The organism is Herbiconiux sp., from assembly GCF_023264855.1.
Taxonomy (GTDB): Bacteria; Actinomycetota; Actinomycetes; order Actinomycetales; family Microbacteriaceae; genus Herbiconiux.
Genome location: NZ_JAHFUW010000017.1, coordinates 1 through 57,274 on the forward strand (window position 1 = coordinate 1; position 57,274 = coordinate 57,274).

Annotated in this window: 52 protein-coding genes, 1 tRNA gene and 1 pseudogene (1 of these 54 cut by a window edge); 43 read left to right on the top strand and 11 right to left on the bottom strand. The window is 69.2% G+C overall.

Annotation, left to right across the window (positions count from 1 at the left end):
- The 4 genes and pseudogenes from Q0D75_RS08870 to Q0D75_RS08885 all read left to right on the top strand — a co-directional run.
- Positions 1 to 110 (top strand): annotated as a pseudogene (locus Q0D75_RS08870) (nicotinic acid mononucleotide adenylyltransferase); the annotation flags it as partial.
- Entirely contained in the window at positions 107 to 1,219 is a 1,113-nt protein-coding gene (locus Q0D75_RS08875; RefSeq protein ID WP_291051989.1) for a hypothetical protein, read from the top strand. The pseudogene Q0D75_RS08870 and the gene Q0D75_RS08875, both read left to right, overlap by 4 nt.
- 50 nt (positions 1,220 to 1,269) lie before the next feature.
- Positions 1,270 to 1,641, top strand: a complete 372-nt coding sequence (gene rsfS, locus Q0D75_RS08880) for a ribosome silencing factor (RefSeq protein ID WP_291051992.1) — start codon at positions 1,270 to 1,272, stop codon at positions 1,639 to 1,641.
- Positions 1,642 to 1,732: 91 nt separating this feature from the next.
- Positions 1,733 to 1,805: transfer RNA gene (locus Q0D75_RS08885), tRNA-Ala, on the top strand.
- 78 nt (positions 1,806 to 1,883) lie between these two features.
- Here Q0D75_RS08885 and Q0D75_RS08890 read toward each other — a convergent pair.
- Positions 1,884 to 2,486, bottom strand: coding sequence for an XRE family transcriptional regulator (locus Q0D75_RS08890; RefSeq protein WP_291051995.1), 603 nt, complete (start codon positions 2,484 to 2,486; stop codon positions 1,884 to 1,886).
- Between the two features lie 76 nt (positions 2,487 to 2,562).
- On the opposite strand from Q0D75_RS08890, the gene Q0D75_RS08895 reads away from it, so the two are divergent.
- From Q0D75_RS08895 to Q0D75_RS08910, 4 genes are all read left to right on the top strand, one after another.
- Positions 2,563 to 3,939 (top strand): NtaA/DmoA family FMN-dependent monooxygenase, encoded by a 1,377-nt coding sequence (locus Q0D75_RS08895; protein ID WP_291051998.1) that lies wholly within the window; start codon positions 2,563 to 2,565, stop codon positions 3,937 to 3,939.
- A gap of 103 nt (positions 3,940 to 4,042) precedes the next feature.
- The gene (locus tag Q0D75_RS08900) at positions 4,043 to 4,669 is read left to right on the top strand and encodes a PadR family transcriptional regulator (protein WP_291052001.1); all 627 of its coding nucleotides are present in this window, start codon (positions 4,043 to 4,045) and stop codon (positions 4,667 to 4,669) included.
- 134 nt (positions 4,670 to 4,803) lie between these two features.
- Positions 4,804 to 4,992: a hypothetical protein gene (locus tag Q0D75_RS08905; protein WP_291052004.1), complete on the top strand. Its 189-nt coding sequence runs from the start codon at positions 4,804 to 4,806 to the stop codon at positions 4,990 to 4,992.
- On the top strand, positions 4,989 to 8,033 hold the full coding sequence (locus Q0D75_RS08910; protein ID WP_291052006.1) for a helix-turn-helix transcriptional regulator: 3,045 nt from the start codon (positions 4,989 to 4,991) through the stop codon (positions 8,031 to 8,033). Before Q0D75_RS08905 ends, Q0D75_RS08910 begins: the two co-directional genes overlap by 4 nt.
- A gap of 16 nt (positions 8,034 to 8,049) precedes the next feature.
- On the opposite strand, the gene Q0D75_RS08915 is transcribed toward Q0D75_RS08910, so the two are convergent.
- Entirely contained in the window at positions 8,050 to 9,027 is a 978-nt protein-coding gene (locus tag Q0D75_RS08915) for an alpha/beta fold hydrolase (protein WP_291052009.1), read from the bottom strand.
- A 96-nt stretch (positions 9,028 to 9,123) separates the two neighbouring features.
- On the opposite strand from Q0D75_RS08915, the gene Q0D75_RS08920 reads away from it, so the two are divergent.
- Positions 9,124 to 9,825, top strand: coding sequence for a Pr6Pr family membrane protein (locus Q0D75_RS08920; RefSeq protein ID WP_291052011.1), 702 nt, complete (start codon positions 9,124 to 9,126; stop codon positions 9,823 to 9,825).
- Here the strand turns inward: Q0D75_RS08920 and Q0D75_RS08925 are convergent.
- Complete coding sequence (locus Q0D75_RS08925) at positions 9,740 to 11,182, bottom strand: FAD-dependent oxidoreductase (protein WP_291052013.1); 1,443 nt, start codon at positions 11,180 to 11,182, stop codon at positions 9,740 to 9,742. The two genes, Q0D75_RS08920 and Q0D75_RS08925, sit on opposite strands and share 86 nt — an antisense overlap.
- A gap of 113 nt (positions 11,183 to 11,295) precedes the next feature.
- Between Q0D75_RS08925 and Q0D75_RS08930 the strand changes: the two genes are divergently transcribed.
- Positions 11,296 to 11,739: a pilus assembly protein CpaE gene (locus Q0D75_RS08930; protein ID WP_291052016.1), complete on the top strand. Its 444-nt coding sequence runs from the start codon at positions 11,296 to 11,298 to the stop codon at positions 11,737 to 11,739.
- A gap of 9 nt (positions 11,740 to 11,748) precedes the next feature.
- Positions 11,749 to 12,579, top strand: coding sequence for an aldo/keto reductase (locus Q0D75_RS08935; protein WP_291052019.1), 831 nt, complete (start codon positions 11,749 to 11,751; stop codon positions 12,577 to 12,579).
- Here the strand turns inward: Q0D75_RS08935 and Q0D75_RS08940 are convergent, their stop codons facing one another.
- Complete coding sequence (locus Q0D75_RS08940; protein WP_291052021.1) at positions 12,580 to 13,416, bottom strand: DUF1295 domain-containing protein; 837 nt, start codon at positions 13,414 to 13,416, stop codon at positions 12,580 to 12,582.
- 100 nt (positions 13,417 to 13,516) lie between these two features.
- On the opposite strand from Q0D75_RS08940, the gene Q0D75_RS08945 reads away from it, so the two are divergent.
- From Q0D75_RS08945 to Q0D75_RS08955, 3 genes are all read left to right on the top strand, one after another.
- Positions 13,517 to 14,014, top strand: a complete 498-nt coding sequence (locus tag Q0D75_RS08945) for an FHA domain-containing protein (protein WP_291052024.1) — start codon at positions 13,517 to 13,519, stop codon at positions 14,012 to 14,014.
- A 62-nt stretch (positions 14,015 to 14,076) separates the two neighbouring features.
- The gene (locus Q0D75_RS08950) at positions 14,077 to 14,787 is read left to right on the top strand and encodes a MerR family transcriptional regulator (protein WP_291052178.1); all 711 of its coding nucleotides are present in this window, start codon (positions 14,077 to 14,079) and stop codon (positions 14,785 to 14,787) included.
- Positions 14,788 to 14,938: 151 nt separating this feature from the next.
- Positions 14,939 to 15,487, top strand: a complete 549-nt coding sequence (locus tag Q0D75_RS08955) for a MerR family transcriptional regulator (protein ID WP_291052026.1) — start codon at positions 14,939 to 14,941, stop codon at positions 15,485 to 15,487.
- 229 nt (positions 15,488 to 15,716) lie between these two features.
- Here Q0D75_RS08955 and Q0D75_RS08960 read toward each other — a convergent pair whose 3' ends face one another.
- Entirely contained in the window at positions 15,717 to 16,526 is an 810-nt protein-coding gene (locus Q0D75_RS08960) for a ParA family protein (protein ID WP_194681152.1), read from the bottom strand.
- 75 nt (positions 16,527 to 16,601) lie between these two features.
- Between Q0D75_RS08960 and Q0D75_RS08965 the strand changes: the two genes are divergently transcribed.
- From Q0D75_RS08965 to Q0D75_RS08975, 3 genes are all read left to right on the top strand, one after another.
- On the top strand, positions 16,602 to 20,015 hold the full coding sequence (locus Q0D75_RS08965) for a pyruvate carboxylase (protein WP_291052033.1): 3,414 nt from the start codon (positions 16,602 to 16,604) through the stop codon (positions 20,013 to 20,015).
- A gap of 67 nt (positions 20,016 to 20,082) precedes the next feature.
- The gene (locus Q0D75_RS08970; RefSeq protein ID WP_291052036.1) at positions 20,083 to 20,574 is read left to right on the top strand and encodes a peptide deformylase; all 492 of its coding nucleotides are present in this window, start codon (positions 20,083 to 20,085) and stop codon (positions 20,572 to 20,574) included.
- A gap of 79 nt (positions 20,575 to 20,653) precedes the next feature.
- Entirely contained in the window at positions 20,654 to 21,658 is a 1,005-nt protein-coding gene (locus tag Q0D75_RS08975) for a cell wall-binding repeat-containing protein (RefSeq protein WP_291052038.1), read from the top strand.
- 71 nt (positions 21,659 to 21,729) lie between these two features.
- Here Q0D75_RS08975 and Q0D75_RS08980 read toward each other — a convergent pair whose 3' ends face one another.
- Positions 21,730 to 23,553, bottom strand: a complete 1,824-nt coding sequence (locus Q0D75_RS08980) for a long-chain fatty acid--CoA ligase (RefSeq protein WP_291052040.1) — start codon at positions 23,551 to 23,553, stop codon at positions 21,730 to 21,732.
- 103 nt (positions 23,554 to 23,656) lie between these two features.
- On the opposite strand from Q0D75_RS08980, the gene Q0D75_RS08985 reads away from it, so the two are divergent.
- From Q0D75_RS08985 to Q0D75_RS08995, 3 genes are all read left to right on the top strand, one after another.
- The gene (locus Q0D75_RS08985) at positions 23,657 to 24,604 is read left to right on the top strand and encodes an ROK family glucokinase (protein ID WP_291052043.1); all 948 of its coding nucleotides are present in this window, start codon (positions 23,657 to 23,659) and stop codon (positions 24,602 to 24,604) included.
- Between the two features lie 14 nt (positions 24,605 to 24,618).
- Positions 24,619 to 25,320: a lysophospholipid acyltransferase family protein gene (locus tag Q0D75_RS08990; protein WP_291052045.1), complete on the top strand. Its 702-nt coding sequence runs from the start codon at positions 24,619 to 24,621 to the stop codon at positions 25,318 to 25,320.
- 80 nt (positions 25,321 to 25,400) lie between these two features.
- Positions 25,401 to 26,747 carry a class II 3-deoxy-7-phosphoheptulonate synthase gene (locus tag Q0D75_RS08995; RefSeq protein WP_291052181.1) on the top strand — a complete coding sequence of 449 codons (1,347 nt, stop codon included), beginning with the start codon at positions 25,401 to 25,403 and terminating at the stop codon, positions 26,745 to 26,747.
- Positions 26,748 to 26,980: 233 nt separating this feature from the next.
- On the opposite strand, the gene pknB is transcribed toward Q0D75_RS08995, so the two are convergent.
- A complete protein-coding gene (gene pknB, locus Q0D75_RS09000) occupies positions 26,981 to 29,020 on the bottom strand; it encodes a Stk1 family PASTA domain-containing Ser/Thr kinase (protein ID WP_291052047.1) in 2,040 nt (679 codons plus the stop codon).
- Positions 29,021 to 29,155: 135 nt separating this feature from the next.
- On the opposite strand from pknB, the gene Q0D75_RS09005 reads away from it, so the two are divergent.
- Positions 29,156 to 29,497, top strand: coding sequence for an Rv2175c family DNA-binding protein (locus tag Q0D75_RS09005; RefSeq protein WP_291052049.1), 342 nt, complete (start codon positions 29,156 to 29,158; stop codon positions 29,495 to 29,497).
- A 12-nt stretch (positions 29,498 to 29,509) separates the two neighbouring features.
- On the opposite strand, the gene Q0D75_RS09010 is transcribed toward Q0D75_RS09005, so the two are convergent.
- Positions 29,510 to 30,616 carry a polyprenyl synthetase family protein gene (locus tag Q0D75_RS09010; RefSeq protein ID WP_291052052.1) on the bottom strand — a complete coding sequence of 369 codons (1,107 nt, stop codon included), beginning with the start codon at positions 30,614 to 30,616 and terminating at the stop codon, positions 29,510 to 29,512.
- A gap of 79 nt (positions 30,617 to 30,695) precedes the next feature.
- Between Q0D75_RS09010 and Q0D75_RS09015 the strand changes: the two genes are divergently transcribed.
- The 20 genes from Q0D75_RS09015 to Q0D75_RS09110 all read left to right on the top strand — a co-directional run bounded on the left by Q0D75_RS09015 (position 30,696) and on the right by Q0D75_RS09110 (position 51,285).
- Positions 30,696 to 31,088: a DUF3040 domain-containing protein gene (locus tag Q0D75_RS09015; RefSeq protein WP_291052055.1), complete on the top strand. Its 393-nt coding sequence runs from the start codon at positions 30,696 to 30,698 to the stop codon at positions 31,086 to 31,088.
- Positions 31,089 to 31,341: 253 nt separating this feature from the next.
- Complete coding sequence (mraZ, locus tag Q0D75_RS09020) at positions 31,342 to 31,773, top strand: division/cell wall cluster transcriptional repressor MraZ (protein WP_291052058.1); 432 nt, start codon at positions 31,342 to 31,344, stop codon at positions 31,771 to 31,773.
- A gap of 141 nt (positions 31,774 to 31,914) precedes the next feature.
- Positions 31,915 to 32,910, top strand: a complete 996-nt coding sequence (rsmH, locus tag Q0D75_RS09025; protein ID WP_291052061.1) for a 16S rRNA (cytosine(1402)-N(4))-methyltransferase RsmH — start codon at positions 31,915 to 31,917, stop codon at positions 32,908 to 32,910.
- A complete protein-coding gene (locus Q0D75_RS09030) occupies positions 32,907 to 33,530 on the top strand; it encodes a hypothetical protein (RefSeq protein WP_291052064.1) in 624 nt (207 codons plus the stop codon). The genes rsmH and Q0D75_RS09030 overlap by 4 nt, the downstream gene beginning before the upstream one ends.
- Positions 33,531 to 33,536: 6 nt before the next feature.
- Complete coding sequence (locus tag Q0D75_RS09035) at positions 33,537 to 35,327, top strand: penicillin-binding protein 2 (RefSeq protein ID WP_291052066.1); 1,791 nt, start codon at positions 33,537 to 33,539, stop codon at positions 35,325 to 35,327.
- Positions 35,328 to 35,366: 39 nt separating this feature from the next.
- Positions 35,367 to 36,995, top strand: a complete 1,629-nt coding sequence (locus Q0D75_RS09040; RefSeq protein ID WP_291052069.1) for a UDP-N-acetylmuramoyl-L-alanyl-D-glutamate--2,6-diaminopimelate ligase — start codon at positions 35,367 to 35,369, stop codon at positions 36,993 to 36,995.
- A gap of 3 nt (positions 36,996 to 36,998) precedes the next feature.
- Positions 36,999 to 38,459, top strand: coding sequence for a UDP-N-acetylmuramoyl-tripeptide--D-alanyl-D-alanine ligase (gene murF / locus Q0D75_RS09045; protein WP_291052072.1), 1,461 nt, complete (start codon positions 36,999 to 37,001; stop codon positions 38,457 to 38,459).
- Entirely contained in the window at positions 38,456 to 39,550 is a 1,095-nt protein-coding gene (gene mraY, locus Q0D75_RS09050) for a phospho-N-acetylmuramoyl-pentapeptide-transferase (RefSeq protein WP_291052075.1), read from the top strand. Before murF ends, mraY begins: the two co-directional genes overlap by 4 nt.
- Positions 39,550 to 41,106, top strand: coding sequence for a UDP-N-acetylmuramoyl-L-alanine--D-glutamate ligase (gene murD / locus Q0D75_RS09055; protein ID WP_291052078.1), 1,557 nt, complete (start codon positions 39,550 to 39,552; stop codon positions 41,104 to 41,106). The genes mraY and murD overlap by 1 nt, the downstream gene beginning before the upstream one ends.
- Before the next feature lie 85 nt (positions 41,107 to 41,191).
- Complete coding sequence (gene ftsW, locus Q0D75_RS09060) at positions 41,192 to 42,403, top strand: putative lipid II flippase FtsW (RefSeq protein ID WP_291052184.1); 1,212 nt, start codon at positions 41,192 to 41,194, stop codon at positions 42,401 to 42,403.
- Complete coding sequence (locus tag Q0D75_RS09065) at positions 42,400 to 43,506, top strand: UDP-N-acetylglucosamine--N-acetylmuramyl-(pentapeptide) pyrophosphoryl-undecaprenol N-acetylglucosamine transferase (RefSeq protein ID WP_291052082.1); 1,107 nt, start codon at positions 42,400 to 42,402, stop codon at positions 43,504 to 43,506. The genes ftsW and Q0D75_RS09065 overlap by 4 nt, the downstream gene beginning before the upstream one ends.
- A 57-nt stretch (positions 43,507 to 43,563) precedes the next feature.
- The gene (gene murC / locus Q0D75_RS09070; RefSeq protein ID WP_291052085.1) at positions 43,564 to 44,988 is read left to right on the top strand and encodes a UDP-N-acetylmuramate--L-alanine ligase; all 1,425 of its coding nucleotides are present in this window, start codon (positions 43,564 to 43,566) and stop codon (positions 44,986 to 44,988) included.
- Between the two features lie 239 nt (positions 44,989 to 45,227).
- Entirely contained in the window at positions 45,228 to 46,094 is an 867-nt protein-coding gene (locus Q0D75_RS09075; RefSeq protein ID WP_291052087.1) for an FtsQ-type POTRA domain-containing protein, read from the top strand.
- Between the two features lie 168 nt (positions 46,095 to 46,262).
- Positions 46,263 to 47,486: a cell division protein FtsZ gene (ftsZ, locus tag Q0D75_RS09080; RefSeq protein ID WP_291052091.1), complete on the top strand. Its 1,224-nt coding sequence runs from the start codon at positions 46,263 to 46,265 to the stop codon at positions 47,484 to 47,486.
- A 47-nt stretch (positions 47,487 to 47,533) separates the two neighbouring features.
- Positions 47,534 to 48,217, top strand: coding sequence for a YggS family pyridoxal phosphate-dependent enzyme (locus Q0D75_RS09085; protein WP_291052095.1), 684 nt, complete (start codon positions 47,534 to 47,536; stop codon positions 48,215 to 48,217).
- A 39-nt stretch (positions 48,218 to 48,256) separates the two neighbouring features.
- On the top strand, positions 48,257 to 48,739 hold the full coding sequence (gene sepF, locus Q0D75_RS09090) for a cell division protein SepF (RefSeq protein ID WP_291052099.1): 483 nt from the start codon (positions 48,257 to 48,259) through the stop codon (positions 48,737 to 48,739).
- Positions 48,740 to 48,746: 7 nt separating this feature from the next.
- Complete coding sequence (locus Q0D75_RS09095; protein WP_291052102.1) at positions 48,747 to 49,052, top strand: YggT family protein; 306 nt, start codon at positions 48,747 to 48,749, stop codon at positions 49,050 to 49,052.
- A 68-nt stretch (positions 49,053 to 49,120) separates the two neighbouring features.
- A complete protein-coding gene (locus tag Q0D75_RS09100) occupies positions 49,121 to 49,777 on the top strand; it encodes a DivIVA domain-containing protein (RefSeq protein ID WP_291052104.1) in 657 nt (218 codons plus the stop codon).
- Positions 49,767 to 50,360, top strand: a complete 594-nt coding sequence (lspA, locus tag Q0D75_RS09105) for a signal peptidase II (RefSeq protein ID WP_291052107.1) — start codon at positions 49,767 to 49,769, stop codon at positions 50,358 to 50,360. The genes Q0D75_RS09100 and lspA overlap by 11 nt, the downstream gene beginning before the upstream one ends.
- Positions 50,361 to 50,364: 4 nt before the next feature.
- A complete protein-coding gene (locus Q0D75_RS09110; RefSeq protein WP_291052187.1) occupies positions 50,365 to 51,285 on the top strand; it encodes an RluA family pseudouridine synthase in 921 nt (306 codons plus the stop codon).
- Between the two features lie 37 nt (positions 51,286 to 51,322).
- Here the strand turns inward: Q0D75_RS09110 and Q0D75_RS09115 are convergent, their stop codons facing one another.
- The 3 genes from Q0D75_RS09115 to Q0D75_RS09125 form a co-directional block, all read right to left on the bottom strand.
- Positions 51,323 to 51,613, bottom strand: a complete 291-nt coding sequence (locus Q0D75_RS09115) for a hypothetical protein (RefSeq protein WP_291052110.1) — start codon at positions 51,611 to 51,613, stop codon at positions 51,323 to 51,325.
- A 62-nt stretch (positions 51,614 to 51,675) separates the two neighbouring features.
- Positions 51,676 to 52,725, bottom strand: a complete 1,050-nt coding sequence (locus Q0D75_RS09120) for an NAD-dependent epimerase/dehydratase family protein (RefSeq protein ID WP_291052112.1) — start codon at positions 52,723 to 52,725, stop codon at positions 51,676 to 51,678.
- 174 nt (positions 52,726 to 52,899) lie between these two features.
- Positions 52,900 to 54,645, bottom strand: coding sequence for an NAD+ synthase (locus Q0D75_RS09125; protein WP_291052115.1), 1,746 nt, complete (start codon positions 54,643 to 54,645; stop codon positions 52,900 to 52,902).
- Between the two features lie 56 nt (positions 54,646 to 54,701).
- Here Q0D75_RS09125 and Q0D75_RS09130 point away from each other — a divergent pair, with 56 nt between their 5' ends.
- Both Q0D75_RS09130 and Q0D75_RS09135 read left to right on the top strand, forming a co-directional pair.
- Complete coding sequence (locus Q0D75_RS09130; RefSeq protein WP_291052118.1) at positions 54,702 to 56,039, top strand: glutamine synthetase family protein; 1,338 nt, start codon at positions 54,702 to 54,704, stop codon at positions 56,037 to 56,039.
- Between the two features lie 10 nt (positions 56,040 to 56,049).
- Positions 56,050 to 57,274: the 5' portion of a bifunctional [glutamine synthetase] adenylyltransferase/[glutamine synthetase]-adenylyl-L-tyrosine phosphorylase gene (locus Q0D75_RS09135; protein WP_291052121.1), read on the top strand. Its footprint extends 1,769 nt past the window's final position; the window shows 1,225 of its 2,994 coding nt (coding positions 1-1,225); the start codon lies at positions 56,050 to 56,052; its stop codon lies beyond the right edge, outside the window.

Consider the following 57,274-nt stretch of genomic DNA (forward strand, 5'->3'; position numbering starts at 1 on the left):
CCACTGACTGTCGCGGCCGGGTCGGCCGGGGTTTTCCGGTGTGGTACTTGGTACCCGACGGTGTCGTTCAGTACATCACCAAGCACCATCTATATCGGAGTGTTGAATGAGTTCGTCCCACGAAGAGCAGTCGCTGACACGGCGCCAACTGCGTGAACTGGAACGGCAGAAGCCGCGCAAGGAGCGCGAAGCCGACGCCAAGGCCGCCGACGAGGCCGAAGCCGCCCGCAAGGCCGAGGCCGAGCGTGAAGCCGCTGCGTCCGGCGATGCACCGGCCGAGACCGCCGGCCCCACCACCACCTCGTCGCGCCGTGCTCTGCGCGAGCAGGGTCCCGCCGTCGTTCCGGCGGCATCGGCCGAGGATGAGGCTCCGGCGACGGACGACACTCCGGCCACTCAGGCGGCGTTCGACGACGAGATCGTCGAAGACACCATCATTCCCGAGGTCGTCTCCGACGACGAGCCGCGCGACGACACCGAGCCCGCCGGTTCCCATCCGATCATCGACGTCGTGCCGGTGTCGCTGCCGGATTCGTCCGGTTCGAGCGAAGCAGCCGACGACGACACCCTCGACCACGCCGAGATCCTCACTCCCACCGACGACACCTCCGATGCGGTCGTCGAAGAGATGGTCATCGACCTCCCCGCCGACGCCGTCGACCCGACGCAGGAGGCGGCGGCCCACGCCGAGGCCGAGGAGCGCAAGGCGGCGAACCCGCCGCTCGCGCCTCTCTTCCAGAGCCCGAGCGAGCGCGCCACGGTCACCAGCGAGAACCTGCCGTCGTCGTTCGACGACCTGATCTCGGTGCGCAACGCGGCGGCGGCGAACTCGATCTCGACCACCAGCGCCCTCGTGCTGCCGACCGTGCCCGGCTCCAACGACGTCGGCACGGCGCTGGACGAGACCGGCGAGGTCATCATCACCGGTTCGATCGATCTGCCGGCGAGTTTCGGTTCACTCGGGGCGCCGGCATCCGGACTCGAATCCGGCGATCTCGACACCCTGCTCGAGCGCTCGGAGGTCGAGCAGACCGGCTCCGACGTCGCGCCCGTCAGCGCGAGCCGGGCGATCAGCACGAACACCTCCTCCACCTCGCTCATCACCCCACCCAAGCGGGCGCGTGCGAACGCACCCGTGGTGCTCGCTGTCACAGCGGGCGTCCTCGCCGTGGGCGTCGTCGGCCTCCTCCTGGCCGTCTTCGTCTTCCGCGTCTTCTAGTTCGGCCGCCTTCGGCGTCCGTGTTCACCACCACAGATCAGAGAGTCTTCGTGACTGCATCCACCAATTCGATCGACCTCGCGCAGCTCGCCGCCGTCGCGGCCGATGCCAAGCAGGCCGAGAACCTCGTCGCTCTCGATGTGTCGGGGCCGCTCCCGCTCGCCGACGTCTTCCTGCTGGCCTCGGGCCGCAACGAGCGCAACGTCGTCGCCATCGCCGAGGAGATCATCGACCGGCTCGGCGAAAGCGGAACCAAGGTCATCCGGCGTGAAGGCATGGCCGAGGGCCGTTGGATCCTGCTCGATTTCGGCGACCTCGTCGTGCACGTCTTCCACGAGGAAGACCGCATGTACTACTCGCTGGAGCGACTCTGGAAGGACTGCCCGGTGGTTCCGTTGTCGGTCGCCGCGACCGACGCCTGATGGTCGTCAGCACCCTCCGGGATGTAGTAACCTAGACAAGTTGTTTCCGCGAGAGCGGAAAACAGCACAGCAGTAAAGCACAACAGAATATGGGCCCGTGGCGCAGCTGGTAGCGCACCTGCATGGCATGCAGGGGGTCAGGGGTTCGAATCCCCTCGGGTCCACGAAAAAAGAGCCGCCCCCTTGGGGCGGCTCTTTTTTCGTCCCCCCTTCGATGAGCCGCCCCCCGTGCGGCTCATCCCTCAGTGACCGTGCGGGCCTGCCGTGACGGTGATGACGCGGTAGCCGGCGGGGTCGACGGCTCGCCAGCCATGGGGGGTTCCTGCCGCTACGGCGAGGGTGTCGCCAGGGTGCAGGCGGTGCACGGTGCCGTCGTCGAGACCGACCTCGAGGATACCGTCGAGCAGGTACAGGAACTCGTCCTCCTCGTGCACGGCGTACTCGGAGAAGACGGCTTCGGTGCCGGTGAACTCCGTGCCGAACAGACCGCGGGGGAGCTGGGCCAGCTGCCACACGGTGCGCTCGCCCGTGCGCTCGCGTGGGTGCTCGCCGACGAGCACCACGTCGACGCGGGCATCCGTGTGCCGGCGGGCCGGCGGCCTCGCGAGCAGCGACCCCGAACGCACCCCGAGGGCCGCGGAGATCTTCGCCATCGACGCGAGGCTGAGGCGGGCGTGGCCGCGCTCGACGAGGCTGAGGAACGGCTGCGACATGCCCGCCAGCGAGGCGAGCTGCACGAGCGTCAGGCCCTGCTCGCGCCGGAGCGACCGGATGCGCGCCCCCATCGCTTCGGCCTCGTCGTCCAGCGGCCCCGTCGAGCGGGAGGTACGCGCTTCGTCGGACATCCGGATCCCTTCGATCGTCACACGGGCGAAACGTGCCGAAACACGCTCGCAAAATATTTATGACATAAATATAGCCATGACCCCTCTCCTCTTCGGCATCTTTCAGTACATCGGGCCCAATGGCACGGTCGGTTCGGCGTGGCAGCATCCGCGCGACGAGTCGGCGAACTTCACGAAGCTCTCGCACTGGACGGCCCTGGCGAAGAAGTTCGAGGACGCCAAGCTCGACTTCCTCCTCCTCGCCGACAGCTACGGCTTCCCCGCCCTGGAAGGAGAGTTGATCGAGGCCTCCGTGCGCGAGGGGCGGGGGATTCCGCACGGCGATCCGATGCCCCTGATCTCGGCGCTGGCGGCGGTCACCGAGCGACTCGGCTTCATCCTCACCACCTCGACGACGGTCGAACCTCCGGCGGCGAACGCCCGCCGGTTCGCCACGCTCGACCACTTCACCGAAGGCCGGATCGGCTGGAACATCGTCACCGGCTCATCCGGCGCCACCGCGGCGGCGCTGATGGGCAAGGAGCTCATCGCGCACGATCTGCGGTACGACATGGCGGAGGACTACGTCGACGTGAACCTCACGCTCTGGGAGGGATCCTGGGAGGACGACGCGCTCGTGCTCGACAAGGAGAGCGCGACCTACGCGGATCCGGAGAAGGTGCACCTCGTGCACCACGAGGGGCCGTACTTCCGCACCGACGGCATCCTCAACCTGCCGCCGTCGCCGCAACGCACGCCGCTGCTGGTGCAGGCCGGGGCGTCGGGGCGCGGCCGGGCCTTCGCCGGGCGCAACGCCGAAGCCGTGTTCGTGGGCGGGGGAGAGCCCGCGACGGTGGCGGCGAACGTGGCCGGCATCCGGGAGAGCGCCGTCGCTGCCGGCCGGCCCGCCGATGCGATCAAGATCCTCGTGGGTGCGCTGTTCATCACGGCGCCGACCAGCGCCGAGGCCTGGGCGAAGCACGAGGAGATGCTCGCGATGTCGACTCCCGAGGGCGCAGCGGCGATCTATGCGGGCAATACCGGTGTCGACCTGCTGGCGCTGGATCCGGATCGGCCGATCGGGCAGACCACCACCGAGATGGGGCAGTCGAACCTCGAGCGTTACCTCGGCAAGGACGGCAAGCCGGCACCGCTGGTGCGCGCGGTGCTGGAGAACTTCCGGCGCACCGGCATCAACGGCAGTGTGTTCGTGGGATCGCCGGAGGAGGTGGTCGATCAGATCCAGGAGTTCGTCGAGGCGACCGGCGTGGACGGGTTCCTGATCCAGCCGCACATGACGCCGGATACCTACGACGACCTGATCGAGCTGATCCTCCCCGTCCTGCGAGAGCGTGGGCTGGCACGGCACGAGTACGAAGGCGACACGCTCCGGGAGCGGATGTTCCCCGGGGGTGGCCCGCATCTGCCCGAGTCGCACCGCGGCTACGACTTCCGGATCGGTCGCCGACAATAAAAGATATATCGGTGACTTGACTTTCATGAATGAGCGATATATCTTTAACACATCGCGAATAATCGCGATACACAAACCTCATTCTTGAAAGGCGGTCTGCGACATGAACAGCATTCATGACACACACCACAACGATTCACCGTCCTGGGGTCGCCGTTCCGGCCGTGCCCCTCACGAGTTCGCCCCGCGGGGCCCGCACGGCCACGGCCAGCGCGGGTTCGGTCCCGGCTTCGGCCCCGGTGGGCCCGGCTTCGGCGGCTTCGGCCCCGGCTTCGGTCCGCGCGGTCCGCAGCGGGCCAGCCGCGGCGACGTGCGCTCGGCCATCCTCTCCCTGCTCTCCGAGGCGCCCTCGAACGGCTACGGCCTGATCAAGGCCATCGCCGAGAAGACGCAGGGGGTCTGGCGTCCGAGCCCCGGCTCGGTCTACCCCACCCTCCAGCAGCTCGTCGACGAAGAGCTCATCGTCGCCACCGGCGACGGCAAGCGCACCGAGTTCGAGCTGACCGACGGCGGCAAGGCCTACGTGGCCGAGCACGCCGAGGAGCTCGACCGGGCCTGGCAGGCCACGGCCGGCACCTCCGCGGCCGACACCGAGTTCCAGGCGAGCCTCGGCAAGCTGATGGGCGTTCTCAAGCAGTTCCGCTTCGCGGCGACCGACGAGCAGCGCGCTCAGGCCACCGAGAAGCTCGACGAGGCGCGGCGCGCGCTGTACCTCATCCTGGCCGACTGACCCGTGGCCGGCCGGGGCCTCCTGAGCCCGGCTCACGGCATCCGGTCGTGAGCTAAGGCATTCGCCCGATGTCCTCCCTCCCTCTTAGAGCGCACTCTCGAACCATCGAGAGACTCCGAGAGAGGGAGGACATCATGCAGGTCACCGAGTATTCGTTCCCGTGGCTGTACCAGGCCGAGCAGGAGCGGTTCGGTCGAGAGCTCGAGCAGCGCCGGGTGGTCGCCGAGCGGCTCGACCAGCAGGTCCCCGCCGACTACGTCCCCACGCGCGTGCGCCGTCTGATCAATCGACTGTCGGCGGCCGGTGGCACGATGGGGGCATGACTACCACCGCCTCGCTGATCGGTCGCGAAAGCGATCTCGAGTCGCTCCGCGACGGCCTGCACAAGGCACGTTCGGGTGCGACGCAGACGGTGGTGCTGAGCGGCGAGGCCGGCATCGGCAAGACCAGGCTGGTGGCCGAGTTCCTCGGTGGTCTGCCCGAAGGCACGCTCGTGCTGCGGGGTCAGTGCATCGACCTGGAGCGCGACGCACCGCCCTACGCCCCCGTGGTCGCCCTGCTGCGCAGCCTCGCCACCGCCATCGGCCTGGATGCCCTGGCCCTCTCGGCAGGGCCGGCGCGCGACTCGCTCGCCGTGCTGCTGCCAGAACTCCGCGGTGACGACCAGGATGCCGACGCCCGAGGCGCCGGGTCTGCTGCCGCCGCCGGCGCGCTGGGCGGCGCGGATCGGCTCTACGATGCCGTGGCCACGGCGCTGGAGGCCGCCGCCCGCGAGCGGCCTTCCGTCGTGGTGATCGAAGACCTGCACTGGGCCGACCAGGCCACCCTCAGCCTGGTGCGCTTCGTGCTGCGGGTGCTGGAACAGGCCCGGGTGCTGTTCGTGCTCACCTATCGCAGCGACGAGCTGGGGCGCGGGCATCCGCTTCGCTCGTGGATCCCGGAGCTGGATCGCAACCGCCGGGTGGTGCGCCGCGAACTCGCCCGGCTGAACCGCCGTCAGGTGCGCGGGCTGGTCACCGCCTTGCGCGACGAGCCGCTCGAACCCGGCGAGTTCGAGATCGTGCTGCAACGCACCGACGGTGTGCCGTTCTTCGTCGAGGAGATAATCGGTTGCGACGTCGTGTCGGTCGAGAGCGTGCCCGACACGCTCCGCGAGATCCTGCTCGCACGGTACGAGACCTTGGGCGATCCGGCCCAGAAGGTGCTGCGGCTGATGGCGGCGGGGGGAGTGCGCGTCGAGCACGAACTGCTGGTGGCGGTGGCCGACACGCCGGCCGACACGCTCGAGAGCGCCGTGCGGGAGGCGGTTCTCGCGCGCCTGCTGATCGCCGACGACACCGGCTACACGTTCCGGCACGCACTCGTCCGCGAGGCGGTGCACGACGAATTGCTGCCGGGGGAGCGCATCCGCTTCCACACCGCGTTCGCACGGGCCCTCGACGAGCACGACGACGCCACCGCCGTGTCGTACCACTGGATGGCCGCCCACGATCTGCGGGCCGCCTTCTCGGCGTCCCTGGTGGCCATGGCTCAGGCACGCCGGTCCTTCGCCAGTGCGACGGCCGCGCGGATGGGCGAGCGCGCCCTCGAACTCTGGGACCAGGTTCCCGACGCCGAGGCGCTGGCCGGTCGCGGTCGTCGCGAGCTGCTGGCGGAAACCGCCTACATCCTGCGGAACGCCGGCGAGAGCGAGCGCGCCGTCGCCCTGATCGACGAGGCGCTCACCTCGACGACGCCGGCGGAGCATCCGGCGCAGTACGCGCGGATGCTGCGCGACAAGGCGTCGTTCCTGGCCAACCTCGGCCAGACCGGCTCGGTGGAACTGCTGCGCTGCGCACTGGTGGTGCTCGAGGGCGAGCCGCGCAGCGTTCTGCGGGCGAACGTGCTCGGCGAACTCGCGGCCCGGCTGATGCTCGACGCCTGTTTCGACGACGCGATCGCCACGGCGGATGCCGCGTTCACCGAGGCCGACGAGGTCGCCTCGACGGCCCGGATGTCGGTGGCGGCCAACATCCGCGGGTTCTCCCGGCTCTCCATCGGCCAGATCGACGACGGTCTCGCCGATCTGGCGCTGGCCGGAAGACTGGCCGAGGGGAATGACTCTGCCCAGCTGCGCTACCTGGTCAATCAATCGGATGCGCTGCATCTGCTGGGCCGGTTCGACGAGGCGGTCGTGATCGCCGACGAGGGGGTCGAATTCGCCCGCCGGCGCGGGGTGGAGCGAACCTCGGGGGTGATGCTGCTGGCGAATGTGATCGCGCCGCTGCTGGCTCTGGGGCGCACCGGCCGAGCTGAGGAGCTGCTCGACCGGGCACTCGAACTCGAGCCACCGATCGGCTTCAGCGCCCACCTGCAGATGATGAAGCTGCAGTCGACCCTGTGGAGCGGAGACCCTGCCACCGCCCAGAAGCTGCTGCGGGCCTGGCGGCCCGGGCTGCTGCTGCAGACCCGCATCGACGCGCAGTCCCGAGCCACCCTGGCCCTGGTCGCGGTCGAGATCGCTCTGGCGCGAGACGATCCGTCGGGAGCGTGGGACGAAGTCGCCGCCGTCATCGACCCCGGTCATCGGGGTTTCGCGGCCTACGACCTGCCTCTGCTCGCAGCGGCGGCGCACGTGCTCGCACGCGCCCAGGCGGCGGGACTCGATCTCGGCAGCCCGCCCGACGAGCTCGAAGCCCGGCTGCGGGCGCTGCTGGCCGACGTCGCCTTCTGGCCCACCGCTCCCGCGTTCGTGGCCGTCTTCGAAGCCGAGCTGGCACGCGCGGGTGTCGCCGGCGCGGGCACGGAGGGTTCCGGGGCCGGCGGCGCCACTCCCTCCGCGGTCCCCGCCGCCACCCCCTCCGCCGCCTCGCCCGGCGCCGATCCCTCGGCCTGGGAAGCGGCGACGGCCGTCGCGAGCGGGCCCGGGGCGCCGGCGCGCCTCGAGCCTTACACCCGCTTGCGCTGGGCCGAAGTCCTGGCCGTCACGGGTGACCGCGCGGCGGCGCAGGCGGCAGCCCTGGCCGCCCGCGAGAAAGCCGAGGCCATCGGCCACGGCTTCATCCTGAACGCGGTCGCCGATCTGGAGCGTCGACTCGGTCTCGTGCGTGCGAGCTCCAAGGGGCCGAGCGAGAGCACGGGGGGCGCGACGGGCGGCACCGGAGCAGGCCCGGTGGTGCGCACCGTGGAACACGACCTGACCGAGCGCGAGCGGCAGGTGCTCGACCTGCTGTCGCAGGGCCTCGGCAACCGGCAGATCGCCGAGCGGTTGTTCATCAGCACCAAGACGGCCAGCGTGCACGTGTCGAACATTCTGCGCAAGACCAACACGGCTACCCGCACCGAGGCGGCCTTCCTCGCGCGGTCGTTCGCCGGGGAGCGCTGAGCGGGCGGCCCGTCCGTCAGTACCGGGGTGCCCCGTGCTGCCGTGGCAGGACCGGGTCGAATGCGTCGAGTACCGCGAACGGCGATTCGACGTGGCCGAAGTGCCCGGCATCCGGCAGCACGGTCACGCGCAGGTCGTGCACGGTGTTCGCCAGCCCGTGGTCGTCCGACGCGGTCACGAAGGCGTCCCGCCTGCCGTGCACCACTCGCACCGGCACCCGGATGTGCCGCCAGCGGAGCGGATCGTACCGTGCGGCCTCGCGAGCGGCCAGAAGGAAGGCCTTCGGGCGCACCTCGTCGGCCAGCGCCCGAACGACGCTCTCATCGACCCGCGAGGGCTCGGCGAACAGCGGAGCCACGATGCGCCTCAGCAGGCGCAGTGCTCCGGCCGCGAGCAGCAGAGCCGACGCCGAGCGCCCGAACGGGGCGAACACCCGCATCACGGTGAGCAGCCCCACGAACGCCGGCACCGTCCGCCGGCCGCGTGCGCGGTCGCGCGACGCCTCGGCCACTGCGAACGTCGTGGGGGAGACCAGCGCCAGCGCCTTCGTCGCATCGGTCTCGACCGCGGCGAGATGCAGACCGATGAAGCCGCCGAGCGAGTGCCCGAGCACGATCCACTGCTGGTAGCCGAGCTCGCGGAGCACCGCGGCGATCATCCGGGCGTAGCCGTCGACCGTGCAGAGCGAGCGATCACCGGGCAGGGGCGATGCGCCCCAGCCGGGGAGGTCGATGAGCACCGGATCCCGAACGGACCCGCCGGCGCTCTCCGAGGCCGCGCGCAGCAACGGCGTCCACGTCGTCCACGATCCTGCGGCGCCGTGCAGCAGCACGACGGCGGTGCGGGTGCCCAGGGCGCGCCGCGCCTCGGCGTACACGGTCACCTCGCCCAGAGCCGTGGCGAGGGTGCGGGCGACCAGCCCGAACCGTGCCGGATCGCCGCTGAGCGGGAACGGCGAATACGCGGACTGCTGCCGTGCCCGTGAATCCGCCATGCCGCGTATTCGGAACGGCCGGCCCAATCGGTGGGCCGGGTGCGCCGCGCACCCGCGTGACGGGCAGCACCGTGCGAAGCGACTACCCTCGAATGGATGACAGCGTCCGGAGCCCGCGTGCGGCGTGCCTGCGCCCTCGTGCGCCTCGCCGTCGCGGTACTGGGGGCCGTGGCGCTGATCTTCGACTTCGACTACGTGCTCGGCTTCAGCACCTTCTCGACGGTGAACTACTTCAGCTACTTCACCTTCCAGTCCAACCTGCTGAACGTGATCGTGCTCGGCGTCTCGGGTGTGCTGCTGCTGCGCGGGCACGTCGTGGGCGGCTTCCTCAGCAGCATCCGCGCCACCTCCACCACCTACGTCGTGGTGTCGGGGATCGTGTTCGGCCTGATCGTGTCGCAGGCCGGCAGCCACCACTACCGGATCGACGTGCCCTGGTCGAGCCAGATCCTGCACTTCTGGATCCCGTCGTACATGCTGCTGGACTGGCTGATCGGGGTCGGCCGGCGCCGGCTGCTCTGGCGGGTGGTGCCGCTGGTGCTGATCTTCCCGGTGATCTGGGGCGTGTTCACCCTCATCCGCGGCTCGATCGTGCGCTGGTACCCGTACTTCTTCCTCGATCCGGCTCAGGTGAGCGGGCCGCTGGAGTTCGTGATGTACTGCGGCATCGCGCTGGGCCTGTTCGCGGGCATCACCGCCGGTCTGGTGGCGCTCAGCCGGCTGAGGCCGTGGGGGTGGCTGTCGCTCGCAGCGACTCGTCGACGAACGGCTCGAGACTCACCAGCGCCGCCTGGATGAAGTCGGCGTCGCTCTGCTTGCCCGCAACGGGCACGTCGTCGGCCGCGGTCAGCCCGATCAGGATCGGCTGGCCGGTTGACGGGAGCAGGTTGATCCACTCCGCGATCTCGGAGGTCTCGTCGATCACCGAGAGCACGGTCGCCTCGGTCGACCAGAACGGCTCGTCGAAGCGCAGCCAGAGCTGTTCGAGCGTGCCCATCCCGATGGCCTCGATCGCCGACTGCACGGCATCGGGCAGCGGGGGATCGAACTCGATCGTGCCGGCCTGCAGCACTCCGATCGGCGCGGTCACGACCACCCGGTCGATCGACAGCGATTCGCCGGTGCCGAGCCGCAGGCTCACCCCCTCGTCGTCGTAGGCGATGCGGATGACCGTGGCCGAGAGCAGCACGTCCAGGTCGTCGATGGCGTTCGTGACGACGGTCGCCAGTCCGCCCACGATCAGGCCGGTGCCGTCCACCAGGCCCGCCTTGTCCAGACCGTAGCTGCCCGAGAGCCGGAAGGCGTTGGCGCCGTACCGGCTGGCGATCGTGGTGTCGAGGTAATGCGTGAGCTCGTCCGAGGGCGAGACGCCGTCGGCGGCCGGTTCGGTGGAGAGCTCCGAGGCTCCGGATGCCGACAGCGCCGACGCGAGCGAGGAGTCGGCGGGCTGGGCCTCGGCCCAGGCCACGGCGGCGGCCACCGCATCCGGACCCGTGGTCGACGGCGGCACGGTCGCGCCCTCGGCGGTGCGGATCTCCCGACTCGCATCGAGCCTCAGCGTGTCGACGTCGTTCTCGAGCAGCAGGTCGTCGAGGCCGTCGCCGGAGACGGATGCGGCCCCGAGCTCCACCGGGAACGGCCAGCCGGCCTCGTCGCGCGTGTCGATGCGGCCGCCGACACGGTCCCGCGCCTCGATCACCACCACGTCGAATCCGGCGTCGGCCAGGGCGCGCGCGGCGGTGGCACCGGCCAGGCCCGCGCCGATCACCGCGATCCGCTCGTCGGGCTCGGCCAGGGCCGCCAGGCGTTCGGCGACCGCGGCACCCGAGGTGGCGGCTCCGATCACCGTGCCCGGGTATTCGCTCGAGGCGGCTTCGCCGGCGAGGAACACACGGCCGGCGACGGTCTCCCGCAGAGTGGCTCGATCGGCGGGGGTGGCTCCCACCGGCGTCATGCTGAACGAGCCGAGCGCGAACGGATCCGTGGCCCAGGCGCTCCGCAGGAAGGCGGCCGGCTGCGGCACGGGGGACACCGGAACCGGTGTCGGCGTCACGGTCGGGGTGGGAACCGGTTTCAGCGGGGTGCAGGCGGCCAGCGCGGCCAGCGACACCGCGGAGACCGCGCCTGCCAGGAAGGTCCGTCGCTCAAGTGCCAATTCTGCGGTGCCGTTTCTCGTGGTGAGTGGGGGATGCCCCGGTACCTCCACGTTAGCCAACGATCCGCTGTTCTGCCCCGGCGAGGCGGCGCCGACGCTGTAATGATGGGCAGATGATCACTCCAGAGCTCGCTCGTGCCCTGCGCACCGCCGGGCTGCGCTGGCATCCGCGCTCCGGTGACGCGTTCCGGATCGAGACCGCCGACGGCTCCGACGACGTGTTCACCGTGAGCGAGATGACGGTGGAGGTGCACGAGTTCCCCACGGGCCGGCAGATCGGTTTCAACGGCACCACGGAGTGGGCCCTCGACTCGGTGGCGATCGCCGACACGCTGTGGCTGCCGCACGAAGCGCAGTTGCGCGAGCTGCTTCGCGACGGGTTCCGCCGCCTGGAGGTGTCGAACGGCCTGTTCGTGGTGGTCGCAGTGGTGCGGGCCGTCGAACGGGCCTACGAGGCCGAGACCGCCGAAGACGCCTACGGCGAGGCGGTGCTCGATCTGATCGTGCAGACGCTCGTGACCGACACGGACGGCGCGGATGTCGGCCCTGCGGAATAGGCTTGAGGAATGACTGAAAACGCAGTTCCCCTCGTCACCCTGAACAACGGTGTGGAGATCCCCCAGCTCGGCTTCGGGGTCTTCAAGGTCGACCCCGACAAGACGAACCGCATCGTGCGCGATGCCCTCGATGTCGGCTACCGCCACCTCGACACCGCGAAGATCTATCACAACGAAGAGGGCGTCGGCCACGCCGTGCACGAGTCGGGCATCGCGCGCGACGAGCTCTTCATCACCACCAAGCTCTGGAACGACGACCAGACGAACGCTCCCGAGGCCTTCCAGAAGAGCCTCGCCCGCCTGCGTCAAGACTACGTCGACCTGTACCTCATCCACTGGCCCACTCCCGAGCGCGACACCTACATCGAGGCCTGGCGCGCCCTGGAGGGCATCCTCGAATCCGGCAAGGCCAAGGCGATCGGCGTCTCGAACTTCACCGTCGACCACCTCGACCGGCTGATCAGCGAGACCGGCATCGTGCCGGCCGTCAACCAGGTCGAGCTGCACGTCGACTTCCAGCAGGCAGAGCTCCGCTCCTACGCCGCCGAGAAGGGCATCGCCATCGAGGCCTGGGGTCCGCTCGGCCAGGGCAAGATCAACGAGTCCGAGGAGCTCGCCTCGATCGCCGCGGCCCACGGCAAGTCCGTGCCGCAGACGATCCTGCGCTGGCACCTCGACGTGGGCAACATCGTCATCCCGAAGAGCAACAATAAGGAGCGGATGGCCGAGAACTTCGACATCCTCGACTTCTCGTTGAGCGCGTCCGAGATCGCGACCATCGCCACCCTCGACCAGGGCGAGCAGGGCCGCAACGGCAGCAACCCGCTCGAGGTGAACTAGCTAGTTCGCAGCAGGCACCGGAACGTCCGCGTTCGTCTTCCTGGGAAACCAGGGGACGAGCGCGGACGTTCTCTTTTTGTAGTCGGCGTATTCGGGGTACCGGGAGGCCGAGATGCTCTCGGTGAACACGGTCGAGCCGATGAACAGGAGGGTCAGCAGGATGGCGCCGGCGGCGGTCCACTGCAGCACGGTGCCCGCGGCCACCGAGCCGATCAGGAAGAACACCCACCACTGGGCCTGCTCGAAGAAGAAGTTCGGGTGCCGCGAGAAGCGGAAGAGCCCGGTCTGCAGGAAGCGCGGTCGCGCTTCGCGACCGGCGGCGGTCTCGGCCTTCTTCCACTGATGGAAGTCCCACTGCTGCTGGTCGGCCACCGTCTCGCCCACCAGGAAGGCCAGGAACAGCGCCAGCAGTGCGATGTCCGCCCATCCGAACGGCGTCGCCCGGTGCTCGTACGCCATGAACGCCGGCATCGCGATCAGGAACAGGATGATGTTCTGGTAGATCGTGATGAAGAACAGGTTGAACACCTGATAGGCGGCCGGCGGCATGCGCTTGCGCAGGATCGCCCAGCGGTAGTCCTCCCCGCCCCGGGCGTAGCCGCCCTTGCGCGAGAAGTTGAAGGTGAGGCGAGCGCCCCACAGCGTCACCACGGTCGCCATCAGGTTCAGCCGGAGGTCGCTGAAACCGGCGGATGCGGCGAAGATCCAGACGTAGACGAGCGGGATGACCGACCAGATGCGGTCGACCCAGGAGTACTCGCGGGTGATCAGCGAGAGCACCCACACCAGCAGGCACACCGCCCCGAGAACCCACAGTGCCGCGAACAAGGGAGCCATGGCAGAAGTGTAGGCGACCGTACGGCGATCATGGGGCGAACTCGCGGGTCGGAGACGGCCTCTCATCGGCTACGCTGGACACAGCAAGGAGGGCTGCAGGATGACGAACGACAATACCGATCGACACGACAGTATCGACCACACGACGAGCATCCCCGTCCCCGCGAACTCCGCTGACACCACGCTCTCGCTCACCGGTGAGTTCGCCGCGCAGCTCGCGGCCCTCGAGGGCGGCGTCTCCGGCGAAGAACTCGAGGCCATCGGCGCGCTGCCGTCCGGCTCGGCGCTGCTGATCGTGCGCCGCGGGCCCAACTCCGGCGCCCGGTTCCTGCTCGACACCACCGTCAGCACGGTCGGCCGTCATCCGAACGCCGACATCTTCCTCGACGACGTCACCGTCTCCCGCCGGCACGCCGAATTCACTCGCCACGGCCACACCTTCGGGGTGAAAGACCTCGGGTCGCTGAACGGCACCTACGTCGAAGGCGTGCGGGTCGACGAAGCGCTGCTCGACGACGGCGCCGAGGTGCAGATCGGCAAGTTCCGCCTCACGTTCTACCCATCACGTATCGACGTGGTGACCTCCGCAGGGCAGTAGTGCCGCCCGCCGCAGAACCTCGCCGTTCGGGGTCTCGATCCTCCGCTGCCTCCGACGAGCCCATCCTCTCCGGTTCCCCGGCCTCCGCGGTCGACTCCACCGCCGGATCCGCTCAGCTGCTCGGGATCGGGCAGGTGCTCTCCAAGCTCACCGCCGACTTCCCCGAACTCACGCCGTCGAAGCTGCGCTTTCTCGAAGAGCGCGGTCTGGTGCATCCGTCCCGCACCCAGTCGGGCTATCGCAAGTTCTCGCAGAACGACCTGAGCCGGCTGCGCCTCATCCTGAGCCTGCAGCGCGACTGCTACCTGCCCCTCGCGGTGATCAAGGACTACCTCGAAGACCTCGATGCCGGGCTGAACCCGCCGATGCCGGGTGCCGGCCTCGCGGGAGGCGCCTCCATTCTGCAGACCGGGCGGCGGATGAGCCGGGACGAGCTCACCAAGGCTGCCGGGGCCACGCCGATGCTGGTGCAGGATGCCTTCTCGGCGTCGGTGCTCACCCCGGCGGAGGCCTATGGCGAAGACTCGCTGGTGGTGCTGAAAGCTCTGGTCGAACTGCAGCGGAGCGGAATCGAGCCGCGGCATCTGCGCGGTTTCCGGCAGGCGACCGAACGCGAACTCGGCCTGATCGAGAGCGCTCTGATGCCGGTGGCGCGCCGCCGGGATCCGTCCAGCCGGGCCAAGGTCGCCGAGATGGCGGTCGAGATCGCGGGGCAGCTCGAGATCGTGCGGTCGAGCCTCATCCGGTCGGCTCTGGGGCGGATCGCACCGTGACGCCTCGGTCGGCTCGATAACGATCCGGTCCGCCACCGCGACACGCCGGGGGCAGAAGCGGGATGTCGTTGCCCCGGGGTCCCGGCATCGCTAGCGTGGTCACAGAACACGAGCACCGGATGTCCCGGCGCCCGCACCATGGAAGGCCCTGATGAACGAGATAAGCAAGAACGACGATTCTCGCTACGATCTCGGCCTCCTCTTCACGGACGGGCTGCCCGACCTCGACCAGGCCGCAGGCTACCGCGGCGCCGTCGCAGCCCGCGCGGCCGGCATCACGTACCGTCAGCTCGACTACTGGGCGCGCACCGCGCTCGTGGAACCCACCGTGCGCGGGGCGGCCGGCTCCGGTTCGCAGCGCCTCTACGGCTTCCGCGACATCCTGGTCCTGAAGCTCGTGAAGCGCCTGCTCGACACCGGCATCTCCCTGCAGCAGATCCGTACGGCCATCAACCAGCTGCGCGAATCCGGCATCAACGACCTGGCCCAGACCACTCTGATGTCCGACGGCGCCAGCGTCTACCTCTGCACCTCCAACGACGAGGTCATCGACCTCGTCAGCCGCGGCCAGGGCGTCTTCGGCATCGCCGTGGGCAAGGTGCTCCGCGAGGTCGAGAACTCCCTCGTCGAGCTCGACAGCGTCGTGGCCGACCCACAGGACGAGCTCGCCGCGCGTCGGGCTACACGCAAGGCTGTTTAGCTGGCTTCTAGCTGGCTTCTAGCTGCCGAGGGCGCCGGGCTTCGCTCGTCGCTCTCGGGTTGCGCCGGTCCCTGCCCGGCGCAACGCGACATGTGAGCGCGCGGTCGAGGGGCGCGGGCTTCGCTCGCACCCCTCGGCCACCCACTCACCTTGGGTAGACGAAAAGGGCCCGCGGCTTTCGCTCGCGGGCCTTTTCTTTGTGGTTCGAAAACTCTTTTGTCTGGGGTTGTCAGGCCTTGAGGTCGGCGTATTCGCCTACTCGGCCTGTGCGCATGACGCGCTCCAGGAGGAGGTCGAAGTTGCGGGCCATCTCCTGGGCGCCCTCTCCGGGCCAGACGTGCAGGGGCTTCGCGGCGCCCTGGGCCTGCTGGAGGGAGGTTCGCTCGGGGAGCTGGGGGGAGAGCACCAGGGGGCCGAACATGTCGCGCAGCTCCTTGATGCGGAACTGGTGCTCGAGCGACTGGGAGCGTACGCGGTTCACGATGATGCCGAGCGGCTGGAGACGGGGGGAGAGGCCCCGGCGGATCTCCTCGATCGCCCGCAGCGCGCGGTCGGCGGCGGCGACGGAGAACAGGCCGGGCTCGGTGACCACCGAGACGCGGTCGGATGCCGCCCACGCCGTGCGCGTTAGCGCGTTCAGCGACGGAGCGCAGTCGATGAGTACGAGGTCGTACTCCGACTCGACCGTGGCGAGGGCCTCCTCGAGCTTCCAGATGTCGCGGATCGACGGGTGGGGCCCGTCGAAGTTGAGGGCGGAGGGGCTGCCGATCAGGACGTCGATCTTGCCACCGCGGTCTTTGGTCCAACCCGAGGGGGCGATCGCCGCACGGACGACCTTCTCTTTGGGCGAAGCCAGCACATCGGCCACGTTGAGATGCCCGGCGACACGGATGTCCATGCCGGTCGAGACATCCGACTGCGGGTCGAGGTCGACGACGAGGGTTCGCAAGCCCTTGGCGAAGGCGGCGGAAGCGAGACCGAGCGTCACTGTGGTCTTGCCCACACCCCCCTTGAGGGAAGAGACGCTGAGTACATGCACAATCCCCAACGTTACCTTCACTAGGCTTAGAGAACCTAACTGTTCGCTGTACGCGCATGCGCCTGAAAGGTCTCGATGTTCACGAAGATTCTTGTTGCCAACCGCGGCGAGATCGCGATCCGCGCGTTCCGGGCTGCCTACGAACTAGGTGCCAAGACGGTCGCGGTGTTCCCGTATGAGGACCGCAACTCCCTGCACCGCCTGAAGGCCGACGAGGCCTACCAGATCGGGGAGGTCGGCCATCCGGTGCGGGCGTACCTCGATGTGTCCGAGATCATCCGTGTGGCCAAGGAGAGTGGCGCCGACGCCATCTACCCCGGCTACGGCTTCCTGTCGGAGAACCCCGAGCTCGCGAAGGCGGCCGCGGAGAACGGCATCACCTTCATCGGCCCGGGCGAGCACGTGCTCGAGATGGCCGGCAACAAGGTCACGGCGAAGGAGCACGCGATCGCCGCCGGCGTTCCGGTCTTGCGCTCCACGCCCGCCACCCGCGACATCGAGGAGCTGCTGGCCGGCGCCGACGACATCGGGTTCCCGATCTTCGCCAAGGCCGTCGCCGGCGGTGGCGGGCGCGGGATGCGCCGGGTCGAGACGAAAGAAGACCTGCGCGACGCCCTGGAGGCGGCGATGCGCGAGGCCGACAGCGCCTTCGGCGATCCCACCATGTTCCTCGAGCAGGCGGTGCTGCGCCCCCGCCACATCGAGGTGCAGATCCTGGCCGACGGCGCGGGGGAGACCCTGCACCTGTTCGAGCGCGACTGCTCGGTGCAGCGCCGCAACCAGAAGGTCGTAGAGATCGCCCCGGCCCCGAACATCTCCGACGAGCTGCGCGAGGCGCTGCATTCCGACGCCATAAAGTTCGCTCGCTCGATCGGCTACGTGAACGCGGGAACGGTGGAGTTCCTCGTCGACACGGTCGGTCCGCGCGCCGGCGAGCACGTGTTCATCGAGATGAACCCGCGCATCCAGGTGGAGCACACGGTGACCGAGGAGGTCACGGACGTCGACCTTGTGCAGTCGCAGATGCTCATCGCGAGCGGCAGCACCTTCGACGACCTGGGCCTGCACCAGGAGGACATCGTGCTGCACGGTGCCGCCCTGCAGTGCCGCATCACGACGGAGGACCCGTCGGCCGGCTTCCGCCCCGACACCGGCAAGATCGGCGCCTACCGCTCGCCCGGTGGTGCGGGCGTGCGTCTGGACGGCGGCACCGTCTCGGTGGGCGCCCAGATCAGCCCGCACTTCGACTCGATGCTGGCGAAGATGACCTGCCGTGGCCGCGACTTCCCGACCGCGGTGCGCCGCGCCCGCCGTGCGCTGGCCGAGTTCCGCATCCGGGGTGTGTCCACGAACATCCCGTTCCTCCAGGGCGTGCTGGATGACCCTTCGTTCGCCGCGGGCGACCTGAGCACGAGCTTCATCGACGAGCGTCCCGAGCTGCTGGCTGGCCGCGAGTCGAAAGACCGCGGATCGAAGGTGCTCAACTACCTCGCCGACGTGACGGTGAACCAGCCCAACGGCGTCCGTGTCGGCTCGGTCGAGCCCGCCGCCAAGCTGCCCTCGATCGACCTGTCGACGCCGGCTCCGGATGGTTCGCGCCAGAAGCTGCTCGAGCTCGGCCCGGTCGGCTTCGCCGCGGCCCTGCGCGCGCAGACGGCGCTGGCCGTGACCGAGACCACGATGCGCGACGCGCACCAGTCGTTGCTGGCGACCCGGGTGCGCACGCGCGACCTGGTGGCCGTCGCGCCCTACGTGGCCCGGCTGACCCCTGAACTGTTCTCGGTCGAGGCCTGGGGCGGTGCCACCTACGACGTGGCGCTGCGTTTCCTCGGCGAAGACCCCTGGGAGCGCCTGGCGACGCTGCGCGAGGCCCTGCCGAACGTGGCGATCCAGATGCTTCTGCGCGGCCGCAATACGGTCGGCTACACCCCGTACCCCACCGAGGTGACGGATGCCTTCGTGCGCGAGGCCGCGGCCACCGGCGTCGACGTCTTCCGCATCTTCGACGCGCTGAACGACGTGTCGCAGATGCGCCCGGCGATCGAGTCGGTGCTGGCCACCGGTACGACGGTCGCCGAGGTGGCGGTCTGCTACACCGGCGATCTGCTCGACCCGGCCGAAGACCTCTACACGCTCGACTACTACCTGCGACTCGCCGACGACATCGTCGCGGCCGGGGCGCACGTGCTGGCGATCAAAGACATGGCGGGGCTGTTGCGCCCGGCCGCCGCCGCGAAACTCGTCACAGCACTCCGGGATCGCTTCGACCTGCCGGTGCACGTGCACACGCACGACACCGCCGGTGGCCAGCTGGCCACGTTGCTCGCTGCGAGTGCTGCTGGTGCGGATGCGGTCGACGTGGCATCCGCCCCCATGTCGGGCACCACCTCGCAGCCCTCGCTGAGCGCCTTGGTCGCCGCGATGGCGCACACCGAGCGCGACACCGGCCTGTCGCTGCAGGCGGTCTCCGACCTCGAACCGTACTGGGAGGCCGTGCGCCAGGTCTACCGGCCGTTCGAGTCGGGCCTGCCGGGCCCGACCGGGCGCGTGTACAAGCACGAGATCCCGGGCGGTCAGCTCTCGAACCTGCGCCAGCAGGCGATCGCGCTGGGCCTGGCCGACGACTTCGAGCGGATCGAGGATCTCTACGCGGCCGCGAACAGCATCCTGGGCCGCATTCCCAAGGTGACGCCCTCGTCGAAGGTGGTGGGCGACCTCGCCCTGCACCTCGCGGCGGTGAAGGCCGACCCGGCCGACTTCGCCGAGAACCCGGGCGACTACGACATCCCCGACTCGGTGATCGGCTTCATGGCCGGCGAGCTGGGCGAGCTGCCCGGCGGATGGCCCGAGCCGTTCCGGTCCAAGGTGCTCGCAGGGCGCACGGTGAACGTGGGGGTGACGCCGCTCAGTGAGGCGGATGCCGCCGCGATCGCCCCCGAGGCCGACTCGCGCACCCGTCAGTCCACGCTGAACCGCCTGCTGTTCCCGGCGCCCACCGCGTCGTTCGACCAGCAGCGCGAGCAGTTCGGCGACCTTTCGGTGGTCGACACCGTCGACTACCTCTACGGCCTCAACCAGGGCACGGAGCACGTGGTCGAGATCGGCAAGGGCGTGCGACTGTTCGTGGGGCTCGAGGCGATCGGTGAGGTCGACGAGAAGGGCTTCCGCACCGTCATGACCACGCTGAACGGCCAGCTGCGCCCGGTGAACGTGCGCGACCGCTCGATCAAGGTCGAGTCGAAGGCGGCCGAGAAGGCGGATGCCACGACCCCCGGCCAGGTGCCCGCTCCGTTCTCGGGCGTTGTCACCCTCAAGGTCGAGCAGGGAGCCGTGCTGGCTGCCGGCGACCCGGTCGCCACCATCGAGGCCATGAAGATGGAGGCGGCGATCACCACGCCCGTCGCCGGAACCGTGACCCGCCTCGCCATCCCGAAGACCCAGCAGGTCGAGGCCGGCGACCTGATCGTCGTCGTCACGCCGAACGCCTGATGATCCGGATGCGGGGCCCGCGATCGTGGGCCCCGCATCGTCTCTCCACCGAAAGTGAACTCCCGCTGTGACCGTCCGTGAGATCCGCCTGTTCGGCGACCCCGTGCTGAAGACCGTGTCCGACCCGATCGGCGTCATCGACGACCGCGTGCGCGGGCTGGTCGACGACCTGCTCGACAGTGTGAAGGTGCCGGGCCGGGCGGGGGTCGCGGCCTCGCAGATCGGGGTGAACCTGCGAGCCTTCAGCTACAACGTCGACGGCGAGGTGGGCTACATCCTGAACCCCGTGCTCGTGGAGGTGTCGGGGGAGCCGGAGCTGGTCGACGAGGGCTGCCTCTCGGTGCCTGATCTGTGGTTCAAGACCGCGCGTTACCCTTTCGCGCGGGCGACCGGGATCGACCTCGATGGCAACCCGGTGGAGGTGTCGGGCACGGGCGTGCTGGCGCAGGCGCTGCAGCACGAGACCGACCACCTCGACGGTCTGCTCTATCTCGACCGCCTCGACAAGCCCTCCCGCCGCGAGGCGATGCGCCAGGTGCGCGAGAGCACTTGGTTCTGAGTAGCAACTACTCATAACGCGCGAAGCCTGGACGGGACGAGGATGCAGGTACCCATCCCTGCTCCGAAAGAGGCCTTCCGTGAAATCCCTTCCGTCGATCTGTGCTGCCGCTCTCGGCGCCCTTCTCCTCGCCGCCTCGGCGGCGGGAGCCGTTGCTCCGGCGTCCGCCCTGACTCCACCGGTGGTGAGCCGTGTCCAGGGAACCGATCGCTACGACCAGGCCGTGCAGGTGTCGAAGGAGGCGTTCACGACCGCGAACACGGTGTACTTGGCGAGCGGCGAGAAGTTCTCGGATGCGCTGAGCGCCGGGTCGGTCGCGGGCCTGCACAATGCGCCGCTGCTGCTCACTCCGGCGGCCGTACTGACCGCGGGCACGCTCGCCGAACTGCAGCGCCTGAACCCCGATCACATCGTGATCGTCGGCGGCGCAAATTCGGTCAATGAGTCGGTGGCCGACAAGCTGGTCGAGAAGATTCCGGATGCGGCCGTCACCCGTATCGGTGGAGCGGATCGCTTCGAGGTCTCCCGTGCCCTGGTCACGAACCCCGACTTCGGTGTGCCGAGCTCGCCCTGGGTCTACCTCGCATCCGGGTCGAACTTCCCTGATGCTCTGGCAGCCTCCCCGGCCGCCGTGACCGTGAACGGTCCGGTCGTGCTCGTCAACGGCGCCGAGACGGCGTTGACGACTGCTGAAGCCCAGCTGTTCGACGACTTGGCCGTCAAGAACGTGCGCATCGCCGGTGGGCCGGCTTCGGTGAGCGCGGCACTGCAGGCCTCGCTCACCGAGCATTACACCGTCACCCGGGCTTCCGGGGCTGATCGGTTCGAGGCTGCGGCTGCCATCAACAAGGAGGCCTTCACAGCCTCGACGACCGTGTACCTCGCGAGCGGCCTGGTGTTCCCGGATGCGCTGAGCGCCGCTCCTGTTGCCGGCAGAGACGGCAACCCGATCTACCTCGTGCAGAAAGACTGCGTTCCCGCCCCGGTGCTAGCGGAACTCCAGCGGCTCACGCCCGCGAAGGTCGTCATCCTCGGCGGAACCAACACGATCAGTAAGGCCGTGGAGTCGCTCACATCCTGCTGACCTCCTCACGATTCGCCAAAAAAGCCCCGAAACACAGGATTCGGGGCTTTTTTGGCGAGTGGCGACGAAGGTCAGTGCACGAGCGACTGACCCTCGGTGGCGGGGGCCGCGTTGTAGATGCCCTCGATCACCGGCGCGAAGTCCTTCAGAATGACGTTGCGCTTGATCGTGAGCTTCGGGGTGAGGTGGCCGCTCGCCTCGGTGAAGTCCGAGGTGAGCACCACGAACTTGCGGATCGACTCGGCGCGGGAGACCAGTGTGTTGGCGGCATCCACCTCGCGCTGGATCTCGGCCAGGACGGCCGGGTTCACGGCGGCCTCATCGACCGTCAGCGTGGCCGGCTGACCGTTGTTGGCCAGCCACACCGGCAGCATCTCCGAGTCGAGGGTGATCAGTGCCGAGATGAAGGGCTTCTGATCGCCCACGACTACGACCTGGCCGACCAGCGGGTTGGCGCGGATCGGGTCTTCGAGCGCCGCCGGGGCGACGTTCTTGCCGCCGGCGGTCACGATGATCTCCTTCTTGCGGCCGGTGATGGTGAGGAAGCCGTCGTCGTCGAGCGCACCGATGTCGCCGGTCTTGAACCACTCGCCATCCATCACCTCGGCCGTGGCCTCGTCGTTCTTCCAATATCCGGCGAACACGTTGATGCCCGAGACGAAGATCTCGCCGTCGTCGGCGATCTTGATGCCGACACCCGGCAGCGCGGGGCCGACCGTGCCGATCTTGAACTTGTCGGTGAGGTTCACCGTGGCCGGCGCGGTGGTCTCGGTCAGGCCGTAGCCTTCGAGGATCGTGACGCCGAGGCTGCGGTAGAAGTGCCCCAGGCGGTGACCGAGCGGAGCGGATCCGGAGACCGCGTACTGCACCCGGCCGCCGAGCGCCGTGCGCAGCTTGGAGTAGACCAGGCGGTCGAACAGCTTGAACTTGAGGCGGAGGCCCAGCGGCACGTGCCCGGCGTCGAGCGCCTCGGAGTGCTCGACCGCAACGTGGGCGGCGCTGCGGAAGATCTTGCCCTTGCCGCCGGTCTCGGCCTTCTGCTCGGACGAGTTGTAGACCTTCTCGAACACGCGGGGCACCGCGAGCAGGAACGTGGGCTTGAAGGAGCCGAGCGCCGGCAACAGCTGCTTGGTGTCGGCCTGGTGGCCCACCTTGACGCCACCGTGCACGCTCAGGATCGAGATGAACCGCGCGAAGACGTGCGCGGTGGTGATGAACAGCAACGTCGAGGCACCCGGACGCACGATGTCTTTCATCGAGACGGCGGCATTTCGCGAGAGCTCCACGAAGTTCGAGTGCGTGAGGATGCAGCCCTTGGGCCGCCCGGTGGTGCCCGAGGTGTAGATCAAGGTGGCGAGATCCGAACCGACGGCGATCGAACGACGGCGTTCGATCTCCTCGTCGGAGACCGCCCCGCCGGACGCGGCGAGCTTGTCGAGATCACCCAGGTCGACCTGCCAGACGCGGGTCACCAACGGCAGGTCGGCGTGCACCTCGTCGAAACGGGCGAAGTTGTCGGCCGTCTCCAGAATGACGGCAGTGGCACCGGAATCGCTCATGTTCCACTGCAGCTGGGTGGGCGAAGAGGTCTCGTAGATCGGCACCAGCACCGCACCGGCGAACCAGGTGGCGAAGTCGATCAGGGTCCACTCGTAGCGGGTCTTGCACATCAGGCCGATCTTGTCGCCCGGTTCGATCCCGGCGGCGACGAGGCCCTTGGCGATGGCGCGCACCTGCGTGAGGAACTCGGCCGCGGTGACATCGCGCCATCCGGCCCCCTCGGGCACCGCGAACAGAGGTTCGTCGGGGGTGAGCCGCACGCGCTCGATGAGCAGGTCGGTGGCGTTCGCCGACGGATCGGCGGGGACAACGGGCGGGACGAAATACTGGTCCACGGCAGCTCCTTCGGTACCGGTCGAGTGCATCTCATCTACACTCTACTTGTTGCGTCCGAGGCTTCCCTGGATGCGTTCATTCCGGGAGAAAAGGAACATCATCATGCGGGCCATCGGAATCGACATCGGTGGCACCAAGATCGCCGGAGCCGTGGTCGACGAGTTCGGCCACATCGTGAAGCACGATCGCCGGCCCACCTCCGCCTCCGAGCCGCAGGTGATCGAGGACACGGTCGTCGAGATGGTGCAGCACCTCTCGCAGGGCGAGGAGATCTCGGCCGTGGGTGTGGCGGCCGCCGGATTCATCGACGCGGCGCAGTCGATCGTGTACTACGCCCCGAACATCAGCTGGCGGAACGAACCCTTCCGCGAGAAGCTCGAGAAGCGGCTGGGCATCCCCATCGTGGTCGAGAACGACGCCAACGCCGCCGGCTGGGCCGAGTTCCGCTTCGGCGCGGGCCGCCTGGTCAGCGACATGGTCATCCTCACCATCGGCACCGGAGTGGGCGGCGCCATCGTGAGCGGCGACCGCCTGTTCCGCGGCGGCTTCGGCGCCGGCGCCGAGCTCGGTCACCTGCGACTCGTGCCCGGTGGGCTGCCCTGCGGATGCGGCGCCCACGGCTGCATCGAGCAGTACGGATCGGGCCGCGCCCTCCTGCGCATCGCCAACGAGCTCGCGGATGCCGGCGGCATCGGCCAGGCGCTCGCCTCGGTGCGCAGCCGCAACGGCGTGCTCACCGGTCTCGACGTGAGCGAGCTGGTGGAGATCGACGACCCGGGCGCACTCGCCGCCCTGCGCACCCTCGGCAGCTCGCTCGGCCAGGCCTGTGCGAGCCTCGCGGCCGTGCTCGACCCCCAGCTGTTCGTGATCGGCGGCGGCGTCGCCCAGGCGGGAGACAAGCTGCTGGAGCCGATCCGTCTTGCCTTCCTGGATTCCCTGCCGGCGCGCGGCTACCATCCGGAGCCCGAATTCGCGATCGCGCAACTGGTCAACGACGCCGGCGTCGTCGGTGCGGCCGACCTCGCCCGCCACTACGCCGAGACGATCTGAGGGGCCGAGCCGCCATGTTCTACTTCCTCGCCAAATACCTGCTCATCGCCCCGGTGCTGAAGACGCTCTTCCGGCCGTGGGTGATCGGTCTGGAGAACATCCCGGCCACCGGCGGCGCCATCCTCGCCTCCAACCACCTCTCGTTCAGCGACTCGGTGTTCCTGCCGGTGGTGGTCGACCGGCACGTCTCGTTCCTCGCCAAGAGCGACTACTTCACGGGCAAGGGCATCAAGGGCTTCTTCGTGCGGCTGTTCTTCAACGCCAGCGGCCAGCTCTCGATCGACCGCACCGGTGGCAAGGCCTCCGAGGCCTCGCTCAACACCGGCCTCGCCGTGCTCGGCCGGGGCGAGCTGCTCGGCATCTACCCCGAAGGCACCCGCAGCCCCGATGCGAAGCTGTACCGGGGCCGCACGGGCGTGGCGCGGATGGTGCTCGAAGCCCACGTGCCCATCATCCCGGTCGCCATGATCGACACCGAGAAGGTGATGCCCATCGGCAGCAAGATCCCGAAGATCCGCCGGATTGGCATCATCATCGGCGAGCCACTAGATTTCTCTAGGTTCGAGGGGCTGGAATCCGACCGATTCATCCTTCGCTCCGTGACCGACGAGATCATGTACGAGCTGCACCGCCTGGGAGGCCAGGAATACGCGGACGTGTATGCGACTTCAGTCAAGGAGAAACGCACGAGAGCCGTGCGACCGAGCGCGAAGTAACCCCGCGCCTTACAGATAGATACAGGAAACAGGACCCAGTGGTAGATCCAACAGAGCTGATCGTCGAAGCGGATGAATCTGTGATCGCGGGTCTGGACTATTGGCGTGACCTGCCGGTGAAGCAGCAGCCGGAGTGGCCGGATCGCCTCGCGGTCGAATCCGTCTCCCGCGAGATCTCGAGCTTCCCGCCCCTCGTCTTCGCGGGCGAGGTCGACAACCTGCGCGAACGGCTCGCCAGCGCGGCCCGCGGTGAGGCTTTCCTGCTGCAGGGCGGCGACTGCGCCGAGACCTTCGCGGGGGCGACGGCCGACCAGATCAAGGATCGCGTCAAGACGATCCTGCAGATGGCCGTCGTGCTCACCTACGGCGCCTCGATGCCCGTCATCAAGATGGGCCGGATGGCCGGTCAGTTCGCGAAGCCCCGTTCCAGCGACACCGAGACGCGTGACGGCGTGACGCTGCCCGCCTACCGCGGCGACATCGTGAACGGCTACGACTTCACGCCGGAGTCGCGCACCGCGAACCCGCAGCGCCTGCTCGACGGCTACCACGTGGCCGCGTCGACGCTGAACCTCATCCGCGCGTTCACCCAGGGCGGGTTCGCCGACCTGCGCCAGGTGCACACCTGGAACAAGGGCTTCACCTCGAACCCGGCGAACGTGCGCTACGAGCAGCTGGCCGGCGAGATCGACCGCGCCGTCAAGTTCATGGTGGCGTGCGGGGCCGACTTCGAGGCGCTGAAGCGCACCGAGTTCTACGTCAGCCACGAGGCGCTGCTGTTCGACTACGAGCGGCCGATGACCCGCATCGACTCGCGCACGGGAACGCCGTACAACACCTCCTCGCACTTCGTGTGGATCGGGGAGCGCACGCGCGACCTCGACGGTGCGCACGTCGACTTCCTGTCGCGGGTGCGCAACCCGATCGGCGTGAAGCTCGGCCCGTCGACGACGGCCGACGACATGCTGCGGCTGATCGACAAGCTCGACCCGAACCGCGAGCCCGGCCGCCTCACCTTCATCACGCGGATGGGCGCGGGCAAGATCCGCGACGCCCTGCCGCCCCTGCTGGAGGCGATCAAGGCGTCGGATGCGCTGCCGCTGTGGGTCACCGACCCGATGCACGGCAACGGCCTCACCACGCCCAACGGCTACAAGACCCGTCGTTTCGACGACGTGGTCGACGAGGTGAAGGGCTTCTTCGAGGCGCACCGCGATGCGGGAACGCACCCCGGTGGCATCCACGTCGAGCTCACCGGTGACGACGTCACCGAGTGCCTCGGCGGTTCCGAGCACATCGACGAGGACACCCTCGCGACGCGCTACGAGTCACTCTGCGACCCGCGCCTGAACCACATGCAGTCGCTGGAACTCGCGTTCCTCGTGGCTGAGGAGCTGGTGGCGTCGGGGAGCTCGCCCAGGAGCTAGGGATGGTGCGGTGGGGGTTTCTCGGCTGACACCGTCCTGCTGTGCTTGTTGCTGAGGCGGCCGGGCTTCGCTCGGCCGTCTCAGGCTGCGCCGGTCCTTGCCCGGCGCAGCGCGACATGTGAGCACGCGGTCGACGGACGCGGCCTTCGGTCGCATCCATCGGCCACGCACTCACCTTGGGTCGTCGAGTACGGCCCGAGACTTCGGTTGCCTTCTGAGGTGTTCTGCGCGTTCTAGAAGACGCTGAAGGAGACGGTCATCTTCGAGCCCTTGGGGACGCTCGCGCCTCCTGCGGGGGCGGTGTCGCTGACCTTGAAGGTGTCGGGGAAGGCGTCTGCGACGGCGTTGTACTGGAGGCTGAAGCCGAGCTTCTCGAGGATGGGCTTCGCCTCCGACCAGGACTTGCCGTTGAGGTCGGTGGGGACGGTGACCGGCTCGGGACCGCGGGAGACGTTCAGAGTGACGCTCTGGCCGGGCACGACCGTGCCCTCCGGGGCGATCGCCTGATAGACGTGGCCCTCGGGGATGTCGTCGTTGAAGTCCTGTGAGCCGTCGACCCCCGTGAGGCCGACGGCCGCGAGGGTGGCCTTGGCGTCGTCGAGGGACTGGCCCACGACATCCGGAACCGCGCCCACCGACACCACGAGGGTGATCGGCTGCTGCTCGGGGTAGGTGGCGCCCAGCGGCTGCCCGTCGGCTCCCAGCGCCGCGATCACCACTCCGGCCGCCACATCGGCGTTGAACTGCTGCTGGGAGGGAGCCGTGGTGAACTCGCCGGCCTGGATGGCGGCGATGGCATCGGCCTCGGCCATGCCCGCCAGACCCGGCACCTCGAGCATCCGGGGCCCCGCCGAGACGATCACCGTGACCGCGGCGCCCTTGGACAAAGTGCTGCCGCTCACCGGGTCGGTGCCGATGATGCTTCCCGCTGCGACGGCGAGGCTGTTCTGATCGGCGCGGGTGGGAACGAGTTCGAGGCCCTCGAGGGTGGCGATCGCGTCATCCGGCGTCAGAGCGGTGACATCGGGCACGGTGACGTTCGCGCCGGGACCGGCCGCGAAGTACCACGCGCCGCCGCCGAGAGCACCCGCGAGAAGCAGCACGAGGGCGAAGATGAGGAAGCCGCGCTTGCGGCGTGAGGCGGCCTTGCGGGCGAGCTTCTCTTGCGCCGAAGGCGGTGTGGGGGAGCCCGGGCCGACGAGGGGACCGGCCTGCGGGGCGGGCGGCGCGATCGCGCTGCCGTAGACGGTGGTGGGGCCGGCGACCGCGGATGCCACGACCGTGGCCGCGGTGGCGCCCACGACCTTCGTGGCCCCCGTGCGTCGGCGCTGCTCGAGCACCTGCGTCTGCGCCTGGTCGAGATCGGCGTCGAACGTGGCGGGAGGCAGCACGGCCGTGCGGGCGGTGGCGTGGTGCGGCGCCGGGTTGCCGGCGATCTCGCTCTCGGCCGAGCGCAGGCGCTCCAGCATCTCGCGGGCGTCGTTGGGCCGGTCGTCGGGGTCTTTCGCCGTCGCCCACAGCACGAGGTCGTCGAGCTGCTCCGGAACACCCGGATTCGCCGCGCTCGGCACGGGCATCGGGTCGTTGGCGTGCTGGAACGCGATCGCCATCGGCTGCTCGCCCACGAAGGGCTGCGCGCCGACGAGCATCTCGTACATCATGATGCCGGCCGCGTAGATGTCGCTGCGGGCATCCGCGGTGCCGCGGGTGAGCAGTTCGGGGGAGAGATAGGCGATCGTGCCGAGCAGCGCCTGCCCGGTGGCCGTGTTGGCCGAGACGGCGCGCGCCAGGCCGAAGTCGCTGATCTTGATGCGCCCGTCGTCGGCCATCAGCACGTTCTCGGGCTTGAGGTCGCGATGCACGATGCCGGCCTTGTGCGCCGCGGCCAGGCCGCCCAGAACCGCATCCATCACGTCGATGGTCTGCGCCGTGGTGAGCTTGCCGTACTCCTTGAGGATGTCGCGCAGCGTCTTACCGGGCAGGTACTCCATGACGAGGTAGGCCATGTCGGTGTCTTGGCCCTGGTCGAACACGTTGACGACGTTCGGATGCGCGAGGCGGGCCGCCGAGCGGGCCTCCTGCACGAAGCGCTCCTTGAACGCGGCGTCGTCGGCCAGATGGCCGTGCATGATCTTGATCGCCACCTGGCGCTCCAGGCGCAGATCGGTGGCGAGATACACGGTGGCCATGCCCCCGCGGGCCACGCGCGACCGAACCTGGTACCGGCCGTCGATGAGACGTCCGATTATGGGGTCGGGTGGGGCGCTGGTCACGCCATCGAGTCTAGAGAGCGTCGTATCCAGTTCCCCGTATAGACACTGCATGCGAGGGGTTCCGGAGCGGAACTTTATTCATTCGTGACGCAACGGGATTGTCACGGTTCTCCGGATGCGTGGCAATCTGTACTCGTGACTGATCTGCCCGCCACCGAATGGCTGACCGTTCCCGACCTCGTCGAGTTGCTCGACCTGACCCCCAGCCGCGTGCGGCGCCTGATCGAAGACCGCCACCTGGTGGGTGTGAAGCGCGAAGGAGTGCTCTCGGTTCCCACCAGCTTCGTGCGCGACGGCGAGCCGCTGACCGAGCTGCGGGGCACCATCATCGTGCTCACCGACAACCGGTTCACCGACGACGAGATCGTGGAGTGGCTGCTGGAGTCGAACGAGCTGCTCGACACCTCGCCCATCGAGGCGCTGCGGGCCGGCCGCAAGGCCGAGGTGCGGCGGATCGCCCAGGCGCTCGCCTTCTGAGCCGCCCGGGCGCTAGCTCTCGCGCTGCGTGATCACGCGGGCGAGCGAGGCCAGTTCGGCCCGTGCCGTGTCGCCGAAGGGGGCGCGCTCGAGTTCGCGAAGGGCCGTCTTCGTGCGATCGGCGATCATCGTCTCGACCTCGAGCACCGCGCCGGTCTCGCGCATGGTCTGCTGCAGCATCCGGATCTGGCTCTCGTTCAGCTCGGGGTCGCCGAGCAGCTCGTCGAACAGGCGGCGGGACGACGCATCCAGGCGCGCCCGGGTGAGCGCGACCAGCACGGTGCGCTTGCCCTCGCGCAGGTCGTCTCCCGAGGGCTTGCCGGTGCGCTCGGCGTCGCCGAACACGCCGAGCAGGTCGTCGCGCAGCTGGAAGGCGATGCCGAGCGGCAGCCCGAAGCGGCGCAGGCTGTCGAGCTGTTCGACGGATGCTCCGCGCAGCGTCGCTCCGATCACCAGCGGCGCCTCGACGCTGTACTTCGCCGACTTGTAGACGATCACCCGTTCGGCGCGCTCGAGCGCTTGCGGCAGTTCCACGCCCGCCCAGGCGCGCTCCTCGAGCAGGTCGAGGTATTGGCCGAGGGTGACCTCGGTGCGCATCTGGTCGACCGCCTCGCGCGTGGCGAGCAGGGCATCCGCGCTGGGGGCGCCCAGGATGGCGCGCGAGATCAGTTCGTCGCTCCAGGCCAGCAGCAGGTCGCCGAGCAGGATGGCGCTGCCCTCGCCGAAACCACGACCGGGTCCGCGCCATCCTTCCTCGGCGTGCAGGGCCTCGAAACGACGGTGCACCGAGGGGCGCCCGCGGCGGGTGTCGGAGTTGTCGATGATGTCGTCGTGCACGAGCGCAGCGGCGTGGAACAGTTCCAGGCCGGCACAGAGATCGACCAGCGCGTCGAGGTCGTCTTCGCTCGGAACGGCCGACGCCGAGTTGACCGGAGACACCGCCCGCCAGCCCCAGTAGCAGAACTGGGCGCGGAACCTCTTGCCACCGCTGAGAAGATCCCGCGAGAACGTCGCGAACGGGGCCAGCTCGGGTGCGATCCGCAGGAGAATGGAGTTCTGGGACGCGATGAACTCGCTGATTCGTGTCTCGACCAGATTGACTAGGCGCGGGCTTTCCATCACTCGCCTAGCCTAGCCAGACCGAGCACACTACAATTAGCGCTACCACGCGTCGGTCCCGAGCCTGAGGTGAAATAGGATGCCGCTTTCGGAGCAAGAACAAAGACTCCTCGATGAGATGGAGCGCAGCCTCTACCACAACGATGCCGACTTCGTCTCGGCCGTCAGCGGTGGTCGAGGTCGATTGAACTACGGCGCCCTGGTGCTAGGGATCCTCGTGGGGATTCTGGGCCTCGGCATCGTCATCGCCGGTGTGATCTTCCACCAGCCGTTGATCGGCCTGGTCGGCTTCGTCGCCATGTTCGGCGGCGTACTGCTGGCCCTGCGCCGCAGCAAACGCGGCCGTGGCGTGCCGGCCGCTCCCTCGCCCTCCACTTCCACCCCTCGCGGAGGCAAAGCCGCCTCCAAGTCGGGGTTCATGGATCGCTTGAACGACCGCTGGGAGCGTCGCGACGACGACCGCAGCGAGTGATGACGCGGCCGCCCAGGCACACCGGGTGAGCTGAAAGAAGAGACCGGCCTTCGGGCCGGTCTTTTTTTGTGCCCGGACACTCCACGGCGCCCACACTGCCCTCCATTTCCCTCCACCGCTCAGATCCGCGTGATAGCGCGGATCTTTTCTTGCTTTGAGCGCGAAATACCCCGGATTCGATTGATAGGTGGTGGAGAGTGGAGTAAAGTGGAGTGAAGCCCACAATTCTGGCCGGAAGAGTAAGGGGAGGTAAGTGTTCCTTGGCACGTACGCTCCCAAGCTCGACGACAAAGGGCGCATCATCCTCCCCGCGAAGTTCCGCGACGAGCTCGCCGGCGGTGTCGTGATGACCCGCGGCCAGGAGAACTGCATCTACGTCTTCTCCACCCGCGAATTCGAAGACCTGCACGAGAAGATCCGGCAGGCTCCGGTCACCTCCAAGCAGGCCCGCGACTACCTGCGCGTGTTCCTCTCCGGCGCCAGTGCCGAGACCCCCGACAAGCAGCACCGCGTGACAGTGCCCGCTCCGCTCCGCAGCTACGCCAACCTCGATCGCGACCTCGTCGTGATCGGCGCCGGCAGCCGCGCCGAGATCTGGGACGCCGAGGCCTGGAACACCTACCTCGCCGCTCAGGAAGCCGCCTTCTCCGAGACCGACGAGGAGGTGATTCCCGGACTCTTCTGAGTCGTCGCCCCTGACTCCCAGCCGTTGCCCGCCCTGGCGCACTTCCCCGGTGCCAGGTCGACCGCCCTGACACTCTTCCCCGATGTCAGGTCGGAACAACGGATGGGGATCAGGGGCCGCGAATCCGGAGAACGGATGCTCATGCCCGACAACACGAACCGGCCAGACACCACGAACCAGCCGCGCGACATCTCCGGCATCCACGCCTCGGTGCTGCTCGAGCGCTCGATCGAGCTGCTCGGCCCGGTGCTCGGCGAACCCGGCGCCGTGCTGGTCGACTGCACCCTCGGCCTCGGCGGCCACTCCGAGGCCTTCCTCGAGGCCTTCCCCGAACTGCACCTCGTCGGCCTCGACCGCGACCCCAACGCCCTCCGCCTCGCGGGGGAGCGGCTCGCCCGCTTCGCCGACCGCATCGACCTCGTGCACTGCGTCTACGACGACATCGACGAAGCCCTCGAGGGGCTCGGCATCGACGAGGTCGACGGCATCCTGTTCGACCTCGGCGTCTCGTCGATGCAGCTCGACATGGTGGAGCGCGGCTTCTCGTACTCCAAGGACGCGCCGCTGGACATGCGGATGGATGACACGGCACCCTTCACGGCGGCCGAGATCATCGCCACCTACTCCGAGGCAGACCTCCGACGCATCTTCCGCGACTACGGCGAGGAGAAGCTGGCCGACCGGTACGCCCGCAAGATCGTGGCGGCCCGTGATGATGCCCCGGTGACCCGTTCGGGCCAGCTGGTCGACATCATCCAGGCCGCCACCCCCGCCAAGTTCTCGAATCAGGGTCACCCCGCCAAGCGCGTCTTCCAGGCGCTGCGGATCGAGGTGAACGCCGAGCTCTCGGTGCTCGAACGGGCGATCCCGCGGGCGATCGACGCGCTCCGGGTCGGCGGACGCATCGTGGTGCTCTCCTTCCAATCGCTGGAAGACCGCATCGTCAAGCGCGAGCTCGTGAAGCGCTCGAGTTCCACCGCCCCCGCGGGCCTGCCGGTCGAACTGCCCGAGCACCGCCCCGAACTGAAGCTCCTCGTGCGCGGCGCCGAACTGGCCGGCGACGACGAACGAGCCCTTAACCCCCGTGCCATCCCCGTGCGCCTGCGCGCCGCCGAGAAGATCCGGAGCATCGCATGACGAACCTCGCCGGTGCCGCCATGGCACGACCCCGAATGACCCTGTCCGGAGGCGCGCCGGCCCCCGAATGGGAGCTTCCGGAGATCGCGCCGCGGATCGAGATCGTGCCCACCCGGGTGCAGAAGCGCGCCCGCCCGAAGATCGCGTACGCGGCCGTCGTCGTCACCGGCGTGCTCGCCATCGTGGTGACGCAGCTGCTGCTCAGCATCGGCCTCTCCGACGGCGCCTACGAGGTGTCGTCGCTTCAGCAGGAGCAGAAGGAGCTCGACCGCACCAACCAGGTGCTGAGCGAGCAGTACGACAGCCTCTCGTCGCCGCAGAACCTCGCCGCCAGCGCGGAGTCGCTCGGAATGGTGGCGAACAGCGCCCCGGTGTACCTGCGACTCTCCGACGGAGCCGTGCTCGGCTCGCCCGTGGCGGCTTCGGCCGGTACCCCGACCCTCACCGGCGGCCAGACGCTGATCCCGAACTCCCTGCTGGCGGCGCCGACGGCCGCGGCGGATGCGGCGGCGACGACCGATGCGGCAGCCGCCGCCGCGGCCGTGAGCGCGCCTCCCGTCGAACCGCAGTCCGCCGACGTACCGTGGCAGGGTGCACTTCCCTCCCCGACCACGCGGTAATCGCGCGTGAACGCCGCTGCCCGCATCCACCGGAGCACCAAGCGCCGCGCCGCCGTGGCCGTAGCCGTCGTCGTGGCGGTCGTGGCCGTCTTCATCGTGCGGCTGGTCTCGATCCAGATCGTGCAGGCCGACGAGCTGAACGCCCAGTCGGCCGACAAGCTCTCGGCGCAGACCTCCATCTACGGCCTGCGCGGCGACATCGTCGACAACGACGGCACCGTTCTGGCCACCACCGTGCTGCGCTACGACGTGACCGCCTCCCCGGTGTCGGTGACCGACTTCGACCGCACGGGCGACGACGGCAGCACGACCACGGTCACCCCCACCCAGGCGGCGGCCGAGATCGCGGCGATCACCGGCCAGACCTCCGATGAGGTGTACGGCATCCTCACCGCCGACCCCGGCTCCAACCACGCCTATGTGGTGCAGGGCATCGATGTGGACAAGTTCCGGGCCATCCGCGATCTCGAGATCCCCTGGCTGTACTACGAATCGCATCCGGTGCGCACCTACCCCAACGGCGCCGTCGCGGGCAGCGTCGTGGGCTTCATGGGTGAAGACGAGAACGGCACCGCGGTCGGCACCGCCGGCGTGGAGCAGATCGAGAACCAGTGCCTCACCGGCACCGACGGCCTCGAGACCTACCAGCGCGGCGCCGACGGCGTCGCCATCCCGGGCAGCACCGAGACCGCGGTGCAGGCCGTGCAGGGCGGCACCGCGCAGCTGAGCATCGACAGCGACCTGCAGTGGTTCTCGCAGCAGGCGCTCGTCGACCGCATCAACGAGACCGGAGCCGCCTGGGGCACCGTCGTGGTGCAAGAGGTCAAGACCGGCAAGCTGCTGGCCGTGGCCGACTACCCGAGCGTCGACCCCAACAACGTCGACGCCACGCCCGATTCGGAGCGCGGCTCGATCGCCTTCCAGTCGCCGTTCGAGCCCGGCTCGACCTTCAAGGCGCTGACCGCGGCATCCGTTCTCGAGGCCGGGGCGGCGGATGTCGGCACCCAGGTCGAGGCGCCCTACATCTTCACCGACGCGAACGGCGCCTCCACCCGGGACAGCGAGTTCCACGTCGACCCGTTGCGGCTCACCTTCGCGGGTGTCATGCAGGAATCCTCCAACACCGGCTTCGGCATGCTCGGCGAGCGGCTGAGCTCCGAGCAGCGGTACGACTTCATGCAGAAGTTCCACATGACCGAGCCCAGCGAGGTCGGCTTCCCGGCCGAGTCGGGCGGCATCCTGGCCCCGTGGCAGGACTGGGACGACCAGACGAACCTCACCACCACCTTCGGCCAGGGTGTGTCGACCACCGCCATCCAGATCGCGAGCCTCTACCAGACCATCGGCAACGGCGGCGTGCGCCTGCCGGTGTCGCTCGTGCAGGGCTGCCAGGCCGCCGACGGCACCGTGACGGATGCCCCGGCCACCGACGGCCAGCAGATCGTGTCGAGCAAGACGGCGACCGACGTGGTGAACATGCTGGAGACCGTCGTCACCGGCGGTTATGCCAGTGCCGACCTCGAGATCCCGGGCTACCGGGTGGCCGCGAAGACCGGTACCGCGCAGATGAGTGACGGCAGCGGAGCCTACGGCGACAGCTACATCACCTCGGTGGCGGGCCTCGCCCCGGCCGAAGATCCGCAGTACGTCGTTTCGGTCACCATCGCGAAGCCCGTTACCATTGAGTCTGCTCTGGCTGCGGCACCGGTCTTCCAGAAGATCATGTCGCAGGTCCTGAAGCAGAACCGGGTGCTCCCCTCCACGGAGCCCGGGCCCGACCTGCCCACCACGTACTGAGGCGCAGACGGGCGATGACGACGAGAACCAAGGAGACCAGTGGCTGATCGGGGCTCTTCGGCTCTACGACCGGAGCATCCGATCGCGCGATCGCTCCCGCACCTGGTCGAGGAGTTCGGCCTGGAACTGCAGGGCGCTCCCGTGGCCGATGTCGTCAGCGGCATCTCGCTGTCGTCGCGCGAGGTGATGCCGGGCGACCTGTACGTGGGCCTCAAAGGCAAGCACGTGCACGGCGCCTCGTACGCCGTGGCCGCCAAGGAATCCGGAGCGGTCGCCATCCTCACCGACTCCGAGGGCGCGGCCATCGCGGCCGGCTCGGGCCTGCCCGTGATCGTCACCCCCGAGCCGCGACTGGCCCTCGGCGAACTCGCCGCCTGGATCTACCGCACCCGCGATGACCAGCCCACGATGTTCGGCGTCACCGGCACCAACGGCAAGACGAGCGTCGCCTACCTGCTGGAGGCGATCCTGCGCCAGCTCGGCATCGTGGCCGGCATCAGCACCACGGCCGAGCGACGGATCGGCGACGAGACCATCGTGTCGACCCTCACCACGCCCGAGGCCACCGAGATCCACGCCATGCTGGCCCGCATGCGCGAGGCCGATGTGCGCTCCGTGGTGCTCGAGGTCTCGGCACAGGCCATCACCCAGCACCGGGTCGACGGCATCGTGTTCGACGTGGTGGGCTTCACCAACCTCAGCCACGACCACCTCGACGACTACGAGACCATGGACGTGTACTTCGAGGCCAAGCGCGAGCTGTTCCAGCCCGACCGGGCTCGTCGCGGTGTCGTGATGGTCGACGGCGGCTGGGGGCGGCGCCTGGTCGAGGAGTCGCGCATCCCGCTCACGACCATCTCCACGGAGTCGGATTCCGCGGTGGCCGAGTCGGATGCCGAGTGGACGCTCACGATCGACTCCGAGACGCTCGATCGCACGAACTTCACCCTGCGCGGCCCCGACCATCGCGAGCTCTCCACCTCGGTACCGCTGCTCGGCCGCATCATGGCGGCCAACGCCGCCCTGGCCATCGTGATGCTGGTGGAGTCGGGCTTCGACCTCGACGCCATCTCGCACGCGCTGAACGAGCCGTTCGTGCGCGACGACGCCGAGCATCCGTGGGACCCCGAACTCGACTGGGAACAGGACGAGCAGCGCGAGCCCGGCATCGACGTGTACATCCCCGGCCGTGCCGAGCGGGTGTCGGGCGATCGGGGCCCGGTCGTGTTCATCGATTACGGGCACACGCCGGACGCGTTCACCTCGACCCTGGAGTCGATCCGCCGCGTCACCGACGGCCGCATCGTCATGCTCTTCGGTGCCGACGGCGACCGCGATCCCTCCAAGCGCGCCGACATGGGCGCGATCGCCGCGCGACTGGCGGATGCCGTGGTGATCACCGACTTCCACCCGCGCACCGAGAACGCCGCCGACATCCGCCGCGTGCTGCTGGATGCGGCCCGGGCCGAGGTGCCCGAGCGTGAGATCCACGAGGTCGCGGACCCTCGGGCCGCGTTCCGCAAAGCCCTGTCGATCGCCGGCGAGGGCGACGTCATCCTCTACGCCGGCCCCGGCCACGAGGACTACCACGAGGTCGCGGGGGAGAAGATCCCCTACTCGGCCCGCGACGATGCGCGCAATGCGCTCCGCGAACACGGATGGCTCTGATACATGCTCGACCTCACACTCACCGAGATCGCCGAAGCCCTGCAGGGCGAACTCGTGCTCACCCCGGAAGCGGTCGCCGCCGGCTACACGCCCGGCACCGTGCTGAACGGCACGGTCGACACCGACTCGCGCCTGATCGGCGCGGGTGACCTGTTCGTCGCCAAGCGCGGCGAGTTCGACGACGGGCACCGCTTCGTGCCGAACGCCGTCGAGGCCGGCGCCGCCCTGGTCGTCGTCGAGCATCCGTTCGCCGCGGAGCACGGAGCGGCCCTGGCCGTGCCCCAGGTCGTCGTCGCCGACTCGGTGCTCGCGCTCGGCCACTTCGCCACCGACGTTGTGCGCCGGGTGAAGGCGCTCGGCGCGCTCAAGATCGTGGGCATCACCGGCTCCAACGGCAAGACCACCACCAAGAACCTGCTCCGCGCCGTGCTCGAGCGCGTGGGCGAGACCGTCGCCCCGCGCGACTCGTTCAACAACGAGGTGGGCGCTCCGCTCACCATGCTGAAGCTCACTCCGTCGACGCGGTTCCTGGTGGCCGAGATGGGTGCGAGCGGCAAAGGCGAGATCACGCGGCTGATCCGGATGGCGAAGCCCGACGTGGGCGTGGTGCTCACGGTCGGCCTCGCGCACGCCGGCGAGTTCGGCGGCATCGAGACCACGCTCGCCACCAAGACCGAGATGGTGCAAGACCTCGAGCCCGCGGATGTCGCGGTGCTCAACATCGACGACCCGCGCGTGGCCGGGATGGCGGCGAAGACCGCCGCCTCGGTGCTCTGGTTCGGCCTGAACGACAAGGCCGCGGTGCGCGCCACCGAGATCGACGCCACCGCCGCCGGCACGAGCTTCGTGCTGCACCTGCCCGACGGCAGCTCCAGCCCGGTGCGCTTCGCGGTGCTGGGTGAGCACCACGTCATGAACGCCCTCGCCGCCGCGGCCGCCGCGCACACCCTCGGTGTGCCGATCGCGACGATCGTCGAGGCCCTCGAGTCGGTCACCCGCGCCGAGCGCTGGCGGATGGAGGTGCTCGGCGGCCGCGACGGTGTCACCGTCATCAACGACGCCTACAACGCGAGCCCCGACTCGATGGTCGCCGCGCTCAAGACGCTCGCCCAGATCTCGGGTCCCGGGCAGCGCACCGTCGCCGTGCTCGGCGCGATGAGCGAACTCGGCGAGTTCTCGGTCGAGGAGCACGACCGCCTCGGCCGCCTCGTGGTGCGCCTGAACATCGAGAAGCTCGTCGTGGTGGGGGAGGGCGCCCGCGCCATCCACCTGGCCGCCGAGCACGAGGGCTCGTGGGGCGGCGAGGCCGTGTTCGTCGAGACGGCCGACCAGGCCTTCGAGCTCGTCGCCGCCGACACCCGGCCGAACGACCTCATCCTGGTCAAGTCCTCCAACTCGGCGGGCCTGCGTTTTCTCGGCGACCGCATCGCCGACGCCCATTCGACCGCGGAGACGAACGCATGATCACCCTGCTCGCCTCGGCCTCGCTCTCGCTGGCCTTCACGCTCTTCCTCACTCCGGTCTTCATCCGCCTGTTCAAGCGGTTCGCCTGGGGCCAGTACATCAACATCGACACTCCGGATGCGCACCACGTCAAGCGCGGAACGCCCACCATGGGCGGCATCGTCATCATCCTGGCGGTGCTGTTCGGCTACTTCGTGTCGGCGCTGTTCACGCAGGAGCCACCCACGATCTCGGGCCTGCTGGTGCTGTTCCTGATGACCGGACTCGGCGTCGTGGGCTTTCTCGACGACTTCCTGAAGGTGCACAAGGAGCGCAGCCTCGGCCTCACACCCTGGGCGAAGATCACCGGGCAGGTGCTGGTGGGCGTGATCTTCGCGCTGCTGGCCATCCAGTTCCCGAACTCCGCGGGCGAGACCCCGGCCTCCACGCAGGTCTCGTTCATCCGTGACCTGCCCTTCGACTTCCTCTCCTGGGGCCTGATCATCGGCACGATCGCCTTCGTGATCTGGATCAGCGCCATCGTGATGTTCACCTCCAACGGTGTGAACCTCACCGACGGGCTCGACGGTCTGGCTCCCGGCTCGAGCATCCTGGCCATCGGCTCGTTCGTGATCATCGGCTTCTGGCAGTTCAACCAGAGCTGCCAGAACGCCACGATCGACCTCGACGTGCTCGACAAGTGCTACGACGTGCGCGATCCGCTGGATCTCGCCGTGGTGGCCGCCACCGTGGTGGGCGCCCTGATCGGTTTCCTCTGGTGGAACACCAACCCCGCCAAGATCTTCCTCGGCGACACCGGCTCGCTCGCCCTCGGCGGGGCGCTGGCGGCCCTGGCCATCCTGACCCGCACCGAACTGCTGCTCATCCTGATCGGCGGCATCTTCGTGGTGGTGGCCGGCCAGGTCGCCGTGCAGCTGACCTACTTCAAGCTCACCAAGGGCAAGCGGATCTGGCGGGCCAGCCCGCTGCACCACCACTTCGAGATGAAGGGCTGGGCCGAGGTCACCATCGTGGTGCGCTTCTGGATCATCGCGGGGCTCTTCGTGGCCGGCGCCGTGGGCTCGTTCTACCTCGAATGGCTGTCCCGCTGATGAGCGGTCCGGACACGAGCCGCACCGACGCCCTCACCAGCTGGCACCACGACTGGAGCGGCCTGCGCGTCGCCGTGCTCGGCCTCGGCATGACCGGTTTCTCGGTGGCCGACACGCTCACCGAGCTGCGCGCCGACGTGCTCGTGATCGCGCCCGACGCGAAGCAGGAGTACGCCGACCTGATCCCGGTGATCGGGGCGCGCTTCGAACGCACTCCGGCCGGTACCGTTCCGGATGCGCTGCTCGCGCACGACCCGGAGCTCGTGGTCGCCTCGCCCGGCTACCACCCCGACGACCCGCTGCTGCTCTGGGCCGCCGAGCGCGGCATCCCGGTGTGGGGCGACGTGGAGCTCGCCTGGCGTCTGCGCGACAAGGTGACGGATGCTGCGGGCAAGCCGGCCGACTGGATCGCGGTCACCGGCACCAACGGCAAGACCACGACCGTGCAGCTGACCGCCTCGATGCTGCTGGCCGCCGGCCACCGGGTGGCGCCCTGCGGCAACATCGGCATCCCGGTGCTCGACGCCATCCGCGACCCCGAGGGGTTCGACGTGCTCGTGGTGGAGCTCTCCAGCTATCAGCTGCACTCCACCTCCAGCATGTCGCCGTACTCCTCGGTGGTGCTCAACGTGGCCGAAGACCACCTCGACTGGCACGGCTCGTTCGAGGCGTATGCGGCCGCCAAGGCGCGGGTGTACGCCCGCACCCAGGTGGCCTGCGTCTACAACAAGGCCGACGCGCTCACGATGACCATGGTGGAGGAGGCCGAGGTGATCGAGGGTGCGCGCGCCATCGGCTTCGACCTCGGCATCCCCGGGCCGAGCGATTTCGGTGTGGTCGACGGCATCCTGTGCGACCGGGCTTTTCTCGAGGAGCGGCGCGACTCGGCCCTGGAGATCGCGACGGTCGACGAGCTCGCCCAGCGCGGGCTCGGTGCCCCGCACACCGTGGCCGATGTGCTGGCCGCCGCCGCGCTCGCCCGCAGCTACGGCGTCTCCGTCGAGGCCGTGCGGGCTGCACTGGCCGGCTTCAGCCTCGACCGGCACCGGATCGAGCACGTGGTGACGGCCGGCGGCGTGACCTGGGTCGACGACTCCAAGGCCACCAATCCGCACGCCGCGGAGGCCTCGATCAAGGCCTATCCCTCGATCGTGTGGATCGTCGGCGGGCTGCTCAAAGGCGTCGACATCGATCCGTTGGTGCGGGCTTCGTTGGCCGTCGACGGTTCCGGATCGGCCGGCCGCGTGCGCGCCGCCGTGGTGATCGGCGTCGAGCGCCACGAGGTGCTCGAGGCCATCCGGCGACACGCGCCCGCGCTGCCGCTGTTCGAGGTCGATCACGATGAGACTGAGGACGTGATGTCCGCAGCGGTCGCCTTGGCGGCAGCGGCCGCGCAGCCCGGCGATGTCGTGCTGCTCGCGCCGGCCGCGGCATCGATGGATCAGTTCGTGGACTACGCCGACCGGGGAAACCGGTTCGCGGAGGCTGTGCGGAAGCACGTGGGAGGTATTGCTGGTGACGACACCCTCCCGGACTCTCCCAGGATTCGGCCGTAACTCCCGCCCCGGCGCGGCTTCCGGCGCCTCGGACTCGACTGCTCCGGGCTCCGGTGCTTCGGGCTCGGGCGCCCGCTCGGCCCGCATCTCGCTCGGCGAGGTGTTCACCGCCGAGTCGAGCAACTACTTCCTGCTGCTGGGCACCACGCTCTTCCTCGTGCTGCTCGGGCTCGTGATGGTGCTCTCGTCGAGCTCGATCGATTCGTTCACGGCCGGCCGCGACTTCTTCAGCGTGTTCCTCAAGCAGGGACTGTTCGCCCTGATCGGCATCCCGCTGATGCTCGTGGTGTCGCGCATCCCGATCCGCGTTATGAAGAAGTGGGCCTGGGTGGCCATCTTCGTCGCCGTGGGCGTTCAGCTGCTGGTGTTCACCCCGCTCGGCGACGAGGTGGGCGGCAACCTCAACTGGATCGCCATCGGCAGCTACACCTTCCAGCCCTCCGAGCTCGTGAAGCTCGCGCTTGTGGTGTGGATGGGCGCCATCCTGGCCAAGAAGGAGGCGCTGCTCGGAAACTTCGGGCACGTCGTCATCCCGGTGCTGCCGATCGCGGGCGGCGCGATCCTGCTGGTGCTGCTCGGCGGTGACCTCGGAACCGTCATGATCATGGCCGGGCTGGTGTTCGGCGCCCTGTTCTTCGCGGGCATCAAGCTCCGGATGCTCGTGGTGCCGATGATCGTCGGTGCGGTTCTCGCCGTGATCGTGGCCTTCACGAGCGCCAGCCGCACCGAGCGCATCATGTCGTTCTTCTCGGGCACGAACGCCGACTACGAGGGCGTGGACTGGCAGGCGCAGCACGGCGAGTGGGCTCTCGCCGGTGGCGGCGTGTTCGGTGTGGGCCTCGGCAACTCGCGGGCCAAGTGGTCGTGGCTGCCCGCGGCCGACAACGACTACATCTTCGCCATCATCGGCGAAGAACTGGGCCTGGTGGGCGCGATCGTGGTGCTGCTGCTGTTCATCGCCCTCGCCCTCGCCTTCGTGCGCATCATCCGTTCGTCTCGGGACATGTTCTCGAAGGTCGTCACCGGTGCGGTGATGGTGTGGCTGATCGGGCAGGCGTTCGTGAACATCGCCGTGGTGCTCGGGGTGCTGCCGGTGCTCGGCGTGCCGTTGCCGCTGATCTCGTCGGGGGGCTCCGCTCTCTTGACGACCCTGGCGGCGATCGGCATCGTGCTCGCCATCGCGCGCGAGAACGCCGTCACCTCGGCGCGGGACGCGCGGGCTTTCGAGGCCCCGGCCGCTCCCTCGGGCCGGCCGGCGGTGCCGCGCCCCCGCACCGTGAGCGGACGCACTCGATGACGCGTTACCTTCTGGCCGGAGGGGGAACCGCGGGGCACGTGAACCCGCTGCTCGCCACGGCCGACGAACTGCGCCGCCGTGACCCCTCGGCCACCGTGATCGTGCTCGGCACGGCCGAGGGCCTCGAGGCGCGGCTGGTTCCGGAGCGCGGCTACGAGCTCGTCACCATCCCGAAGCTGCCGTTCCCGCGCCGGCCCAACGCTGCCGCACTGCGTTTCCCGGGCGGGTTGCGCCGCACGATCGCGCAGGTGGCGGAGCTCATCCGTTCCCGGCGGATCGACGTGGTGGTGGGCTTCGGCGGCTACGCCTCGGCGCCCGGCTACCTCGGCGCCCGGCGCGCGAAGGTGCCGTTCGTCATCCACGAGGGCAATGCGAAGCCGGGGCTGGCCAACCGGCTCGGCGCGCGCTTCTCGCCCTGGGTGGGTGTGACCTTCGGCTCGACCGTGCTGCCGCACGCCACGCTGGTGGGCATGCCGCTGCGCACCGAGGTGACCGCACTGGCCGCGCCGGAGGTGCGTGCCGCCGCCGCGACCGAGGCCGCCGCCTTCTTCGGCCTGGATACCTCCCGGCCCACCCTGCTGGTGACCGGCGGATCGCTCGGCGCCCGCCGCATCAACGCCACGGTGCACGCCTCGGCGGCCGCTCTGGTGGGCGTCGGCTGGAACGTGCTGCACATCGCGGGCAACCGCTCCGAGGTGAGCGACCCGGGCATCGACGGCTACGTCTTCGTGGAGTACTGCGACCGGATGGATCTGGCCCTGGCCGTCGCCGACTTCGCGCTCTCCCGGGCCGGCGCCTCGACTCTCAGCGAGTTCGGGGCGATCGGCGTGCCCGCCGTGCTGGTGCCGTATCCGGTGGGCAACGGCGAGCAGCGCTTCAACGCGCGCGACCTGCTGCGGGCCGGGGGAGCGATCCTGGTCGACGACGCCGACTTCGTGCCCGAGTGGGTGACCCGCGAGGTGCTGCCGCTGTTGGCCGACCGTCCGCGGATCGAACGGATGGCCGCCGCCGCGCGCGAGGTCGGCATCGCCGACGGCGACGCGCGGCTGGCGGCACTGATCGCACGGGCCCTGGGGGAGCCGGGCCCGGCCCCGTCCCTGTGAGCGTAACCTTGTATCCCGAAACCCGACGCTTTCCCCCAGCAGAAAGGGCGTGACCGCATGATCAAGCCCGACCTCTCGATCGAGATCCCCGACACCCTCGGCGCCGTGCACTTCGTGGGCATCGGCGGAGCCGGCATGAGCGGTATCGCCCGCCTGTTCGCCGCATCCGGTCTCACCGTCACAGGTTCCGACCGCAGCGACTCCAAGACCGCGGCGAAGCTGCGTGCGCTCGGCATCCCGGTGGCCGTCGGTCATGACGCCTCGAACGTCGGCACCGCCGACACCCTGGTGGTCACGAGCGCCCTCTGGCCCGACAACCCCGAATACCTGTACGCCCAGCAGCACGGGCTCACGATCCTGCACCGCTCGCAGGCGCTCGCCTGGCTGGTGAACCGGCAGCGGCTCGTGGCCGTGGCCGGGGCGCACGGCAAGACGACGTCGACCGGGATGATCGTCACGGCCCTGCGCGAACTCGACGCCGACCCCAGTTTCGTGAACGGCGGCGTGATCTCCGACCTCGGCACGAGCTCGGCGCTCGGCGAGGGCGAGCTGTTCGTGCTCGAGGCCGACGAATCGGACGGCTCCTTCCTGCTCTACGACTCGGCCGTGGCCCTCATCACGAACGTCGACCCCGACCACCTCGACCACTACGGCTCGGTGGCGGCCGTCGAAGACGCCTTCGTGCGCTTCGCCGACGAGGCCTCCGAGCTCGTGGTCATCTCCTCCGACGACGCCGGCGCGCTCCGCGTGGCCGAGCGGCTCGCGCATCCGCGGGTGCTCCGCTTCGGCGAGGCGGAGGACGCCGACATCCGGGTGCATTCGATCGTCACCGACGGCCCGGTGTCGTACGTGCTCGACTACGAGGGCGTGAGCTACCCGGGCGTGCTGCGCGTTCCCGGCCATCACAACGCGATCAACGCCGCCGGCGCCGTCGCGGTGCTGGTGGGTCTCGGCTTCGCTCCGGATGCGGCCGTGCAGGCGGTCGGCGCGTTCGGCGGCACCGGCCGGCGGTTCGAGCTGCATGGCACCGTCGGCGGCGTGAGCGTGTACGACGACTACGCGCACCACCCCACCGAGGTCGACGCGGCGCTCACCGCCGCCCGCACGGTCGTGGGGGAGGGCCGCATCATCGCCGTGCACCAGCCGCACCTGTACAGCCGCACCCAGCTGATGGCGGGGGAGTTCGCCGAGACGCTCGAGCGCACCGCCGACTTCACCGTGGTGCTCGAGGTGTGCGGCGCCCGCGAAGACCCGGTGGAGGGCGTGACCGGTGCTCTCGTGTCGGAGCGGTTCGCCGATCCGTCGCACGTGGCCTACATCGACGACTGGCAGCGCGCCGCCGACTTCCTGGCCGAGTACGCCGAGCCGGGCGACTTCCTGGTGACCCTCGGCTGCGGCGACGTGAACCTGATCGTGCCGCAGTTGCTCGACTCGCTCGAGAAGGTGTCCGAACCCGCTGTGACGGGTGCCCCGGCCGAGTGAAACGACCTCCCGGCATCACGCCACCCCCTCCACCTGCCGCGCCGCCGCCCGCGGGGAAGCCGGCGCCCTCCGCGCGGCGGCCCACGAAGAAGCCGGCCGCGGAGTCACCTCGCCCCCCGAAGGCGCCGGTAGCCAGCGAGGCGGATACCGTTCCGGTCGAGCGACTGCCGAAGAAGCAACCGCCCGTCACGCCGTCGGCGGCGAAGTCGGGCCGGACGGCTCCGGCCGAGGCCGACACGGTGCCCGTGGAGCGACTGCCGAAGAAGCCGCCTCGGGCGACCGCCGGGGCGACCCCGCCGGCCCCGGCCACTGCACCCGGACCGGGTGACCCGTACAGCCCCGACGCCCGGCGCGAACTGCGCAAGGCCACACGCTCGCGCCGCCGCTACGAGCGTGCCGAGTCCCGCCGCTTCACGCAGCGCTCGCGCCGGCGCCGCCTGGCCTGGCTGATCACCGGCGCCAGCCTCGCCGGGCTCGTGCTCGTGGTGCTGCTGGCGGCCTACTCGCCCCTGCTGGCCGTGCGCACGGTCGCCGTGGAGGGTACGTCGCGGCTGGACGCCGCCGCCGTCACGGCGAGTCTCGGCGACCAGCTCGGCCGCCCGCTCGCCCTCGTCGACTACGGGGCGATCGAACGCGACCTGGCGCAGTATCCGCTGATCGCCTCGTACTCGGTCGAGGCCCGGCCGCCCGACACCCTGGCCATCAGGGTGGTGGAGCGGCGCCCGGTCGCCCAGGTGCAGACCGCGACCGGTTTCGACCTGCTCGATGCCGCGGGCGTGACCGTGCAGCAGTCGGGCGAGCGGATCGCCGGCTTCCCGCTGCTGGATCTCACCGGCACCGAGATCGGCAGCCGGGGTTTCGCCGCGGCCGCCGCGGTGCTGACCTCGCTGCCCGACGACATCCTGGGTCAGGTCGATCGCATCGCAGGCACGACGCCCGACAGCGTGACCTTCGTGTTCACCGGCGCCGGCCAGAGCGTGGTGTGGGGGAGCCCGGACGACAGCGAGCTGAAGGCGCGCATCCTGGCCCGTCTGATCGCCACGCAAGATCCGGCATCGCCCGTGCAGTACGACGTCTCGAGCCCCGCAAGCCCCGTGGTGCGCTGATGGTGCTCGCATGATTTGGCACGGCGGATCGCGACACGCGGCGCGGCGCGGCGACCCGGCGGGCATCCTCGCGTAGCGTCGGAACAAGTAAATACCTACTCGGAATAACTTTAACTTTCAACCTGAACTTTAGAGTTTCCAGCCCGGGAAATCCAGCGGAGGCCGGACGTGACTTCAAACCAGAACTACCTCGCCGTGATCAAGGTCGTCGGCATCGGCGGTGGCGGCGTGAACGCCGTGAACCGCATGATCGAGCTCGGGCTCCGCGGGGTCGAGTTCATCGCGATCAACACGGATGCGCAGGCGCTCCTGATGAGCGACGCCGACGTGAAGCTCGACGTGGGCCGCGAGATCACCCGCGGCCTCGGCGCCGGCGCCGACCCCGAGGTGGGACGCCGTGCCGCCGAAGACCACGCGGAGGAGATCGAGGAGGCCCTGGCCGGGGCCGACATGGTCTTCGTCACCGCCGGTGAGGGTGGCGGTACCGGTACCGGTGGCGCCCCCGTGGTCGCCCGCATCGCCAAGTCGATCGGCGCGCTCACCATCGGTGTCGTCACGAAGCCCTTCGGCTTCGAGGGCAAGCGTCGCGCGGCTCAGGCCGAAGACGGCGTGGCCACGCTGAAGAACGAGGTCGACACCCTCATCGTGGTGCCCAACGACCGCCTGCTCGAGATCAGCGACCGTGGCATCAGCATGCTCGAGGCCTTCTCCACGGCCGACCAGGTGCTGCTCGCCGGTGTGCAGGGCATCACCGACCTGATCACCACCCCCGGCCTGATCAACCTCGACTTCGCCGACGTCAAGTCGGTCATGCAGGGCGCCGGCTCCGCACTGATGGGCATCGGCTCGTCTCGGGGCGCCGACCGCGCCATCAAGGCGGCCGAGCTGGCGGTCGCGAGCCCGCTGCTCGAGGCCTCCATCGACGGTGCGCACGGCGTGCTGCTGTCGATCCAGGGCGGCTCGAACCTCGGTATCTTCGAGATCAACGACGCCGCCAAGCTGGTTCAGGATGCGGTGCACCCCGAGGCCAACATCATCTTCGGCGCCGTCATCGACGACACCCTGGGCGACGAGGTGCGCGTCACCGTCATCGCCGCCGGTTTCGACGGTGGCGAGCCCAACGCGAACACGCCGGCCGAATCGCGCCGGGGCAGCTACGCCGCGGCCGCCGAAGAGGTCGACCCCTTCGGCCGCGGCGGTGCCGCCACCGCCACCCTGCGCCGCGAGCAGAAGGCCGAGCCCGCCGAAGAGACTCCCGCCGCCGCGCCCGCCGCGCAGCCGTCGTGGCAGAGCAGCGCCCAGAGCGACCTCGGTCTGGCCGGCTCGGTGGCACTGGACCCGGCCTCCGAAGACGACGACTCCGACCTGGACGTCCCCGACTTCCTGAAGTGAGCAGCCTCCTGAAATCAGCAGCCTCCTGACATGAGCGGCGGCCTGACGTGAGCTCCGAACTCGCCGAGCGTGTCGCCCGGGTGACCTCCGGCATCGCCGAGGCCGCCCGGGCTGCCGACCGTGATCCGGCCGAGATCACGCTGATCGCGGTCACGAAGTTCCATCCCGCCTCACTGGTGCGCGAGCTGCACGGCCTCGGCATCCGGAACTTCGGGGAGAACCGGCACCAGGAGGCGCGCGAGAAGGCCGCCGAGCTGGCCGACCTCGAGCCCACCTGGCATTTCGTCGGGCAGCTGCAGTCGAAGAAGGCCCGCCAGGTGCGGGAGTACGCCTCGGTGATCCACTCGATCGACCGGGAGGCGGTGGTGAGTGCGCTGGCGCAGCCGGCCGAAGGCGATCCGCCGACCGACTGCTTCTTGCAGATCAACCTCACCGACGACCCGGCCCGTGGGGGAGCCGCGCCCGCCGACGTTCAGGCCGTGGCCGAGCAGATCCTGGCCGCGCCGGGGCTCCGCCTCCTGGGTGTCATGGCCGTCGCTCCCCTGGAAGAGGAGCCGCGGCGCGCGTTCGCACGGCTCCGGGGTCTCAGCGACGGTGTGCGGGCGCTCGATCCGGAGGCCCGATTCATCTCGGCCGGGATGTCGCACGACTACGCCGAAGCCCTCGCCGAAGGCGCGACACACCTGCGCATCGGCACGGCAATCACCGGAAATCGGCCGCCGCGCGATTAATCTCGGGGGAGGAAGACGTAACCGCAACCGGAGGATCTGATGGCCAACCCGCTTCGCAAGACCATGGTGTACCTGGGACTCGCCGACGAAGAGCTCGAGTACGAGGCTCCCGCCGCGCCGACCTCCTCCCCGGTCGCCCCCGTGCCGCACCCGCAGGCCGCCCCCCAGGCCGCCGCCACGCGTGCGCCGGTCACCCCGCTCCGCAAGCCCGCGCAGACGAAGAATGTGGCTCCCGCAGAAATGAACGAAATCCTCACGGTGCACCCCAAGCAGTACAAGGACGCGCAGATCATCGCGGAGAACTTCCGCGAGGGCATCCCGGTGATCATCAACCTGTCGCAGATGACGGATGCCGACGCGCGCCGCCTGATCGACTTCGCCGGCGGTCTCTCGCAGGGGCTCTACGGCAAGATCGAGCGTGTCACGAGCAAGGTCTTCCTGCTCTCGCCGTCGCACGTGGCGGTCTCCGGCGACGCCGGTGGGGAAGCTCGTGCAGAGTCTTCCTTCTTCGTGCAGTCATAATTACTGAGTGAGTTCCCTCGTCGCCATCATCGCGACCGTCGTCTATTTTGCTCTGCTGCTCTATTTCTTCCTGATGTGGGGTCGATTCATCCTCGACCTGCTCCGGACGGTCCGCCGCGACTGGCGGCCGACCGGAGCCCTGCTGGTGGTGGCGGAGGTGGCCTACACGGTCACCGACCCGCCCATCCGCTTCTTCCGCCGGATCATCCCGCCGCTTCGCGTCGGGGCGATCGCCCTCGATTTCGGCTGGAGCATCACGATGCTGCTGGTGATCGTGTGTCTCTCGGTGGCGGGATTCGTGCGCTCCGCGTGAGTGCACATGTATCCTGAGAAGAACGCACCGCGTTATCCCTGTCTGTCAATGCAATAAAGGTGGAAACCATGGCGTTAACTCCGGAAGATGTTGTTAACAAGAGATTTTCTCAGACCAAGTTCCGTGAGGGCTACGACCAGGACGAGGTCGATGACTTCCTCGACGAGGTCGTCGTCGAGCTCCGCCGTCTGACGCAGGAGAACGAGGAGCTCAAGGCTCAGCTCGAGTCCGGCTCGTCTGCGGCTCCCGCTCCCGTCTCCGCCGCTCCGGCTGCTCCGGCCGCCGAAGAGGTCGTGGAGGCTCCGGCCCCCGTCGCCGAGGCTCCCGCGCCCGTCGCCGCCGCTCCGGTCGCCCCTGTGGCCGCTCCCGCCGCCGATGTCGACGACGAGACCGGTTCGACCACGAACCTGCTGCAGCTGGCTCGCCGCCTGCACGACGAGCACGTCAAGGAGGGTGCCGACAAGCGCGACGCCCTCATCGCCGAAGGTCACGCCACGGCCGCGCGCATCGTCGCCGAGGCCGAGACCAAGCAGCGCAACGAACTGGCCCGTCTCAACCAGGAGAAGGCCGGCATCGAGCACCGCATCGACGAGCTGCGCACCTTCGAGAAGGACTACCGCGCGGGTCTCAAGACCTACATCGAAGACCAGCTGAAGGAGCTGAGCTCGGCCCCGGCCGAGGAGAAGGCTCCTTCGTCGGCCGGCTTCAGCGGCTTTGGCGGATAGCTCCCGCTCGAAAGGCCGCCCTCAGGTACTGATCGTCCTGGCGATCGTCGCAGCCGCGTCGATCGCCCTCGATCAGATCGCCAAGTACCTGGTGGTTCAGAACCTCGAATTGGGTGAGGTCGTCCCCGTAGTGGGCGACCTCATCCAATTTCACTTCGTGAAGAACTCGGGTGCGGCCTTCTCGATCGGAAACGCCTACACCTGGATCTTCTCGATCCTCGCCGCCGCCGTGACGGTGTTCATCGTCTGGTTCGCGCGGCGCATCCGTTCGTTCGCCTGGGCCTGGGTCTTCGGCCTGCTGCTCGGCGGCACGATCGGCAATCTGATCGACCGGTTGTTCCGGGAGCCCAGCTTCGGCCAGGGGCACGTGATCGACTTCCTCACCATCCCGCTGCTGCCCGCGATCTTCAACCTCGCCGACGTGTCGATCACGGCGGCCATGGTGCTGTTCTTGATCCTGACCATCCGGGGGATCGGGCTGGACGGCACGAAGTCGCAGCCGGAACCCGTCGCCGCCGCACCGGGGTCCGACGCCGCCGCTCCGGATGCCGCGGCCGAGCCCGGCGATCGCGAACAGGCCTGACATGGTGGAGTCGCGTACCCTCCCGGTTCCCGACGGGCTCGATGGTTCGCGCGTCGACGCCGGCATCGCCAAACTGCTCGGCTTCTCCCGCACCTTCGCCGCCGAGGTGGTCGACGCAGGCGGCGTGAGCGTCGACGGCCGTACGGTGGGCAAGTCGGACAAGCTGCGGCGCGACACCTGGCTCTCGGTCGAGTGGTCGCCGCGTGAAGAACCGCGCATCGTGCCGGTGGTCGTGCCCGAGCTGGAGGTCGTCTACGACGACGACAGCATCATCGTGATCGACAAGCCCGTCGGCGTGGCCGCTCACCCGTCGGTGGGCTGGGAAGGGCCGACGGTGCTCGGCGCCCTCGCCGGCGCGGGGTACCGCATCGCCACCAGCGGAGCCGCCGAGCGTGCAGGCATCGTGCACCGCTTGGATGCGGGCACCAGCGGCCTGATGGTGGTCGCGAAGAGCGAGGCCGCCTACACCTGGCTGAAGCGCCTGTTCCACGACCGTGAGGTCGACAAGATCTACCACGCCCTGGTGCAGGGGCATCCCGACCCGTTCGCGGGAACCATCGACGCGCCGATCGGGCGGCATCCGAAATCCGACTGGAAGTTCGCGGTGACCGCCGCCGGCAAGCCTTCGGTGACGCACTACGAGACGCTCGAGGCCTTCCGCGCGGCCACGCTGCTGGAGATCCATCTGGAGACGGGACGGACGCATCAGATCCGTGTGCACATGGCGGCCCAGCGGCATCCGTGCGTCGGCGACGCCATGTACGGGGCCGATCCGGTGCTCTCGGCGCGGCTCGGACTCACACGGCAATGGCTGCACGCCATGAGGCTCGGCTTCGTGCATCCCGAGACCCGGGAGTACGTGTCGTTCGAGAGCCGGTATCCGGCCGACCTCCAGCATGCGCTGGACATCGTCCAGAACGACTGAGGCCGGCCCCGGGCGGCGGTTGCCCGCCGTTTCCGCCTTACTGGGAAGCGCCGGGCGATCCGCTCGAGGGCGCGTCGATGGCGGTGTCGACGTCGTTCAGGAACGCTTTGACGATCTGCTCCCAGTCGCTGCCCTCGGTGTTGCCCTCGCTGCCGTCGGGGTGGCGGATCGTGTAGACCGGCTCGCCCTCCTCGCCGGCCGGTGACTTGACGACGAGGTGGCCGAGCGTTCGGCCGTCGCGCTCGATCGCCCATTCCGGATCGCCTCCGTGGAGCGTGTAGGTGAGACCGCGGTGCTCGAGGGTGGCGTGGTCGAGTTCAAGTGCCATGGGTGGTTCCTTTCGGTTGCGTGCGGCGGAGATCGCCACGGTGGTGGTGGAGGGCAGACGCTTCAGCCGCCGAGCGGCGGGGAGGCCGGCAGCCCGCGGCCGCCGGCGAACGCGTCGACGAGCGATCGGAGAGCCTCGGTGGAGCTCACGGTGGGCCGCCAGCCGAGCACCTCGCGGGCGCGGGCGGTCGACATGACGGGGATCGAGGTGGACAGGTCGATCCAGCCCGGATCGGTGGCCTGCAGTCGCAGGCGCCAGCTGAGGGACACGAGGGCTCGCACCACCTCTCGCCGGATCGGCACCGTGCGCGGTACCCCGAGGGCGGCCGCCACCTCGGCGGGACCGAGCACGGGCTCGGCGGCGATGTTGAACGCGCCACCGGCCCGGCGGTCGATCGCCCGCCAGAAGGCGTCGGCGACGTCGTCGGCGTGCACGCCCTGTGAGATGAGGGAGGTCGGGAGTGGCAGCACGGGCAGGTGACGGAGGAGTGCGAGGGCACGGACCGGGACGAGCGGGCCGGCGAAGAGCCGGGCGATCTCACGGCCGGCGTCGGGCTGGAAGACGAGTCCCGGGCGGAGTCGTGTGACGACGACGTCGGGATGCGCCTGCTCGAACGCGTCCATGGCGCGCTCGTTGATCGCCTTGTGGCGGGCGTAGTGCGAGGTCTGCACGCCGCCGGTGGGCCAGTCCTCGCTTACCCGCCTGTGCTTCGGGCCGACGCTGTAGGCGCCCACGGAGGAGGCGAGCAGCACGTGGGGAACGCCGGCGACGGCGACGGCGGCGAGCACGGCGCGGGTGCCGCGCACGTTGGTGGCCGCCATCACGTCCTCGCGATGGTTGGGCTGCAGGGCCCAGCCGAGGTGCACGACCGCGTCGGCTCCCTCGAACACGGTGGTCAGGCGTTCCGGGGCATCGACTGCGGAGATGTCGATCGCATGCCACGTCACGCTCTCGTACGGATTCGGGCCGGGCGGTCTGCCCGCACCGTGGCGGGTGTGGGCTCCGGGACGCCGGCGGGAGATCCCAACGGCCTCGGCGTGCGGTTCCCGAGCCAGTCGGCGCAGGAGGGCCGTGCCCAGGTTGCCCGAGGCGCCGACGACGACGATTCTCACCGGGACCGCCCAGCGGCCGCGTACTCGGTGATCAGCGTGCCCGCTTCATCACCGACGATCAGGAACTTCTGTGCGGAGGTGATGTGCATCATGCTGCACACGCTAGGCCGCTGTGCCGGCTTCGCCTATGCGGTTGACAACCGCCGCCGATCCGACAGTGCGATCCCGAGATCGTCAGATGGCGGAGGGCCGATAGGTGATCGGAAGGCGCCGATCACGACCGAACGCCGTGCGGGAGATCTTCGGCCCGATGGCACTCTGGCGACGCTTCCACTCCGCCCGGTCGACCAGCTGCGTGATGCGCTCGACCGTGGGTGCGTCGAATCCGAGCTCCACGATCTCACCGATGCTCAGCCCGCCGTTGATGTAGGCCTCCAGGATGGCATCCAGGATGTCGTAGTCGGGCAGCGAGTCCTGATCGGTCTGGTCGGGGCGCAGCTCCGCTGACGGCGGTTTCGAGATCGAGTTCTCGGGAATGGGCGGGGTCTCGCCCAGCGCGGTGGCATGACGGTTCCGCCACTTCGCCAGCTCCCACACGAGCATCTTCGGCACATCCTTCAGCGGCCCGAACCCGCCCACCGCGTCGCCGTAGATGGTGGAATAGCCGACCGACAGCTCGCTCTTGTTCCCGGTGGTCAGCACCAGGTGACCCTCCTGGTTGGAGAGGCCCATGAGCAGCACGCCACGCGCGCGCGCCTGCAGGTTCTCGGCCGCGACATCCGTCAGTCCGAGCTGGGTCTCGAACGGGATCACCAGGTCGGCGATCGCCTCGGTGCGGTAGTGCAGGCCGATCCGCTCGGCGAGGTCGTCGGCATCGGAGCGGGAGTGGTCTGAGGAGTAGCGCGAGGGCATGGAGACGCCGTAGACGCGGTCGGCGCCGAGGGCATCCGCCGCGATGGCGGCGCAGACGGCCGAGTCGATACCGCCGGAGAGGCCCAGGATGACGGAGCGGAAGCGATTCTTCTCCACGTAGTCGCGGAGGCCGAGCACGAGCGCGTTCCAGATCTGCTCGAGATCGTCGGGCAGCTCGGCGATGTCGGGCGACAGCGCCGGCTTCGAGGAGGCGGGCACGCCGGATCCGAGTTCCACCCGGCGCACGTCGGCGGGCAGTTCGGCGGCGGACGCCGTGGCGGCCTCGGGGTCGAGGTCGACCAGCAGAAGATGCTCCACGAACTGCGGCGCGCGGGCGAGGATCGAGCCGTCGCGGTCGACCACCACGCTGTCGCCGTCGAACACCAGGTCGTCCTGCCCACCGACGAGGTTGACGTAGGCGACGATCGTGTCGGTCTCGACCGCGCGGCGGGTGGCCAGGGGGAGACGCACCTCGTCTTTGTCGCGCTCGTACGGAGATCCGTTGATCACGACGAGAAGCCCGGCATCCGCGTGCAGAACGCGGCCGACCGGGCCGCCGTCACGCCACAGGTCTTCGCAGATGATGAGCGCGACGTCGACGCCCTTCAGCCGCAGCACGAGCAGTTCGTCGCCCGGGATGAAGATGCGGTACTCGTCGAAGACCGAGTAGTTGGGCAGGTGGTGCTTCGCGTAGCGCGCCACCACACGGCCGCCCTGCAGCACGCTCGCGGCGTTCTGCGCGATCGCGGTGGGGGCGTTGCTGGTGCCGAGCAGGCGCGGTTCGAACGGGCCGTCGGGATGCCCCACGATCACGGGCAGATCGCCGAGCCCGGCATCCTGCAGCTCACGGGCCAGCAGCTCGATGCGCTGGTGCGCGGCGGCGAGGAAGCTCGGGCGCAGCGCCAGGTCTTCGATCGGGTAGCCCGAGATCGACATCTCCCCGAACGCGACCAGATCGGCGCCCGCGCGGGACGCCTCGCCGGCGACGCGGAGGATCTGCTGCGCGTTCGAATCGAGGTCCCCGAGAACGGGGTTGGTTTGGGCCAACGCTAAGCGAAGTCTCGGCATAGCCACTAGCCTAATAGGGGCATGAACCAGTGCCGGAGAGAGGGTTTGTTCCGCCGATGGATAAGCAAAGGGACTTCGTTCTTCGCACGATCGAAGAGCGGGGCATCAAGTTCGTGCGGCTGTGGTTCACAGACGTCGTGGGCACCCTGAAATCCGTCGCGATCGCCCCGGCCGAGGTCGAAGGCGCGTTCGCCGAGGGCCTCGGATTCGACGGCTCGGCCATCGAGGGCCTCACCCGCTCGTTCGAGGCGGACGTGCTGGCGCACCCCGACCCCACCACCTTCCAGATCCTGCCCTGGCGGGGCGAGATCGACCCCACGGCGCGGATGTTCTGCGACATCACCACGCCCGACGGCCAGCCCGCCGTCGCCGACCCCCGCAACGTGCTGAAGCGCACGCTGGCGAAGGCGGCCGACCGCGGTTTCACGTTCTACACCCACCCCGAGATCGAGTTCTACCTGCTGAAGTCGTCGAAGTACGGGCCCGAAGGCCCCGAACCGGTCGACTCGGCCGGCTACTTCGACAACGTTCCGGGTGGCACGGCGCACGACTTCCGCCGCCGTTCCGTGCGGATGCTCGAAGACCTCGGCATCTCGGTGGAGTTCAGCCACCACGAGGCCGGCCCCGGCCAGAACGAGATCGACCTGCGGTACGCGGATGCGCTCACCACGGCCGACAACATCATGACCTTCCGCACCGTCATCAAAGAGGTGGCGATCGAGCAGGGCGTGTACGCCACGTTCATGCCGAAGCCGCTGTCGGGGCATCCGGGATCCGGCATGCACACCCACCTCTCGCTGTTCGAGGGCGATGCGAACGCCTTCTACGAGGCCGGCGCCGAGTACCAGCTGTCGAAGATCGGCCGCAACTTCATCGCCGGACTGCTCAAGCACGCCCCCGAGATCACGGCCGTCACCAACCAGTTCGTGAACTCCTACAAGCGGCTCTGGGGCGGCGACGAGGCCCCGAGCTTCGTGTGCTGGGGTCACAACAACCGCTCGGCGCTCGTGCGTGTGCCGCTGTACAAGCCCAACAAGGGCCAGTCGTCGCGCATCGAGTACCGCGCCATCGACTCGGCGGCGAACCCGTACCTCTCGTACTCGCTGCTGCTGGCCGCGGGCCTGAAGGGCATCGAGGAGAACTACGAGCTGCCGCCCGAGGCGGAGGACAACGTGTGGAGCCTCACGGATGCGGAGCGCAAAGCGCTCGGCTACGACGCCCTGCCGGCCTCGCTCGACCGCGCCATCAGCCTGATGGAGGAGTCGGAGCTCGTGGCCGAGACGCTCGGCGAGCAGGTGTTCAACTACGTGCTGCTGAACAAGCGGCAGGAGTGGAAGGCCTACCGCGCCCAGGTGACGCCCTACGAGCTGGAATCCAACCTGGAGATGCTGTAGCAGTCATCTGATGCCTCGTTCCAAGACCACGCTCACCGAACTGGCGCGGGTCGGCTTCGCCGAGCTCGGCTGGGCCGGTGAGGAGTTGCGGGCTCTCGAAGAGGTCTCCGGCGTTCCGCAGTCGGAGCTGGTCCCCGCCTTCCAGCTGGCCGCCGATGCCGACCAGGCCCTGCGCGGGATCGGGCGCATCCTGCAGCGCTCGCCCGAGGTGATGACGGCCGCCCTCCGCGAGGAGTCGCTGCGCACCCGGGTGATCCGGGTGTTCGGCGCCTCCGGAGGGCTGATCGACTTCTTCACGCGGCATCCGGCCCGCCTGGCCGAGATCGGCGGCGGCGAACTGCGGCTCCCGGATGCGGAGACGGCGAAGCGCGAGCTGCTCGAGTCGGTGCAGGCGGTCGACGGCTTCTCCGGGATCGTGGGCGAAGACGCCTGGACGGCGCTCCGCGTGCGGTACCGCGTGCTGCTGGCCCGGGTGACGGCGTTCGACCTCGAGCAGCCGAACCCCGTGGCCGGGCTCGACCAGGTCGCCCGCTCGCTCGCCGACCTCGCATCCGGAGCCCTCGAAGCCGCCCTGGCCGTCGCGCGCTCCGAGGTGTCGACGAAGGGGCACGGCCTCTGGCAGTTCCCGGTCGACGACGTGCGCGCCACCCGCTTCGCCATCATCGGCATGGGCAAGGCCGGCGCGGGCGAGCTGAACTACGTCAGCGACGTCGACGTGATCTTCGTGGCCGAGGGCGACGAGGCCGCCGGGCTCAAGACGAGCACGGCGATCGAGATCGGCACCCGGCTCGCCATGGTCACGATGCGCGGCATCGGGGAGACCGGCCTCGAGCCCGGGCTCTGGGAGGTCGACCCCAATCTGCGGCCGGAGGGCAAGGCCGGTGCCCTCGTGCGCTCGCTCGAGTCGCATGCCGCATACTACGAACGCTGGGCCAAGAACTGGGAGTTCCAGGCCCTGCTCAAGGCGCGGCCGCTGGCCGGCGACCTCGAGCTCGGCGAGGACTACACGCGACTGGTGGCCCCGCAGGTGTGGTCGAGCGCACCGCGGGAGAACTTCGTCGAATCGGTGCAGCGGATGCGCGAACGCGTCACGCAGAACATCAGACCGGCCGACATCGAATACCAGCTCAAGCTCGGGCCCGGGGGCCTTCGCGACATCGAGTTCACCGTGCAGCTGCTGCAACTCGTGCACGGACAGCAAGACGACAGCGTGCGCCAGCGCAGCACCCTCGAAG

Bases quoted from the DNA above. Each gene is read 5' to 3' on its own strand.
- sepF (WP_291052099.1), top strand. From the start codon at position 48,257: ATGGCCAACCCGCTTCGCAAGACCATGGTGTACCTGGGACTCGCCGAC.
- Q0D75_RS08945 (WP_291052024.1), top strand. From the start codon at position 13,517: ATGACGAACGACAATACCGATCGACACGACAGTATCGACCACACGACG.
- Q0D75_RS08890 (WP_291051995.1), bottom strand. From the start codon at position 2,486: ATGTCCGACGAAGCGCGTACCTCCCGCTCGACGGGGCCGCTGGACGAC.
- Q0D75_RS09125 (WP_291052115.1), bottom strand. From the start codon at position 54,645: ATGCCGAGACTTCGCTTAGCGTTGGCCCAAACCAACCCCGTTCTCGGG.
- Q0D75_RS09015 (WP_291052055.1), top strand. From the start codon at position 30,696: ATGCCGCTTTCGGAGCAAGAACAAAGACTCCTCGATGAGATGGAGCGC.
- Q0D75_RS08935 (WP_291052019.1), top strand. From the start codon at position 11,749: ATGACTGAAAACGCAGTTCCCCTCGTCACCCTGAACAACGGTGTGGAG.
- Q0D75_RS08955 (WP_291052026.1), top strand. From the start codon at position 14,939: ATGAACGAGATAAGCAAGAACGACGATTCTCGCTACGATCTCGGCCTC.
- Q0D75_RS08895 (WP_291051998.1), top strand. From the start codon at position 2,563: ATGACCCCTCTCCTCTTCGGCATCTTTCAGTACATCGGGCCCAATGGC.
- Q0D75_RS08965 (WP_291052033.1), top strand. From the start codon at position 16,602: ATGTTCACGAAGATTCTTGTTGCCAACCGCGGCGAGATCGCGATCCGC.
- Q0D75_RS08875 (WP_291051989.1), top strand. From the start codon at position 107: ATGAGTTCGTCCCACGAAGAGCAGTCGCTGACACGGCGCCAACTGCGT.
- Q0D75_RS09010 (WP_291052052.1), bottom strand. From the start codon at position 30,616: ATGGAAAGCCCGCGCCTAGTCAATCTGGTCGAGACACGAATCAGCGAG.
- Q0D75_RS08910 (WP_291052006.1), top strand. From the start codon at position 4,989: ATGACTACCACCGCCTCGCTGATCGGTCGCGAAAGCGATCTCGAGTCG.
- Q0D75_RS08990 (WP_291052045.1), top strand. From the start codon at position 24,619: ATGTTCTACTTCCTCGCCAAATACCTGCTCATCGCCCCGGTGCTGAAG.
- Q0D75_RS08940 (WP_291052021.1), bottom strand. From the start codon at position 13,416: ATGGCTCCCTTGTTCGCGGCACTGTGGGTTCTCGGGGCGGTGTGCCTG.
- rsmH (WP_291052061.1), top strand. From the start codon at position 31,915: ATGCCCGACAACACGAACCGGCCAGACACCACGAACCAGCCGCGCGAC.
- murC (WP_291052085.1), top strand. From the start codon at position 43,564: ATGATCAAGCCCGACCTCTCGATCGAGATCCCCGACACCCTCGGCGCC.
- Q0D75_RS08985 (WP_291052043.1), top strand. From the start codon at position 23,657: ATGCGGGCCATCGGAATCGACATCGGTGGCACCAAGATCGCCGGAGCC.
- Q0D75_RS09115 (WP_291052110.1), bottom strand. From the start codon at position 51,613: ATGGCACTTGAACTCGACCACGCCACCCTCGAGCACCGCGGTCTCACC.
- Q0D75_RS09130 (WP_291052118.1), top strand. From the start codon at position 54,702: ATGGATAAGCAAAGGGACTTCGTTCTTCGCACGATCGAAGAGCGGGGC.
- Q0D75_RS09030 (WP_291052064.1), top strand. From the start codon at position 32,907: ATGACGAACCTCGCCGGTGCCGCCATGGCACGACCCCGAATGACCCTG.
- Q0D75_RS08905 (WP_291052004.1), top strand. From the start codon at position 4,804: ATGCAGGTCACCGAGTATTCGTTCCCGTGGCTGTACCAGGCCGAGCAG.
- Q0D75_RS09065 (WP_291052082.1), top strand. From the start codon at position 42,400: ATGACGCGTTACCTTCTGGCCGGAGGGGGAACCGCGGGGCACGTGAAC.
- Q0D75_RS08915 (WP_291052009.1), bottom strand. From the start codon at position 9,027: ATGGCGGATTCACGGGCACGGCAGCAGTCCGCGTATTCGCCGTTCCCG.
- murF (WP_291052072.1), top strand. From the start codon at position 36,999: ATGCTCGACCTCACACTCACCGAGATCGCCGAAGCCCTGCAGGGCGAA.
- Q0D75_RS08920 (WP_291052011.1), top strand. From the start codon at position 9,124: ATGACAGCGTCCGGAGCCCGCGTGCGGCGTGCCTGCGCCCTCGTGCGC.
- mraY (WP_291052075.1), top strand. From the start codon at position 38,456: ATGATCACCCTGCTCGCCTCGGCCTCGCTCTCGCTGGCCTTCACGCTC.
- Q0D75_RS09100 (WP_291052104.1), top strand. From the start codon at position 49,121: ATGGCGTTAACTCCGGAAGATGTTGTTAACAAGAGATTTTCTCAGACC.
- murD (WP_291052078.1), top strand. From the start codon at position 39,550: ATGAGCGGTCCGGACACGAGCCGCACCGACGCCCTCACCAGCTGGCAC.
- Q0D75_RS08900 (WP_291052001.1), top strand. From the start codon at position 4,043: ATGAACAGCATTCATGACACACACCACAACGATTCACCGTCCTGGGGT.
- Q0D75_RS08930 (WP_291052016.1), top strand. From the start codon at position 11,296: ATGATCACTCCAGAGCTCGCTCGTGCCCTGCGCACCGCCGGGCTGCGC.